Here is a 55,983-nt window from a genome sequence, read left to right on the forward strand (position 1 = left end):
GGAGTTCTTCGACTACATCGCCCGCGGCGCCCCCTTCGGTCCTGACGATGGGACCGTGTCGCCCTGGGCAGTCGTCGCCTCCCTGCCCTTCGCGCCGGAGATCGTCATTCCGACGGTCTGGAACTATGCCCGCATGAACCTCGGCATGACCAGGCTTTACGGCTTCAAACCGTCATTCAACAGAAGCTTTCCGCTCGAGGGAACCGAATCGGGCTGGTGGGTCAGCCCCTATCATTTCGGCATCGACCAGGGCCCCGTGGTGCTGATGATCGAGAACTACAGGACCGGCCTGCTGTGGAACATCATGCGCCGATGCGCCCCTGTGGTCACCGGCCTGAGGCGTGCGGGGTTTTCCGGCGGCTGGCTCTGAGGGTACCGCATCGCTGCCAAATGCCGGTATCGACATCATGCGGAAAGGTAACGGCCATGAACATGGGGTTCTTCTCTAATCAGCATGCCGGGCTATACAGAAGGCACGTCCTTGTGCTGGCAGGAACTGCAGCACTCGCAAGCGATAGCCCAAGGGCAAGGACGGCACTTGGCGGAGACACCATCAGGATTTGAGACGGTCAGGCAGGGCGAGGACGCCTATCTCAGCTGGGTGAAGGCGGCTTTGATCTAAAAACCTAGGGTTAAGGACAGGCGACGCTTGAAGATGCACCTCCCTCGGCCCTGTCGGCGGCTCGTCCCCCATCGAACGGATGACCGCATCGAACAGCAGATGGCTGAACAGGCTTGACCAGCACATCTGAAATTCCCGCCCTTCCCGCCGCCTTGACTACTTCCTCACAGCCACGGGCGCACCATGATGAGACACGGTGTGTCCGTCATCCTAAGCGAGCGGAGCGCCAGTGCAGTCTCTATTCAATCCATTTTCGGCATCTGCCAGAAGAACAACACCGTAACGTGTTTGCGGAGGCTTGTTCCGAATGGCGTCGATTGCGTCCGTTCCGGGGCATGGCGCGAGTATCGAAAGACATCGCTGTCGACATCGCTCTCGTGCGCTAGCGGATCATACGTGGACTGACGGCACTCAGCATTCTCAGGATGTCGTCCTCCAACTTCCGGCACAGGTCTTCATATTCTTTCAAAAGTGCTGGGGCGGGACCCGCCTGCTCGCGCAGTTCATCACGGGCCATGGCGGCTTTACCGTAAGCTTCGAGCAGATCGGTTATCGCAAGGAAGTTTGCATCGGCAATTTGTTTCCGATGTCGTGGCAAGCGCATCATCATCCGGGCTCTACCGACCTTTTGGAAGTCCATTTCACACCCCTAAAGGTAAGGCTGAACGCAGTCTCCTCGAACACGACTTCATTAGCAAGTTGCCTAGCTACTTTGCCTGCCCCACGCATATCAGTAACCGGCGGGCCATCACCGCGCAGAGCAGGTCCGCGATGCCTCGACGGACAGGCCGCCAGAGCGGCGACCGCTCGCCCTCGATGGTCCAGCCGACGAAGCAACAGAAATCGTCTGGTTGCATTCTGCGAGTGAATGCGCTCTCAATTGCGTCGTCTGTCGAAATCGAAGGCGCAGACGGAAGGCAACACTCAGACGAAGGCTCTGGATCGTACCCGTTTCGATCTGGAGCCTTTTCACATCAATATCACAATCCCTCCCCCTGACGACGATCACCGCGGCTCCAGGCCAAGCCGGTATCGCGGGGATCCAGTCAAGCAATTGCGGATAGTCCCCTCCGCCAGGGCTCTTCGATCGAGCCGCAATACACCTGCGATCAGCGCGATCACTCGCAAGTAGGCTCTCATTTCCTCCCTAAAGAGCTCGCCTACCCAGCAAACCCTTCACATCCCGTCGTCAAACTCCGCTGCTTGCCCTTGAGCCAGGAACTGCGCAAGTGCCGACATCAATGTCTCCGCGCTGTACCGGTCAAGCTGAACCTCGATCGTCGTACCAGCCGAAGTTGATAGTTCAAAAACCCCCAGGAGCGGCTCAATGGACGCGATAGAAAAAGAACCCAGAAATTCGCCCTGGACCGTTGTGCTGCCAAGCCCCATGGATGCCTCCTGCATGGTACGAAAGACATCACTAAAATAGTCGCTTTTGATCGATCCGCAAAGCCGGCGCCGGGTTCGCGATGCTTAAGGGGGTAGATTGAACGAGTGCAATCTCAGCGTCAGGAGATCATGGAGACGCCGATGAAGACGAACGCGGCTCCAGGCCAAGCCGGCAGGGACCCCAGCCAGTCAAGGCGTCGGTCCCAGGCGGCGATTTTGCTCGACGGGAAGGTTTCGACCCTGGTTGAGGTTGCGTACGAGGCCCCCAGCTAGTGTTCTTCGGGTCAGCCGGAACAGCCCTGCGATCAGCACCGTCGCTCCCAAAGCATCCATCGTCTATTACCCTCTAGATAGCTCGCGTCACAACCTCCGTCGCGACGGACACCAACAAGGCGGCCAGCGCGACGGCCGTTCCAATTCGCGCGATCTTCATCCGGCGCCCGCGAGCACCATTCCAGTCATAGCCCATGATCTGTTCCTCAGCCGGCTTCATGCCGTTCGTGAATGGTGGCTGGCGTTCCTAACAAAGAGGTAAATCCCGTTGATTTCCCCTGCTGGCCTACGTTCGATGTTGGCCTCGTCTTCGGCCAAGTCGGAGGTCCAACATCACACGGACCAGCCATCTCCTGACATCTGATGTCGCCACGAATTCATCGATGTTTTCGATGGCGTATTCGAGTGTTTTTTCGGTGAGCGCGGTTGCCGCACGCTGTGAGGCGGTCAAGCTCCGCGCCCATGCCGTCAGCTCTGGCAGCAGGTCCACAACCATGCCAACGCCTCCCGATGGCGGTGAATGGTCGAGCGGGCGGCGAGCATCCTTAAGTCGGCGTTCCAGATCCCAGGCGTCTCGTACGCCACTCATAAACAGGCGGAGCGCCTCGCGAGCCAGCCATTCGCCTTCTTCACTTTGTCGGGGGATATTCCGTGCGTTCACGACCTTATTAAAGACCGTGGAAATGACGGTGAGCCCCTCGGGAAGAATGTATCCGGATTGCAGTCGATCAAACATAACCTCCTCCATTTAAGGCGAAAGTGATGATGGTCCATCAGTCGCTGGAGCCCGTTTCATGGTCCAGCAATCAGACAAAATATGGTCTTCAAAACGGGGTGTGACTAGCCCTTAACAGCGCCAGCGCCGACTTCGGCCGGCGATTTTTATCTCATTTTTTCACCTCACTAAAGGAAAACCCGATGAACACAACGACGTCGCTCGCCTATGCGGGGCGCGCGCCTTTTGGCGGCCGCCTGATGCATCCGAGATCGGTGCCATGAGTGCCATCCGCGACGAGTGGGATCGGTCGCAATCGGCCGGCACGGTAATCGACGACCGGTGGCTCGCCGACAGCTCGCGACCGTCTTTCACGAGACCGGCGGCACGATGCAGCGGGTGATCGAGAAGCTCAATTACTCGGCCGCGCGCCTGGCCCAGGTCTGGCCGTCAAGACAAGGCGACGACTAGCCGGCAAGTGGTTCATTGGCGCATGAACCAGCTTGTCGACCGCGTCGGCCATCTTGAGGCCTCCGCGATAACGATTGGGGAGGAGGTCTCCGAGATGAAGCTGGTGACCGATGACGTGAGGCGATGGAAGCTGAGGCATCGGTGGCTTGGAGTCACCGGAATTGCGGCCAGGGCGCTCGCGATAAGTCAGGCCGAGGCGATACGGCGGATCATCTTCGGGATCACGGGGTAAGGTTGGTAAGCAGAAAGAAGAACCCCACCTCCGACGGCACGACGATGGGGCTCTCTACGTTTGATCCGGAGGGATCCGGGATCATCAGCAATGAACAAACCAACAGGTCCCGGATAGGTTCCTGCTGCCGTTGAATAAAGATGGCTCCGTAAGGTCGCGCAGGCTGCGCTAGTGGATGGTCTGGGGCCATGTCACGTCCACGAACCGACCAATGGACCGAAGGTAGGCGATGATCTCGGACCTCAGAGCTGCGCGGTCGCCATACCTCTCGCCGATCCGACTAAGTTCCTCCTTGGCTTCTTCCTGCTCATCGACATCGCCAAGCACATACATATCGTGTCCCACGGCGTTGATATCGCAACCCGCCGCGATCACTTCGGCCACAAAACTTGGGATCTCATTTGCGTTCATTTCGCGCTTGCTCTCAATCATGACATCCTCGCTTTGAAACGAGAAACTACTGTGAGGTCGAGCGGTTCCGGAGCAAATGGAAGAATGGCCCCGATGGGGTGTCGGGGCCAGTTGGTATCGTTGGCGCTTCTACGCGGGGAATGGGAGTACCCCATGAAGCGGGCTGTGATCCCGGAAAGGATCATTGCCTATCCTCTAACTGCCGCGTGTGAAAGTGGTTCCCAGTTGGAAAAGAGACGGCCCCGTCCGGGGAGAGCGGGGCCTCGGCACGGAGGTGCCATGGGCTCCATGCTGGGCTATTAGATGGAGCCTAGCCTAGATCCCGCGGGGGATGGTGGATCTAAGCAGACCTAGAACCGCATACATTTGACAGAGGTTCCAGCACCGAAGAAAAAAAGGGGCCCCGAAAGCCGATAACGGGACCCTAGGAGGTACGTGCCAAAATCCTGGTGTAAGAGAGCCAGGACGATCTTCAAACCTACGACGTCAGGATTGGTTCCGGCTCGATCTGAAAGCCGGGAGGGGGAGAAAAAATGGCCGCAAACGGCTACGACAGCGCCAAAGCGAACGATCCGGTCTAAAGTACCAGAGTCCTTGGCCTTGATGCGCACGGCTTTCAGTGTCGGTCCATTCGCGGAGATCGGTCCACACAGCGTAGGCGGGGAGGACGGTGTGTGTGAACGGTCATCAGGGAAATCATGAGGTTGCGATATGCTGCAGGCAGCAGGATCTGCGAGGCGGCCCCGTAATCAACCTCAAGCGCCCCGACCTCTTCCTATCCTCAGCAATGGCATTTCTCGAAAGCCATGCCATTGGAACATGACCGAACTGCTATAAGAATGCTCAGACACACTCTGCCACGGCGCAGCCGCCGGTAGGGCTGGATGAAAAGTGCCAGTTACGCCACTATGAAATCGTAGCGGCCGAATTTTCCGTCGCTCGTGGTTTTGATGTCGAGCAACAGGTCTGCATTGAATATGCGGTCACGCCTATTGTCCGGCTCATCGGCAAAATACAGCTGCGTCGTCAGCACGTTCCCGCCCGGCCTTTGGACTTTCACGTGGTAATGCCGGGTGCGGCCAGGATAGAGCCCAGGCACGATCGTCTCGAACCACCATTTGCCTTCTGCGTCCGTGAATTGATGTCCGCGGAGTTTGTATCCGTTGTTGTCGTAGGTGCCGGTCTCATCGGCATGCCATAACTCGATCAACGCTCTACCGGCTGGCAGTCCTTGGTTAACACGTAGCCAACAAGTGTCATTCTTTCACCGCCCGGTGAATCGCTGGCGAAGTCCTTTTTTTCAGGGCTCTCCGGTGTGAAATACGGGCCTTCGGTCTGAGCCGGCGTCAGATCGTCGTCATCACCGCAATTGGCCGTAAGCGGCAACTCCACGGAACCGCCGGCTGCATGGCCGAGTCTCGGCAGAACAATCGGCGTGGCGACGAAGCTGATAAGGAAATGTCGCCGGGTCGGCATGGCGCTATATCTCCAAACACGGAAGCCAAGATCGTTGCGGGTCCGTTGGGCAGAACTGGGGCGGATATTACCAGATTTCGCGACCAACAACGTCATCAGGCGAACGCCGCTGCTGAAGCGTCGCCGGTCTACAGGGTTTGCACGTAAACATCTGGTGTCTGACTTGGAGCAGCAGCAATGCCGTTCCATTGACGCCGTCTGCTTTCTAGCGGAAGTAAGCTTCGTCGCCTTCATGTCTCGGCGAAGCTGCGTTTGGCAAAGCGTCCTGTCTTCATTCTGGGCTACGGGCACCGCGAGTTGCTCGACGCCCTGGAAACTGCGCGCCATGAGGGCGCGATGGTCAGGATCGTTGCGAAATGCAGCTGGTGTGGGGTGACCGGCGTGCCGCTGATGGTCGTCCATGTTTCCGGCGGAGATGCGAACGATATCATCGCAGCCGCCCCACGCCGCGGCGTGACCTAAATCGACGCTCGTTAAGTTAGAGCTTCGCCGTCGTCGACCACGGTGTGGAAAAGATCGTTTCGCTGCCTATAATGCCGTGCCGGGCACGAGACGGATTTTGCGCAGCACAGCATCAAAGTTGCCCAGGCTAGACGCGCTGAGTTCTACCAGCAGATCCCACCGGCCGTTCGTCGTGTGAATCTGCGAGATTTCAGGAAAGCCGCCACGGGATTGATCTATCGGTTCTGCTGTCCTTAGAAAAGTGATGGTGCTCAATGCTCAGCGCCGCCGGCTTAGCCGCCAAGAAGCCCACGGCGCGGTGACCGACTGACTTTCGGGGTTGGAAAGATACCAGAACGCAGCGCGGGGAGTGTCAAGGATAGCCTGGCTCGACTTGCTCCGGCTTTCGACGAACCATCATCGCAATTTGTAACTAATCGTTTCAGCAAATCTATTGGCGCAGATTCGGTACAAACCCTTGCCCATCGCGAAACAATCCATACACAAGCAGCGCGTCAACTGAACGCGGTAATAGAAACGGATTTCGTGAGGACTGACGTCCCGCCGCAAAAGCGCGACTGCATCTTCGGCTGCACGCTCCAACTTCGACAACTGGTCACCACTGGAAAGGGTTCTAAATGAAAATTATGCATAGCATCGCGATCGCTGCCGCGGCGGCTTCAATCAGTTTCGCGCTGGGCGGCGTTGCCCAGGCCCAGGAACTCAAACGGACTGGTCTGGTTCAAAGCGATATCAGCGTGCCGGGCAAGGAAGCGCTTCAGGTCCGGGTAGATTTCCCGCCAAAGGCTGCATCTATCAATCATAAACATCCCGGCGAAGAAATTGCATATGTGCTCAAAGGTGCGCTTGAGTACACGCTCGAGGGTCAGAAGCCGGTAACGCTGAAGGCCGGTGAAGCCCTTTTCATTCCGGCGGGTGTTGCGCACATCGCCACGAATGTTGGCGATGGCGAGGCGTCGGAGCTTGCGACTTACATCGTCGCGAAGGACACGCCTCTTGTTGTCCCGCTGAAATAAGTTCGCTGCGATGGGGGGGCGATCCACTCATGAAACAAATACCCTCACCAGGTCACTGTCTAGGCGAGGTTTGCTTTGGGCGCTGGCGTGTCACCGGCCGCTGTGCCGATGCTCGCCAACGGCTTTGCAGTAGGGTCCGTGCGATCGACCAGTAGCTCATTGGAGATGAAATCAGGCCGTTTCGCGCCGAAATCGCGCAATCCGAATTGGACGGTCTTCGGAATCGCATCATCGCCACCAGGTGGCCAGCGGGCGCGCGTTGACGCGCGGCCCTTCGTCAAGCTCGACCGTCGCTCGGCCAACCCGCCTGGCCGCTTCTGAGACCAGCGTCATGGACGAGGAGGCGAAGCGGCACTGGAAGATGAACAGGCTGCCGGACGGAACCGAGTGGTCCGGCCGCGCCCGCTATGCGGCCACCATGTTCTTCTACCAGCGCGACCTGATGGATGCTGAAACGCTTGTGGCCTATCGGAGGGCGAGCTGTCATTCGGGGGCAGGGAGACGGTTGATCGTAGCCCTAATCTCATCAGAGCTGCATCAATTCAGCGTTTCGAGGACTTGGCGATGCAAGGCTTCGTTGGCGGCCGCGAGGCACAGATTGCCGGAAGTCAGCGTGAGCGGCCGACCCTGCCAGTCCGTGATACATCCGCCCGCACCCGTCACCACCGGGACAAGGGCGCAATAGTCGTAGGGATCGAGCCCTCCATCGATGCTGATGTCGATGCTGCCGTCCGCGACGCGGCCATAGGCCATGCAGCTCCCCCCATAGACGCACCACCGCGTAGATAGGCGCAGGCGTTCAACGCCATCCTTCTCGTTTTGCTGGAACGGCTCCGGATTGCCGTTGGCCATGAAAGCCTCCGAAAGGAGAGCAGTCGATGCGGTCCGGATGGCAACACCGTTGAGGGTCGTCGCGCGCCCTGACAGTCCCAGCCAGCGGTCGCCGGTGACAGGATTGTCGATCAGTCCGAGGACCGGCGTCCCGCCATGCGTCAATGAAATCAACGTGCCATAGACAGCAAGTCCGCCGACGAAAGCCTTAGTGCCGTCAATAGGATCGATGACCCAGACGAACTCCTCCCCCAAACCCTCGGCGCCAAACTCCTCCCCGAGTACCCCATGGCGGGGGAAGCGGTCTGCGATGCGTTCGCGCAGCGACTGCTCGACCGCGCGATCCGTTTCCGTCACCGGGCTCGAATCCGATTTCGCAACGGCGCGGCGCGGGCCGGCCGCAGCAGTGCGCACGATCTGCCGCGCAACATCGGCGATCTCGCTGGCGAAACTGGAAAAAAGCTGAAGCGGCTGGTCAAGCATGGGCGGGTACCCTCCTCAATGTGTTTTGTGCCTCTCCGGCCGGTCGCATGTGGCGGGAAAGTCGGGCCTCGATCGCCCGCACCAGGCGTGAGAGCATCCAGGCGACGCAGAGATAGACGAGCGCAGCGGAGATAAAGACTTCGTAGGGAGCATAAGTCCGGGCGACGATCGTATTTGCCGTGCCCGTGAGCTCCATGATCGTGATCGTGCTGGCGAGCGAGGTCGCCTTCATCATGCTGATCATTTCGTTGCCATAGGCCGGCATGCCGATGCGCAACGCCTGGGGAAGAATAACGAGCCGGTAGATCAACAACGGGCGCATGCCCAAGGCGACGGCCGCCTCCTTCTGACCGGCCGGGATTGCGAGAATGGCGCCGCGCAGGATGTTCGCGGTGTAGGCTGCGGTATGGAGCGCGAGCGTCAGCAGTGCGCAGAACCAGGCTTCACGAAGGACTGGCCAGAAGATGCTGCTGCGAATGATCTGAAACTGCGAAAATCCGTAATAAACCAGGAAAACCTGCACCAGCAGAGGCGTTCCACGGAAGAAGGTGATGTAGCCCATCACCGGGAGCCGGATGATCGGGCGGCCATTGGCTGCGACGATGCCAAGCGGCAAAGCGAGCAGGGCTCCGCAAACAAGGGTCATAAGGAGCAATTGCACCGTGGCCAGCGCACCGTAGAGCAGCGCCGGAACGCTCTCCAACATCAGGGACCAGTTCATGCTGGGGACCTCCTCTCGCCGCGCATCAACCGTCCTTCGAACCAGGCGATGAGGCGCGTGTTTGCCAATGTCAGAGTCAGGTAAATCAGGGCGGCCGTCATATAGAAGGTGAAGGGCTGGCGGGTGACCGAAGTGGCCATCTGCGACAAGCCCGTCAGTTCATGCAAACCGACGATCGAGATCAGCGAGGTATCCTTGATCAGCGAAATCCAGTTGTTGCCAAGGCCTGGCAATGCAAAGCGCATGAGCAGCGGCAGACGGATCTTGGCGAACATGACGAACCACCCGAGGCCAAGCGAGTGCCCCGCCTCGATCACTCCGCTCGGAACGGATTGCCACGCACCGCGCAGGACTTCGGCAGCATAGCCACCGAAGACGAGGCTGAGCGCGAAGACGCCAGCCTGGAGAGGCGGCACCTCGACGAAGCCGAAATCCGCGACGAAGAGGTTGACCGCTTTCGTCAGCGCCACCGTGCCGCCGAAGTACACGATCAGGATGACCAACAGTTCGGGGGTACCTCGCATCACCAGGCTGAAGCCACGGCCAAGGGATGCCACGGCCCGGTTCGGTGACATCTGCGCCAACGCGCCCAGCATGCCCCAGCACAGGCCGACGAGCAGCGAGAGGACTGCCACTTTCATGGTCAAAAGGGTGCCGTGGGCGATCTCGTCACCCCATCCCTGCAATAGATCCATGGTCGTCTCCAAAGAAAGACGGAGCCGTCGATCGGCTCCGTCCGGTTGTCGTCGCGGATTATTTTGCGGAGGCCGGAAGGACGCTGAACGACCAGTATTTGTCGTTGATCGCCTTGAAGTTGCCATCCTTGAACATGGCGGTCAGCGCACCATCGACATTCTTCAGAAGATCTTCGTCGGCCTTGCGGATGCCGATACCGATACCGGCGCCGAAGTAGGATACGTCGTCGATTTCCGGACCGACGAAACCGTAGTCCTTGCCTTCCGGCTTGCTGAGGAAATCGTTGTCGAGCTTGATGGGGCCAGCAAAAATGAGATCGACGCGGCCGGCCTGAAGATCGAGGATCATGTTGTCGACCTTGTCATACTCGGACACGGTCGCCTGCGGATACTTCTCTGCAATGTACTTCGCATAGGTCGACGAGCGCTGGAGGCCGATGGTCTTACCGGCAACGCCTTCCGGGTTCGGCTCGCCTGCCTCCGTCACCGGCTTGGCATCCAAGGTCTTTAGTCCGACGAACCGGGCGGCCGACGAGCGGTAGGGAACGGAGAAATTGATACTCTGCAGCCGCTCCTCGGTGATGGACATCGATGCGGAGATCAGGTCGTACTTTCCGGCGAGCAGGCCGGGGATCATGCCGTCCCAGGCCTGGCAGATGATTTCGACCTCACTGCCAATCTGCCTGCCTATGGCACGCGCGACATCGACGTCGAAGCCTTTGATTTCTCCGTTCGCGTCCTGATATCCGAACGGGGGATAGGTGCAGTCGGCTGCCACTTTCAGCGTCGCGGCCCGCGACGACGTCGCGCCGAGCAAAAGGCCGGCGAAGGTGAATACGATGATCTTTTTCATGGGACCTTCCTTGTCAAAAGGCTGCGGTTTTTCGGCATGGGAACAGGGCAGCTGCTTTAAGCGGGCGGCTGCATATGAGGTGTCGCTGGCGGCGACCTGTGTTCAAAGCCAGCAGCACGTACCTGCTCCGGCGATGCTGGTGAGCGCGACTATCTGGTGATGTCTTTGGATCCGACTTGCATTCTGGCCTCCCTCCAGAACCTGTCTTCTGGAACAAAGGATGGCGCGGAAGCAGAACGAGCTAAAGTACCAATTCCCATGAACTGATGGTACCAGACCGAGCTTCAGGAGGATTTGCCGGCTTTCTCCAGAAACCGCCTCGTGACAAGCTCCATCCGCTGAACCGCCCCGGCCAGCCGCTCGGTGGAGAGATTTCCAAATCCCGCTACGAGACCAAAAAGATCCTTCCGCTCAATGCAATAGGAAGAGAGCGGTGGGGTGTCGATCCATGCTCCGCGCAGGAGCCGTGAAAGCTCGACGTCATCGAAGGGCTCGCGCGCCGTAAGCGTCAAATGGAGACCAGCGTCCAGTTCCGGCACATCGAACACGTCGCCCAGCTTTTCTTTCAGGGACGCGATCATCGCGGTGGCACGATCCCTGTAGAGGGCGCGCGTGCGCCGGATATGAGATGCGAGTTCTCCGCTCGCCATGAAGTCGGCGACCGTATGCTGGTGCGTCAGCGGCGCATAGCAGGAAAGGCTGTCTTGCACTGCCGTGAACGAGGTGATCAGCTCGCGCGGCACGACGAGATAAGCAAGCCGCAGCCCGGGGGCGAGCACACGATTGAAGGAGCTGACATGGATGACCCGCTCGCCACCCTTGCGCGCGGCGAGCGGCACGAGCGGCGTACCGCGCCATCTGATCTCGCTGTTGAAGTCGTCCTCGAATATCCAGCGCTGCGACGTATTGGCCCAGGCGAGAAGCCGTTCAATCGCAGCTTCCGACATGGTTGCACCCGCGGGAAACTGGCCGACCGGCGAAACCAGGATCATCCGGGCATCCGCGGCACGATGCGCGATGTCGTCAGCGTTCAGTCCGTCACGAGAAACGGGCACGGGTGAGAGCCGAAGCCCAGCCGAACGCAGAGTGGACAAGAGCGTCGCGTAGGCCGGGTCCTCGACGCCGACAACGTCACCGGCGTCGAGAAGAACATGCGCGACGAGATTGGCAGCCTGAAGCGTGCTTCCCACGACGATAATTTGGTCAGCCTCGCATCGGATACCGCGCGCCTCGCTAAGATAGATGGCGAGTTGTTGGCGAAGCGCCGCCAGGCCGCCGCCTTCGCCATACCCGAGGTCAGAAACCGTGAAGCGTCGCCAATAGTTGGCGGCGATCTTGCCGAACTGCTTGTAGGGGAAGATATCCAGCGCCGGCATGCCAGGACTGAGATCGAACTTGTCCTGGCGCGACCAACTCCAATGCCGTACCGATGCCTCTCTCCCCCGTGCAGACAGCGCAACCGGTAAGCTCGAAGGCGGCGGGCCTCGTTCTCCTCCAGGCCGAACCGAGTCTTCTGGAAGGCTCTCTTCCACGTAGAAGCCGGAACTCGGGCGACGCTTGATATAGCCCTCGGCCGCCAAGCGATCATAGGCCATGTTGACCGTGTTTCTCGATATCGCGAGATCGGTCGCCATCGACCGGCTGGCCGGCAATCGGGCGCCGCGCGCAATCTGTCCATTGACGATCAGCCGGCGCAACTGGATGAAGAGCTGCTCCTGCAACGTCGGCCCACCGGACTTTTCTCGAACGACCATGGTCCAAACGGGATAGTTGAACTGTTTCGCTGAAGCCATCCGAGAAATCCCTGTGCGGAGCCGCGCACTATCTCCCTGCCGGGCGGTATTTCGATCTACGAGACGACGTTGCGAATGAAGCGGACGGTCTTCTTTCCGACGTTGCAGTACGAATAATGCTGGGCCGTGCTGTAAGTGACAAACTCGCCCGTGGCATAGTCCTGCGCCTCGCCCGATTGGATCAAACGCAGCGCTCCTTCGACAACGAAAAGCATCTCGTGCCATCCTTCGGGGTCTGGCTCGGCCACGTAGCTGTCGCCCGGGCCGAGGGTCCACAGCCACATCTGTGTTTCCCGCGAGGCGGGCGCCGAACAAAGCAGCATCGCGGCGCTCGCCGGTTGACTTCCGCGCCAGGTGACCTCGTTGATCTCGGCGCGCGTCTCCCTCGATGGATCGCGCACCAACTCGACGAAGTCTACGCCCATCGCGGTCGCCAATTTATCGAGGCTGGAAAGGCTGATGTTCGCGTCGCCGCTCTCGACCGCCGCGATCATCCGCCGGCTGATACCGGATGCATCTGCCAGCGCCGTTTGGCTCAGGCCCGAGGCGAGCCTTAAACGGCGGAGGTTTCCGGAAACGTGGGCCAACACATCGGCCCGGTCTTGACTGTGCAATATATTGCTCATATGGTCCTTCTAGACTACCGGCTTTCACAGCTCAACACATTTCTGTGCGTCTTGCCCTGCATGGGGCGCCAAGGCTTTGGCGTCCATGCAGCGTGACTTCGCACGCCTTTTTGGGATCGTCACAATGCAGAAATTGGTCGTACTCAACGACGAAGATATCACTCGATTGTTGCCCCGGACAGATGTTCGCGCAGCCCTGGAGCGTATGTTCATCGCGCTTGCCGATGGACGGGCTGTGCAGCCGCCACAGACGTTGAGCCTGTTCCCGGCCGGCGGCGGAGACTTCATCACCTATCCAGGCGTTCTTGGAAGCGATGGTGTCTTTGGCACGAAGCTGTCGCCCTATATCCCCGGCACGAATGGGGCGACCGTTACCGCCTGGACGCTTCTGATGTCGATGGAGACCGGGAAGCCGCTGCTCCTGTGTGATTCCAAACGCCTGACGACCGAACGAACGGCCGCGACCACCGCGATTGCCGCCGATCTGCTCGCCTCGAGGGAGGCAAAGATCCTGACGATCATCGGCACAGGCGAAATCGGCCTCGCGCATCTTCGGCATGCCGCATCGATCCGTCCGTGGCAGGAAATTCGTCTGTGCTCTCCGGATATTGCCAACCGGCACGGTCTTCCGGTGCAGCTCGAATCGGGCTGCCCGGTGACGACATCCACCTATACCGATACGGCCGCGGCCGGCGCCGACGTGGTCATGCTATGCACCTCGTCCGGCACACCGGTCATCGACGCGTCGAGGTTCGGCGCGGGCGTACTCGTCACATCCATCAGCACCAATGTCGCCAACGCCCACGAGATCGCCCCCGACACGCTCAATCGGTTCGATGTCTATTGCGACTATCGGGCCACCACGCCGGCTGCTGCCGGCGAAATGAAACTTGCCGCGGAACGTGGCCAGTGGAGCACAGATCGCCTTGTTGGCGACCTGCCCGAACTATTGTCGGGCCGAGCAACCGCCCGGGACACTGGCCGTCCAGCTTTCTTCCGTTCGATCGGGCTCGGGCTCGAAGACATAGCAACCGCCAGCGCCCTGCTTTCCGCAGCACGCAGCTAACCCTTCCAAGACAGCACAGGAGATAGGCAATGAAGATTCGTAATTTCGGCGTCGAGATCTGGATGAACCGCTACGAAACCAGATGCGACTGGAACATCGCCGAGACCTGCGTCGAGTCGCTGACAGTCGCCGAACTTTTGGAGATGGCCGGCAAGACCGACACGATCCTCTCCGAGCTTCTGCCCATGAAGCTGACCTACGGCGCCATCGAAGGCAGCGAACGCCTCCGCAAGTTGGTTGCCGGCCTCTACGAAAGGCAAAGTGCAGAAAATGTCGTGGTCACGCACGGCGCCATCGGTGCGAATGCCCTGGTGCACGCAACACTGGTCGAACCGGGTGACCGTGTGATCTCGGTCCTGCCGACCTACCAGCAGCACTATTCCATCCCGGAAAGCTACGGCGCCGACGTACAAATCCTCAAGCTCACGGAAAAGACTGGCTTCCTGCCAGACCTGGAAGAGCTGAAGCGCCTTGCAACACTGGGCACGAAACTCATCGCCATCAACAACCCGAACAATCCGACGGGCTCGCTGATGGATCGCGCCTATCTGGAGAAAATCGTCGAGATTGCCCGCGCCTGCGGCGCGTGGATCCTGTGTGACGAGGTCTATCGCGGTACGGACCAGGAAGGCGACGGAATGACGGCGTCGATCGCCGACCTCTATGAGAAAGGCATCAGCACCGCGAGCATGTCCAAGACTTTCGCGCTTGCCGGCCTGCGCCTTGGATGGATCGTCGCTCCCGTAGAATTGATCCATGCTGTCTCCGTCCATCGCGACTACAACACGATCAGCGTCGGCATGCTGGACGATCATTTCGCAGCCATTGCACTGGAGAACCGCGACAAGATTCTTGCGCGCAGCCAGGCGATCACGCGCACCAACCTCGCCTTGCTTTCCGACTGGGTCGAGAACGAGCCGTTGATCTCGTGGATCAAACCGAAATCCGGCACCACGGCACTCCTCAAGTACGATCTGCCCATTTCCTCGGAAGAGTTCTGCATCCGGCTTCTGGAACGTACCGGCGTCATGCTGACGCCTGGCAGCGCGATGGACATGGAAGGGTACGTCCGGATCGGCTTCACCAACAACGGCACCACCCTTCAGGAAGGCCTGAAGCGCATGTCCGAATTTCTTAAGGGCTATCAAACCGCGGCCGCGTGATCAGGGCGGTGGAGATGCAATGTCTCATAACGAAAGGGGAGTGAACATGAAGAAATTGCTTGCCGTGATGACGATTTCGCTGGCAGCGAGTGTCGCCAGTGCGCAAGATCTGCGGGTCGGCACGAGCGCAGATTATCCGCCGTGGGAGTCCGTCGATGCCGCCGGCGAGGTCGTCGGTTTCGACCGCGACGTCGGTAACGAAATCTGCAAGCGCATCGAGGCGAATTGTACATGGCAGAACCAGGCCTATGACGGTCTGCTGCCCGGCCTGCAGGTCGGTAAGTTCAACCTGGTGATCTCGGGCGTTTCAATCAACGAGGAACGGGCGCAGAAGGTCGACTTTTCCGTCGCCTACGCGGACGCCCCAAACGCGATGGTCGTTGCCGCGGGCAGCCTGGTTGCCGAGGCGAAGTCCGCCAAGGATCTGCAGGACAAGCTTGCGAAGGTCGCGATCGGCGTGCAGACCGGCACAACCCATGAGCAGGTGGTTCGCGCCCATTTCCCGGATGCGGACGTGCGCGTCTATGACCGCCCGGACCAGATTGCCGACGACGTTGTCGCCGGACGCATCGATGCCGGCCTGATGGAGCGATCCGCACTGGAGCCGCTTGTGAAGGATCGTGGCGCTGACAAGCTGGTCTATGCCGGCCCGCTCCTGACCAGCGCGGACTTCCCCGAATTCGGCAAGGGACAGGGCGTCGCCATCGCCAAAGGCAACACGGAACTCGCCGCCAAGGTTGACGAGGCCGTGTCAGCGATGCTCGCCGACGGCACGATCAAGACAATCTCCGAAAAGTGGTTCGGCTACGACATTTCCAAGAAATGACGAACACATGAACCACGCGAGGGGGCGAGCAAGCCCGCCTCCTCGCGAGAGGAATTGGACGATGACACTCCCAGACCATATCAAGATCGAAGCGAAGCGAGACCTGACGGACCTCGTCGCGATCCCTTCCGTCAGCGCCCGAGTTGAAGGCCTCGATGCGTGCGCCGATAAGGTTGCCGCTCTTCTCGCCGACGCCGGCTTCCAAACTGCAATCGAGCCAGGGGACGTCGGTCCGTTCGTAACCGGAGAAATCGGTGAGGGCCCCTTCACACTGGTGATCTACAACCACTACGACGTTCAGCCTGAAGAGCCTATCAATCTTTGGACGGCACCGCCCTTCAGCCTGACGGAGCGCCACGGCGCGCTCTTCGGCCGCGGTGCGGCAGACGACAAGGGCGAATTCGTCAGCCGCATTGCCGGATGGCGCCTATTCCGGGAACGACACCCCGGCCCCTTACCCTTCCGCCTGATCTGGATCGTCGAGGGCGAAGAGGAAATCGGAAGTCCTTCGCTCGTACGCTTCCTTGAGAAACGTTATGCAGGCCTTCAAGCTGACCTCTGCTGGTGGGAATTCGGGGAGGTCGATATACGCGGCCGACCGGTGGTCCTCATGGGCTTCAAGGGCGTGTTGGCGATCGAGCTGAGCGTTCGCACCGCACGCGCTGATCTGCATTCCAGTCTCGGCGCCATATTCGATAATCCCCTATGGCGGCTGGCCTCTGCTGTCGCTTCCATGCGCGATGCAGCCGGCCGTGTCCTGATCAAAGGCTTCTACGAAGGCATCGAGCCCGATCGAGCGACGAGAGAACTTGCCGCTTCGCCCCCGTTTGCGCTGGAAGATTTAATGGCGGCAACCGGGGGGCAAAAGCTTCTTGGCGCCGTGACGCCATCCAACTTCTACGAGCACCTCAACTTCGAACCCTGCCTGAACGTCAACGGTATCCATGGCGGATACGAGGGAGCTGGCACGAAGACGGTTCTGCCGGCGACCGCGACCGCCAAGCTCGATTTTCGTCTCGTCCCTGGACAGAACCCCAAAGCCGTCGCTGACCTGGTACGCCTGCACCTGGACGACAACGGCTTTGACGATATCGAGCTGATCGTTCACGACGCCGAGGTCTTGGGTGTTCGCAGCGATCCGTCGCATTGGGCCGTCAAGCTCGGGGCGAAGTTGCTGGAAAAGTGGTTCGGCCAGCCTGCCATCCTTCAGCCGAGTTCGGCAGCCTCGGGGCTTGCGCACCCCTTCGTGCATCAGCTCGGCGCCACGCTTTTCGGTGCGGGCATCACGCACCATGGCGCAATGTTGCACTCTCCCGATGAGAACATCCTCATCGACCAGTTCCACCAGATGATCGGCTTCTCCGCAGACTTCTTCTCCGCGCTCGCCAGCCAGTGCGGATCGGCGGCAGACGTTGGTTACCAGCAACGCGAGACCGGGTCATGATCGAAGCGGTTGTCCAGTATTTTCCCCAGCTCCTGCAGGGCTTCTTCGTCACGATCTCCGTCGCCGTGGGAAGCTTTGTCCTTGGACTGATCTTCGCGGTCGTGCTTGCACCGGCCGCGGTCTACGGATCCGCCCCGGTTCGCAAGGTCATCGCCGGTTACGTCAGCCTCATTCGGGGTCTGCCGGAACTGCTGGTCATCTTCCTGATCTTCTACGGCGGCACGGTTCTATTGACCGGTCTTTTCGGCGTCTATGTCGAAGTGGATGCTCTCACCGCCGGCATCGCAGCGCTGACTGTCGTCTCGACCGCCTATCTGACGGAGATCGTCCGCGGCGCACTGGTCGGGGTGTCGTCAGGTCAATGGGAGGCGGCACTCGCTCTCGGCCTTCGCAGGCCCGGAGCGTTCCGGCTCATCGTCCTGCCGCAGATGATGGTCCGAGCCCTGCCCGGCCTCGGCAATCAGTGGCTCGTGATCCTGAAGGAGAGCGCCTTGGTCTCGATCGTCGGACTCGAGGAATTGATGCGCAAATCCGTCGTCGCGGCCGGCGCAACCCACAAGCCCCTCGCCTTCTACCTTACGGCTGCGGCGCTGTATGTGCTGGTGACCGGCGTGTCGACGCTCTTCATCAATGCCTACAACCAGCGCCTGACCACTCATCTGCGGTAGTCCCATGTCATTGGATCTCTTTCTTCCCGCTTTCATCACCATCAAGAACGGCTTCGTTCTGACACTGATCATCACCCTGGCGAGCTTCCTCGTGGGACAGGTGCTCGCGCTGCCGGTCGCCCTGGCTCTATCCTCTCCCTCAAGGTGCTTGCGGCTTCCGGCGTCTGCCTACACATTCGTCATCCGTGGCAGCCCGCTTCTCGTGCAGCTATTCATTGTCTACTACGGCCTAGGACAGCTCGAGGCCGTTCGTGAAAGCATCCTCTGGCCCATCCTCCGCAGCCCGGTCTACTGCGCCGTCCTGACGATCGCCCTCAACTCGGCCGCCTATTCGGCTGAGGTCCTGGCCGGTGCAATCCGGCAGGTGCCCAAAGGGCAGTGGGAAGCCGGGAAAGCCCTCGGGTTGGCAAAATACGTCCTGTTGATCAAGGTCGTCCTGCCGCAGATCTACCGCGCCGTGTTGCCAAGCATCGGCAACGAACTGATCCTCGTCATGAAGGGGTCGACCCTCGCCAGCGCGGTCACGGTCATGGAAATGACCGGTGCAGCCCGCGTATTCGTCGCCAAGACCTATGCACCATTCGAAACGTTCCTGATCGCGGGTGCCATCTATCTCTTGATCGGCGCCGCCTTCGGTCGGGTCTTCAAGGGGCTCGAAACAAGGTTCGCCATCCCAGGCCGATAACCAACACGATCGACAGTCACGAGAACTGCAAGCGGAGAACGTCTTCCGCGCGGCGCAGCCAATGCACACTTCTGGAGGAGAAAAAATGTCAAAGTCAGCAGTCAAGATCGCCGGCATGAACAAGTGGTACGGCGCTTTCCACGTCTTGAAGGACATCGATCTAGATGTTCAGCAGGGTGAACGCATCGTCATTGCCGGCCCGTCGGGCTCCGGCAAGTCGACGATGATCCGCTGCATCAATCGGCTCGAAGAGCACCAGAAGGGCAAGATCGTCGTCGACGTCGGGCTCCGGCAAGTCGACGATGATCCGCTGCATCAATCGGCTCGAAGAGCACCAGAAGGGCAAGATCGTCGTCGACGGCATCGAGCTCACCAACGACCTGAAGAAGATCGATGAAGTGCGCCGCGAAGTCGGCATGGTGTTCCAGCACTTCAACCTCTTCCCGCACCTGACGATCCTCGAAAACTGCACGCTTGCGCCGATATGGGTGCGCAAGATGCCGAAGAAGCAGGCCGAGGAACTGGCGATGCACTTCCTGAAGCGCGTCAAGATCCCCGAGCAGGCGAACAAGTATCCGGGCCAGCTCTCCGGTGGTCAGCAGCAGCGCGTGGCGATCGCCCGCTCGCTGTGCATGAAGCCGAAGATCCTGCTCTTCGATGAGCCGACCTCGGCGCTCGACCCGGAAATGGTCAAGGAAGTCCTTCGTCGAGCCCGGAAACATCATTACGCCCGCCGGGGCCGACAAGCCGGAGACGGACNCAGCAGCAGCGCGTGGCGATCGCCCGCTCGCTGTGCATGAAGCCGAAGATCCTGCTCTTCGATGAGCCGACCTCGGCGCTCGACCCGGAAATGGTCAAGGAAGTGCTCGACACCATGGTGTCGCTCGCCGAAGAAGGCATGACCATGCTGTGCGTAACCCACGAAATGGGCTTCGCCCGTCAGGTTGCCAACCGCGTGATCTTCATGGACCAGGGCCAGATCGTCGAGCAGAACTCGCCGGCCGAGTTCTTCGACAATCCGCAGCACGAGCGCACCAAGCTCTTCCTCAGCCAGATCCTGCACTGATCGAAGGCATTGCACCATTCCGTGCGTCCGCGCCCGTCCTTGTCGAGCCCCGCTCGACGTCATCGTTACCCCGGCCGATCATTCGTCGGCCGGGGCCCGGCCGCGACCGGATGGCTATCGACAAAGCCGTCGCAATCCTCAAGGCCCGAAAGCGCTCGATGATTGTCGCCGGCGCTTGTGCCGCCGGTGCGCCAACCCATTGCAGGAAAACGGCGGCGCCAGCCGCAGCGACACCCGTCGACGTGAGTTTCTAGGTCGACGCTCGTCAGGTTAGAGCTTCGCCCTCGTCGACCGCGGCGTGGACAAAAGAAGGCTCGTCTCGCTGCCCATAATGCCGGGCACGAGACGAATCTTGCGCAGCACGGCATCGAAGTTGGCCAGGCTCGATGCGCTGAGTTCCACCAGCAAATCCCACCGGCCGTTCGTCGTGTGAATCTGCGAGATTTCAGGAAAGCCGCCGAGCGTGCGGATCACCCGATCGGTCACATGGCCCTCGATCTCAACCATCATCACCCCACGGACGACATCTTCAAGCGCATCGGCACGCAGCATCACCGTGTAGCCGAGGATGGTCCCGTCCTGCTCCATCCGCTCGATGCGCGCCCGCACGGTCGCCCGCGAGGCGCCCGTTTCCAGCGCGAGGTCCGAGACACTGCGACGCCCATTGCCGCGCAACAGCATCACGATCTTCTGGTCGAGAGCATCCATGCCGATTTGGATTCCGTTCTTATCAATTTGGTCAAACTAGCATCTCGATATGCCAAAATTCAATGTTCAATCCGCCATCGATGACTTTTATAATCATGAAAACAAACGGGAGTACACTATGGACTGCACGCTCATCGGCGCGCCCCTGCAAATCGGGGCAGGGCAGCTTGGCTGCGAGATGGGGCCGAGCGCCCTGCGCATCGCTGGCCTTCGTACGGCACTGGAAGAACTGGGCCATTCGGTCAAGGACAATGGCAATCTCAGCCCGCGTGCGTTCGACGAGATGCCCCATCCGAACAAGGCCGTCCATCACCTCGGCGAAACGGTCGCCTGGGTCGAAGCGCTGTCTGCTGCTGCCTACGAACACAGCAAGGCAGGCATGCCCATCTTCCTCGGCGGCGACCACGCCATCTCCGCTGGTACCGTTCCGGGTCTCGCACGCCGAGCCGCCGAACTCGGGCGGCCGCTGTTCGTGCTCTGGCTGGACGCCCATACCGACTTCCATACTCTCGAAACGACGGTCAGCGGCAACCTGCACGGCACGCCCGTCGCTTACTATACCGGCCAGACCGGTTTCGATGGCTTCTTCCCTGCGCTTGCCCATCCCGTTGCCGCACAAAACGTCTGCATGATCGGCATCCGCAGCGTTGACGCCGCCGAAAAGGCCGCCATTCGCACCACCGGCATCACGGTGCACGACATGCGCGTAATCGATGAGCATGGCGTGGCCGTCCTCGTCCGCAATTTCATCGAACGGGTCCGGGCCGCAAACGGCCTCCTGCATGTCAGCTTCGATGTCGACTTCCTCGAGCCGGACATCGCGCCGGCCGTTGGCACCACGGTACCGGGAGGAGCAACTTTCCGCGAGGCGCACCTGATCATGGAAATGCTGCATGACAGCGGGCTGGTGACCAGCCTCGACATTGTCGAACTCAATCCGTTCCTCGACGAGCGCGGCAAGACCGCTCGGCTGCTCGTCGATCTCGTCGCCAGCCTGATGGGCAAGCGGGTGATGGATCGCCCGACTGTCACTGGCTGATTTCGATTGTTCTTTGGTTGGAGGAAAAATGAATACTGATCCGAAACTGAACGTGGTTCCGTTCGTAAGCGTCGACCACATGATGAAACTGGTTCTGAAGGTCGGCATCGACCGGTTCCTGACGGACCTGGCGGCCACAATCGAGGAGGACTTCCGCCGCTGGCCGGTCTTCGACAAGACCCCGCGCGTCGCTTCCCATTCGCAGGAAGGCGTCATCGAGCTGATGCCCACAAGCGACGGAACGCTTTACGGCTTCAAATACGTCAATGGTCACCCGAAGAACACGCGCGATGGCCGCCAGACCGTGACGGCCTTCGGCGTGCTCTCGGATGTCGGCAACGGCTACCCGATGCTGCTCACCGAAATGACGATCCTGACCGCGCTGCGCACTGCGGCAACGTCCGCGGTCGCGGCGAAGTACCTCGCCCGGCCGAATGCCCGGACCATGGCCATCATCGGCAATGGTGCGCAGAGCGAATTCCAGGCTCGCGCCTTCAAGTCGCTGCTCGGCATCGACAAGCTTCGCCTCTACGATATCGACGCCTCCGCCACCCGGAAATGCGCACGCAACCTCGCAGGCCTCGGCTTCACCATTGAGGAATGCACCTCGGTCGAAGAGGCGGTCGAAGGCGCGGACATCATCACCACGGTGACCGCCGACAAGCAGTACGCGACGATCCTATCGGACAACCATGTCGGTCCCGGTGTCCACATCAACGCGGTGGGCGGTGACTGCCCCGGCAAGACCGAACTCAGCAAGGACATTCTCCTGCGCTCGGACATCTTCGTCGAGTATCCGCCGCAGACACGCATCGAAGGCGAAATCCAGCAGCTGCCGGCTGAGCACCCCGTCGTTGAACTCTGGCAGGTGATGACCGGCGAGACAGAGGGCCGCAAGAGTCCGGATCAGATCACGCTCTTCGACAGTGTCGGTTTTGCGATCGAGGACTTCTCCGCCCTTCGCTACGTCCGGGACCAGATTGCCGAACACGGTATGTTCACAGAACTCGACCTCCTCGCTGATCCCGACGAGCCACGTGACCTCTACGGCATGCTTCTGCGGTGTGAGAAGAAACTCGAAGCGGCATAGACTGACGAGAAGTAATCACGTTCCCCGGTTTGTCGACGGTCAAGCCGGGGAACGCTGGGCGTCAGTCGCCAAGCAGCCTGATAGAGGCCAATTGAGCGCCTTGAAGGGAATCGAACCAAAGGCCCCTAAAAGCAGCCTCAAATGTCCCCAGGAATGAAGCCACCCGTCTGCCGCTTCCAGAGACGGGCATAGAGCCCGTCCTGTTCGATAAGCGCATCCGGTGTGCCTTCCTCGACGATCCGGCCACGATCGAGAACAATGATCCGATCCATCCTGGAGATGGTGGAAAGACGATGTGCGATGGCAATCACTGTCTTGCCTTCCATTAGCAGGTTGAGCTTTTCTTGGATTGCGGCCTCCGCCTCGCTGTCCAGCGCCGACGTCGCTTCGTCGAGGATCAGGATGGGCGCATTCTTCAGCAGCACCCGCGCGATCGAAACGCGCTGTCGCTGACCTCCGGATAGCTTTACGCCTCGATCGCCGACGAAGGCTTCATAGGCCTTGCGGCCCTCACCATCGGTCAGATCGGCAATGAAGGAATCGGCTTGCGCCGCCTGCGCTGCCTGCTCGATCTCTGCTGACGTCGCCTCGGGGCGGCCGTAGCGTATGTTGTCGCCGACGGACCGGTGCAGCAGCGCGACATCCTGGGCGATAACGCCGATGTTTTGCCTCAGACTCGCTTGGCTTACGGCACGAATGTCCTGACCGTCTATATGGATGGCGCCGCCGTGGATGTCATAGAAGCGTAGCAGCAGATTGACCACCGTCGTCTTGCCGGCGCCGGACAGCCCGACCAGTCCAACCTTCTCGCCTGCTCGGACGGTAAGGGATAGATCATCGATGACGCCCTTGTCCGACTTGTAGGCAAATTGAACATTCTCGAAACGGATTTCGCCATGGCGAACGATGAGCTGCTTTGCGCCTGGCCGATCGGTAATGGTCGGCGGAGTGGTCATGACGGGCATCGCATCCCTGATTGTTCCTAGAGCCTTAAAGATCTGCTGGCCCATCTGGATAAACGTGAAAGATCCAGCCGACAGCCGCTGAAGGATGTAAACCGTCGCCACAAACTCGCCCACCGTCAGGAAACGATCGAAGAGCCCCCAAAAGCCGATTCCGAGCATGACGAGCCAGAGAACCATGTTGAGGGTGATGACGACCAATTCAGTGGTTCGATAGATGCGCTGCTCGTGGTGTTGTGTGTTGACCGCTCTTGCCATGATCTTCCTAAGTGCGCCCGCTTCAGTGTCTTCGGCGGCGAACTGCTTGACCATCTGGATGTTGCCATAAATGTCCGTCATGGCGCCGGAAACGAGGCTATTCTGCCTCGCCGAGCGCCGCGCACGCTCCGTGAAATCAGGTACGACCTTGAGGGTGAAGAGCACATTGACGATCACCCAGGCGACGACCGGGAGCGCTAACTGCCAGGACAGCGCGAGCAACAGCAGAACCGAGCCGACAATCTGAAGCAGGAAGCGGGGCGCAGTCTGAAAGGCGATCAGGATCTGTTGCTGTACTGCATTGGCCACTTGGCCGAGGCGTGATGCTACCTGGCCGGCAAAAAGGTCATGGAAGAAGGCAAGGTCCTGCCCTTCAATGGCTTTGTGCCCCTGCCATTGAATAGCGAACGGGAGGCTGATGCCGACGGTATGCGAGTTCAGAATATTGGTAATATAGAAGACGATGGGCATCACCGGAAAAATCAGAACGGCGAGGAACACCAGCAACCAGAACCGGCTGTCGACGAACTGCCCGACCCCTTGTGTCGCCACACCATCGACGATCACCGATAGTCCCCAGATAACGATCAGGTTGATTGCTTCGACGGCCATCGAGGTTAGTGCCATGGCAATGATGACGCCTCGGAACATCCGGATGAAGTGCATCAGGACGGCGACCGGCCCCTTGGTCGGAAGCGGTTGATAGGGGATGTCGAGCGGACGGATCAGCGTTTCGAAGGGACGATAGACAGCATCTGAGATCGACATAGGCCGCTCGCTTTTTTCCTGGGAGAAGAAGGGAACATTGCTACGCGCAGCACATAGCACCATCTTCGCGCTGCAATCTCAACTAGAATATTTTTGAGACTGTAAGGGAAAGGTGTTATTCCCAAAGCGTTGTGCCGGTCTTCAGGCCATCCCTGGGGCCTCGCCATTTCGAGAAAGCCCGATCTTCCGCCATCGCTAAACAACAGCTCTGGCGCCGCTGGAGCGTCGCGGCACAGAACCGGAGGATACGCGTTGCGCAAACGCGGGACGAATACTGTGCGTTGGCGCACTTCAGCAGGGAGTCAGAAACAGGCGGCGACCCCACTCGCCTTTGCTGGAACATTGTCGCAGCTCAACGGTTTTGCGTTCACAAACCGGGAGGTGGAAGATGATTGGTGTGAACCAGCAATCGATTGAAGATCAAATCGCCGAATTGCGATCGCAGATCGCGGAGGTGAAGCAAGCTGTGAGTGAGCGGGTCAATTCTGCGGCTGAAGGCGCCTCTGGAATAGCTAGGAACGCAGCCCAGACGGTCCGACAGCAAGGACAGGGCGCAATAGAGGCCGCGCGGGAAAATACCGGAACAGCAACGACAATCGTCAGTACGGCCGCGCTTATCGGATTTTGCATCGGCCTATACCTGGGCCTTTCTTCGACTAGTGGCGTTCGGGCGCGCTGGTAGGCAGGAGCCCATCTTATCTTTCGAAGCCCAATCGAACATCCCTAACATTTCTAACCGAGCAAGTGATCCGCAGCCGGATGGCATCTGTTAGTCGGCAAAAGGCGTGTTAGGTAAAGACTCCTTGCCGATTGCCGATTTGTCGGTGCCGCCGCCCGCCAGCGATCCGGTCAGCCGGCTCTTGCGGTCGAAAGCTGACGACGAATTTGGACGCGCGCGGCTCGAAAGGCCGAGGCGCAAGGGTGAGCTTGCCGAAGTGTTGCCGACAGAGTTCGCCTCGACGAACGGGGCGCGACGCTCGACGTAGTTGCCGTTCGAGTTACCAGCGACCTGCCGATTGGCCGATTGATGCCGGGGGGTGCCATGTTCACAGAACTCGACCTCCTCGCTGATCCCGACGAGCCGCGTGACCTCTACGGCATGCTGCTTCGCTGCGAAGAAGCTCGAAGCGGCATAGACTCTACGCGAAGCAATCACGTTCCCCGGTTTGTCGACGCTCGCCAAAGGATCAGTTGACCCGGGCTCCTTCGGCGCAGAACAGATGGATCTTCTGGTTGTTCGGCTGGAGATAAATCTGCTCCTCAGGCTTCAGGTCCACGCGGCGATGCAGCACGACCCCCGCCGTGTGCGTGCCCACGCGCACCAGAAGGTGGGTTTCGGCGCCGGTTGGCTCGACGGTCAGCACGGTTGCCGGTATGCCGGTTTCGGCTATCTCCAGATCTTCCGGGCGGATGCCGTAGGTGCGTGCTTCACCGTGACCCAGCGACGCCGGCAGCGGCAGGGAAACACCGCCGTCAATGAAAAAGCCGCCATCACCGACGTTGCCCTCAAAGAGGTTCATCGACGGCGAGCCGATGAAGGTGGCGACAAAGGTATTGCCCGGGCGATCGTAGAGGTCGAGCGGCTTGCCGATCTGCTCCACGCGGCCGGCGCGCATGACGACGATCTTGTCGGCCATGGTCATGGCTTCGATCTGGTCGTGGGTAACGTAGACGATGGTCGTGCCGAGCCGCTGGTGCAATTCCTTGATCTCGCTGCGCATGGTCACGCGCAGCTTAGCATCGAGATTGGACAGCGGCTCGTCGAAGAGGAATACCTTGGGGTGACGAACGATGGCGCGGCCCATGGCGACACGCTGGCGCTGGCCACCGGAGAGTTGCTTGGGCAGGCGGTCGAGCAATGGTTCGAGCGCAAGAATTCCGGCGGCCTCCTTCACCAGCTTATCGATCGTCGCCTTGTCTCGACCCTGGAGCTTCAGGGAGAAGCCCATGTTCTCCTTGACCGTCATGTGCGGATAGAGTGCGTAGCTCTGGAACACCATGGCGATGTCGCGCTCCTTGGGTGCGACGTCGTTGACGACGCGCCCATCGATGCGGATTTCGCCGCCGCTGATGTCCTCGAGCCCCGCAAGCATGCGCAGGAGCGTGGACTTGCCGCAGCCGGACGGTCCGACGAGCGTGACGAATTCTCCATCCTCAATGTCCACGGAAACGCCGTGGATGACGGAGGCTGCGCCATACTGTTTCAGAACGCGGTCGATCGCTACCGATGCCATTTTTCTTCCTCCCTCAAATCTTGAGTTGCCAGATTTTCGCGCCCGTGACGGCGCCGGTCAGCCTTGCCGATCGCGCGGCGGCAAATCCCGGAATGCGCTTGGTGCCTGTCCAGCGGCCGTTGTCGGCAAAGACCTCGATCGAGCCCGCATCGAGGAAGATGCGCAGCTGCGAAGGTCTGGCGCCTGACGCCAGATATCGCGGTGGCGGCTTGCCGGTACCGGCATCGAAGAGGATTGCAAGGCCCTCGTCATCGAGCCTGACGCCAAGCGCGACATCCGGGTGATCGAGGACGAGCTCGAAAGCCGCGCCGGCCTCGGGCAGTGCAAGCACGATCTCGACCGCACCGCTTTCGAGTGGAACCGTTTCGCCCGCAGCAAGGGCTGTTTCATCGAGCAGCCTGTGGCGCAGGTTTTCGACTGCCGCGACCGGCGGCGTCAACACGGCACCCCCATCGAGAAGCACGCGACGCGGCAAGGTCATCGCCGTCGGGAAATCGTCCTTCTTGGAAAAGTCTGTCCAGTTGGCAAGCCAGGCGATGCCGACCGGTTCGTCGCCGTCGACGAAGGCCTGGAAGGCGTAGGCGTCGGAGCCGAAATCCAGTTCCTGTTCGAATTCGGCCGTGAACGACCGGCCGTCGAAGCGGCCGACGGTGACGGATGTGAGGTTGCGCCGGCCGGTGGCCGGGTCACGGCTTGTGAGCAGGCCAAAGATCAGCGCCCAGCGGGTCTCCGGATCATCCGCCATGCCGCCGACCGGCAGCATGCAAGGGCACTCCGCTGCGGTCATGCCGAAACCGTCCTCGCGATAGATGATGTCGAGGAAGGTCCAGCCCGTGGCACCCTGCAGATCCCCCGTCTCGTAAAGCAGGACGACACCGCCCGATCGGTCGCGACTGCCAAGCAGCATCTTCCAGCGGCCGTCCGGGCCCTTGAACACATAGGGATCGCGGAAATCAGTCGTGAGGTTCAGACCCTCCGGACGGATAGGCAGGATCACCTCGGACGGGCCGGCAACGATGCCGTCTCGGCTGACGGCCGAGAGCTGGATCTGCTCCTCCGGCTCCCGGTCGCGAACGTGTTCGGTGTAGAAGACCCGGATGTCGTCCCCGTCCGGCCCGGAGACGGGGACGGCCGAGCCGGAAAAGGCGCCGCCACGGCCATCGTCCTTTTCCGACAGGTGGTCCGCCGGAAACAGGAACATCGGCAGGTGCGTCCAGCGGATCAAATCCTTCGAGACCGCATGGCCCCAGTGCATGGTGTTCCAACGCAAGCCATGCGGATAGTGCTGGTAGAAGAGATGGCCGAGACCCTTGAACCGGCCGAAGCCGTTCGGGTCGTTCATCCAGCCGAAGGGCGGTCGGAAATGGTAGCTGCCGGGAACCTCAGGCGGCGCCGTGCGGACGTCGTGATGGAGGACGCGGATCCCCTCCTCCAGCACCGTCTGCGGGTGGAACGCATAGGCGACGGAGAGCGCAGTTGTTTCCGCATCATAGGCAAGCACCGTGCGGCCAGTCGTCCCGAGCGTCACCGCGAAGAATTCGAACTCCCCGGCGCGGCGCGTGGACGGACCGGCAATCTCACTGCGGTCTAAGGTGACGGACAGTATTGCCTCGTCGCCAATTTTGCGCGCCTTCAGCCAGAGATGCAGCACGGTCCCGGCCGGGAGTTCGGCCTCGACGATTTCAAGCACGGGGCTCGCGGGTTTTGTCTGCGAAGTCATAATCAACCTTTCACGGCGGAGCCGACGAACGAACTTACGAACCAGCGCTGGAAGGCGAGGTAAAGGATGAGGACAGGGATCATCATCAGCACGGACGCGGCCATGGCGCGGTCCCAGTAAATGCTGTCCTGTCCGAAGAAGGTGGCGATAGCGACGGAGATCGGCCGGGCATAGTCGGTCTGGGTGACCAGCGTCGGCCACAGATACTGGTTCCAGCTCTCGATCCCCATCAGGATCGAGACCGTCGCAAGCGCCGGCAGGCTGAGCGGCATGTAGATCGACCGGTAGATGCGAAACGCCGACGCTCCATCCATCTCCGCAGCTTCGTAGAGTTCCTTCGGTAGCTGGGCGAAGAACTGGTAGAACAGGAAGACATAGAGCGGGCTTGCCACCCAGGGCAGGATCTGCACGGCAAACGTATCCGTCAGGCCCACCCGCGACATCATCACGACGAGCGGCATGATGATGCTTTCCTGCGGGATGACGTAGAGCGCGACCACGAGGGCAAGCAGGATCGCCTTGCCGCGAAGCGACCCCCAGGCGAGAACGAAGCCCGCCATGGAATTGATGATCAGCCCGGACACGACGGTGACGACGAGGATCACCAGCGAGTTGACGAGGTAGCGACCATAGGCAAGTTCGCCGGAGAAATTGGCGATCTCGCGGTAGTTCGACAGGGTCGGATCGCTGACCCAGAAGGCGCGGAAGCTGCCCATGTCCGCAAGGATGCGGAAACGGTCATCCTTGAGGCTGGCGATCAGCAGCATGAAGAGCGGCGAAATCATCACCAGAGCGATGATGAAGATGCAGACGGTCTGGACGACACGCAGGCCCGTCTTGCTGTTGCCGCGGGGGATCGCCAGCGGGGCTGGCTGGCTGAGCACGAGATCAGACATCGAAGCGCCTCAGGAGTTTGCGCTGGAGAAGCGCGATCAGAAGAACGATGACGAAGAGAATGACGGAGACGGCGGATGCGTATCCGAGCTTCTGTTCCTCGAAGCCGGCACGCACCATGTAGTGCACGACGGTCTCCGTGCTTTCCTTCGGTCCGCCCTGGGTCAGGATCGCAACCTGCGTGTAGAGCTTGAAGGCCTGGATCGTAGTGATGACCAGCACGAAGACGTGGGTCGGACGCAGGCCCGGCATGGTGACGTGCCAGAAGCGGCGAAGCGCGCTCGCGCCGTCGATGCGGGCCGCGTCATAAAGTTCCTCGGGAATGCCCTGCAGGCCGGCGAGGTAAATGATCATCTGGAAGCCATAGGCCTGCCAGGCCGAGAGCAACACGATCGAGAACATTGCCCAATCGGGGTCGCCGAGCCAGTCGATCGGCTGGATCATGCCGCCGGACAAGAAACCGACGATCTGGTTGAGCGGACCGCTCGGATACTGGAACAACGTGCCCCAGATCACGCAGACGACCACCATGGATGTAATCGCCGGCAGAAAGAACATTCCGCGCAGAAGGTTCTGCATCGGCAGCTTCTGGTGCAGCAGCAGCGCCGTCAGGAAGGCAAGACCGCACTGAACCGGCAGCACCCAAGCGGTGAAGCGGGTGACATTCCAGAGCGACGTCCAGAACAGCGGATCGGTGAAGACCCGCTGGAAATTCAGGAGGCCGACGAAACGCACCGGCGTGGGACGCGGCACCAGCGGCTGATTGGTCATCGCCGTCCAGAAGGATAGAAGAAACGGCGTGATCAGGAAGATGGCGAGCAGCAGCACAGCCGGTGCGATCATCGCGACCTCCTGCCAGAACCGCTGCCGGTCGCGCCGCCTGGCGGGGCGTGGCAGCGCGGCCGTAGACGTCTGTTGCAAGGTCATGGTCTCCTCCTCATCGCTCATCCTCCCGAAATAGCGCAGGGCCGGCCAGCGGGACGGCCCTGCAAAATACGCCCTATTGCTGCTCGTCGAAGGGCGGGTAGCCGGCGTTGTCCTCGATGTCCTGATCGATCTTCTTGGCCGCAGCCGTCAGTGCCTCCTGCGCATCACCGCCATTGAAGATCTTGTCGACCGCCTGCATGAAGGCCGAGGTGATCGTCGGATAGGCCGGGTGGGGCGGACGGGCGACGGCGGTTTTCGAGGCCTGCTCGAAGGCGACGGCAAGCGGCCCGCCTTCAGCGTAGAGCGGGGATTCTGCGGCAAAGCTCTTCAGGCCCGGATAGGCCGACTGGGTCTTTGCATAGTCGCGATAGTCCTTGTCCTTCAGAAGGAAGCTCAGGAATTTTCCGGCGGCCTCAGGGTTTTCGGAGCTCGCGGAGATGCCCCAGATCCAGGTGCCGTTCGGGCTGACGCCCTTTTCGCCGATCTTCGGCAACGGCATGACGACGATGTTGTCCTTCATCGCAGCGGCAGCTTCGGCGTAGAACCAGTGCCCACCCATGGCAAGCGCTGCCGGCTGCCCCTCTGCATAGAACTGGTTGGTGCCGGACGAGGTCGGAACAACCCAGCCGTTTTTCACCCAGGTCTGCATCATCGTCAGCGCCTTGACGCAGGCTTGGCTGTCGAGCGTGCCGCTCGCCTTCCAAGCCTTGCGATCGATCAGGTCGCAGCCCGCACTTTCGAGCAGCGGGCCGTAGGCATAGGTGATCCACTCGGTCTTGATCCCGTAACCGCGGAACGTGTCGATCGGCCACTTCACGCCTTCGAGTTTGGAGAGCTTTTCGAGATAGCCTTCGAATTCCTCGCGCGTCCAGGCATCGTCGACGGATTTCGGAATGCGTGCGCCGATGGCTTCGAGATACTTTTTGTTGCCGTAGAGAACGACCGAGGAGTCAGTGAGACCGATTGCATAGAGGTCCTTGTCGATCGGGTAGGTTCCCTGAGCGATGTTCGAGCCGGTCATGTCGTCGAGGACATCCTTGTCGACGAGTGGCTTGATGGGCTGCAGGTAGCCCGACCAGACGTAGTTAGCGAGAAACGGCGCGTCGAGTTCCATCACGTCGGGCAACTGCTTTGCCATGACGGCGGCGCTGAACTTCTCGTTATAGGCGTCGTGCGGCGCGTAGATCATCTCGACGTCGATGTCGGGATTGGCTTCCTCGAAGCGCTTGGCGACGTCGCCATAGGCCTTCACCCAACCCGGATCGCCCTGGTGCATCACATGGATGACGGATTTTGCCTCTGCAAAACCGGCGGTCCACAAGAGTGCGGAAGACGCGAAAAGCGCGCTAAGTAAACGATTACCCAGATAAGTTGTCATTGATCTTCTCCTCCTATTCAGTTCGACGAAAATGCTGATTGTCAGACCGATGCCCGCTCCACGAGATGAAACGGCAGCTTGCGCAGATGCGGCGGCTGAGGTTCCCCGGCGAGCAGTATCTCCATGGCCAGGCGGCCCATCGCGCGGTGCGGCAGGGCCATCGTCGTCAACGGCGGATCCAGCCGCGAGGCGAGCTCGACCTGGTTGTCGAAGCTGGCCACCGCAATGTCGTCCGGGATTTTAAGGCCGGCGCGCGCTAGAGCCGCATAGACTTCCATTGCGACACGGTCGTTGCCGCACAGGATCGCGTCCGGCCGCTGACCGGCGGCCAGCAATGTCTCGACATGCGACGCTACGAGGCTCGGAGCGCGGTCGCTATAAACGCTGCGACGCACGGCCGGAAGCACACCAATCGGTTCGAGGCCGGCCTCTTCAAGGGCTGCGCGAAAACCCTTCTCTCGTAGCGCCCCGGCAAGGATACCCGGCAGGTTGATGAAGGCGATGCGGCGGCGGCCAGAGGCGAGCAGGTAACGCACGATCTCGCGCGCCCCACCTTCTTCGTCGGGGACCAGTGACGTGACGCGCCCGGAGGCCTCGCGGCAATTGATCATCACGCCGACGGAGCCCGCGAGTGCCGGCGGCAGATCGACGTCCTTGTGGTACATGGCGGCATAGGCAACGGCACGCGGCCGGAACTGCTGCACCTCGTCGACCACCGAGCCGATTGACTGTCCGCTGCTGTGGTTGACGGCAAACACTGCCATGCCTGCACTGCGCGCAGCACCATCGAGCCCGCGCACGATTTCGGTGGCGAACGGCGAAGTGATGAGGCCATCAGAAACGACGCCGACCAGCGGTAGCCATCCCTGACGCACACCGCGCGCGGCGAGATTGGTCACGTAACCCAGTTCCTCCGCGATCGCCTTCACCTTCTGGCGGGTATCGTCCGACATGCGCGCGGAGCCGCCGTGCAATGCGCCGGAGACCGTCTTCACCGAGACGCCTGCACGCTCCGCAATGTCAGAAAGCGAGATTGCCACGATGCTCCTGAACTCCGTTGGGTTATCGATTACCCTATAGTTTAAACCACGGTCTTTTGTCAAGCGCAGCCGGCGGGTCCTTGTGACTTCGCCGACAAACCGCTAGTTCGTCGCAGGCGTCCATCTGACCCAAGCGACCCCTCTGCCCTTCGTTGCCCGTGGCCAAGGCGTCACGGCCGTCTTCCCTGGGGACCAAGCGACGGCGACGATCTTCGACGTGCTCGGCAACGCCGTCGAATGGGAGAGCAAGGTGGAATATGACCTTCTCGCCAAAGCCAGCGCCTTGATGGCCGCCTATTTCGGCATCATGCACGCACGACAGAATGGCTCGCCCAAAATGGCCTGCCGGAAGAAAAGGGCCGCGCCTATCTCGTGCCCCTGTTTGCCGGTCGTTCCGAAGCGGCACGCAAGGCAAGGATGTCGATTTCGTCGAGATGAGCCGCGAGTTTGCCACCAAGAGCGGCCTCAACGAACAGGTGTTCCGGGACTTCGACGAAAGGTGCGGAACCCTAGCGCTGACGCGAGTGCTCGACAGAGTGTTCGAGCGGATCAACAACCGCTAACAGGTGACACTCGCCGCCATTTCGCCCCATGCGGTTGATTAGATCACGAATTCCTCCTCATAGGTCTGCGGCTCGGGAACGACCGTAACCTCCACCGGTACGATCCAATTGGCCGCGTAGCTCTCGAAGTCGGAACGCTGCTGGTCGGGCTGCACGCGCCCCGCCGCATCGATCGCGCGACATCGCAGTTTGTATTGCCCCACCTTTTCAGGGGCCCACATGTACTCCCACAAGCGCCATGCTAAGGGACGTTCTTTCTCGAGGAGGCTTGCCTCGCGCCAGCCACTACCATCTTCGGTGCAGACCTGAACCTGCCGGATAGCAGCCTCGCCGCCCCAGGCGGCTCCAAAAATTCGATAGGGTTGGCCGGCGATGAGACGCGCGCCCTGCACGGGTCGCGCGATCTGCGCTTTGACCTCCATCTCCGTGAGGGGGACTAGGCTCGGTTCCCCGAGGTTGCGCTCCCAACGGAAGTACTCACGCGCTTGCCAGTAGCCAAGGAATGGTTGTTCCAAAACCGTGATATGGGTGATCCACTTGACCCAAGCCATGCCGAACCAGCCACCCACAACCGCGCGCAGCGGGTAGCCGTGATCGCGCGTCAACGGCTCCTCGTTCATCGAATGGGCAAGGATCGTGCTGTGCGCCATGGCCTTCTCAAGCGGTAGACTGCGCGCAAAAGCGATGGGGCCAGGAGAAGCCGTTTTTTTGTTCGTGTCGACGACGCCGCTGTCTGCGCCCACAAGCAGGACCTCACGCGCGTTAGGCTTAACGCCCGCCATTTCCAATATCTCGCTGAGAAGAACTCCTGTCCACGCAGCATTGCCGACGGCTCCGTTCTGCCACTGCAACCCCTCCTTCGGTGGCACATAGTAGACGCGGCCATTCCCGGCGCATTCGACGACGGCAGTCAAGGTCGTGCTCCGCATCGCCTTGATGCTGTCGAGATCAAGTTCGAGCGGCCGCGCCACCGCCCCGTCAACGCGCAATCTCCAGTCTCGCGCATCGAGGTCCGGCGAGGGGAAATGGTTTCTCACGAAGAACAGCTCGGTTGGGATCAGCAAATCGGAGAGCGACGCAAATGGAAACTCGGTATTCTGTGGGGATTTTTGTCGAACTATCAGGCTGGGTTGCTCTGGTGTCGGCATCGTTCTCGTCTCTCCTTCCAAAAGCACAACCTCGGTATCCATCCCGGCGGGTTCCGGTTAGATCACACCCCGCGCAGTGCGCCTGTCGCGTTCCGCCTTCGGCCGCATTCTCGCCTATACCGCACGTTTCGAGCATCGATCTCGGACGGCAGCTTACTGCATGGTCACATCTCTCTTTCGCGCCGGCTTGTCGTTGAGACAGTACCTCTGCAGAAGACCAGCGACATGTTGTTGGCAGGCATCTCGATCGTCTCGCGGAGAACAAGTCCAGCGGCCTCACCCAATTGTTCAAGGTCAGCGATATCACGCACACCCCAGGATGGGTTGCGCTCCTTTAGAGCGGCGTCGAAAGCAGCATTCGAGGGGGCGTTGTGTACGCCGTCGCGCATAAAGGGACCGTAGAGAAGGAGAAGCCCACCATCGTGAAGCAAACGGCCAGCTCCTTCGAACAATCCTGAGCTTGCCGTCCATGGCGCGATGTGGATCATATTGATCGATAAGATGGCGTCAAAATGCCCCGTTTGTTCGACGATCCATTGTCCTGAGCACACATCAATATCCCGCGGTGCCAGCACATTCTTCAGCCTTGAGAATTTGATCCAGCTAGACGTACTGACGCGGGCGTCGGCATCCGGATCGCTCGGCTGCCAGGTGATGTTTGGCATTGCCCCCGCAAAACACACGGCGTGCTCACCGGTCCCGCATCCAATCTCCAGCACGGTGCCACGTGTTGGAAGGACACGTTGTAGGACCGCGAGGATCGGCGCCGAATTTCGCGCAGCGGAAGGTGAGAACATGCGCTGGTCGGCGCTGACGTCGCGCTGTTCCAGCGCAACAGGCGAACGGTCCTTCTTCTCTGGGAGCATTGGCCTGTAATCCCCTTTGGGCAATGCCTCCACCTTATAGCTGAAATGACTGAAATCAAGGATTGCGGACTTACAAAGGGTCGTCGGTGCTGCGTTCGGGATCATGTCCCAGGGAGTGGTGTAAGTGGCGGCTTTGGTCGCCGCGTTCTCCGGCATGGGCCGGGATGATCAGCGCGCCACGGCTGGCAGGCTGATGAGCGGATCATCGCTCATCTGGCTGATGGTTTCCAGCGTCATGTATCTGGCGCGTTGGACAGCCCATTCGTCGTTCTGCTCGAGCAGGATCGCGCCGACGAGGCGGACGATGGCGTCAGAAGGCATCGAGGCAATCATCAGCAAGACACTGCGCGAGCAATGGCTGACGCTCGAGGCGCCTCCTCTCGCACGGTCGTCGCCGAAATCCGTGCGCGCTGTGAAGAGGCTGGTCTTGCCCTGCCGTCCTATGTCACCATTGCCCGGCGCATCCCGGCGCTGTTTTCGCCTGAAGAGATCGCCAGAAAGCGGTCGGCCAATCCAAAGCACCTGCTGCGGTTAAAACCGCGACCAGGCTATATCCACGCACCGCACCCACTCGACGTCTGCCAGATCGACCATACGCCGACCGATTTGAGCGAAAACAAGGTCGCGCGGCCCGGCTGATCACCTGAAAGCGCCGGTCATACCGGCGGGTTCCGGCCAAGAGGCACCGCTGGAGCAGAGCAAACACTGCATGCAGTAAGCTGCAGAATCGCAATGCGCTCAGGCCTGGATGTTGTCCGCCGACATCTTGCCGGACTTGCGGTCTTTCACCAGCTCATAGGTAATCTTCTGGCCGTCGTTGAGTCCGCGTAGACCAGCTCGCTCTACCGCGGAAATGTGGACGAACACATCGGCAGTTCCGTCATCCGGCTGGATGAAACCGAAGCCTTTTGTTGTGTTGAACCATTTTACTGTACCGGTTGCCAAAGTATCCTCCTTTGATCATCGTCGTGTCGGACCGATAGGCTCGAATGATACTGGTACGCTCACATTAGTAGACGGTTCCGGCGTCAACGAAAAGCATGCGAGCTGTCGCGTCTATCGCACCGGACCAAAATTCCGGATCTTGGTTGCTTACCTTTGCTGTAAGCACGGTAGAGCGGGCGTAATATGGCTGCAAGATCAAGACGCAGTCGTAAAGGGCCTGAACGCGTTAATTGCGCCGATGCGCCTAATCCCAGGACAGTTGATCCTTCGGAAGCCGACCACTTGGGTCGTGTACCTGCACTTTATGCGGCAGGTTGGGGCCCCAGTTCCAAAGCACCAGATTTCGATCTCCCTCTTCGGCGCCGGGCGCAAAGCTGGGTACTATGATGCCTGCCGTGCCCCTCGCCTTGAGTCGATCGTATATCGACCAGGATGGGGGTCTCCTTCCTTCGGAAAGCGTGGTGGCCCAACTGCAGGCTATTTCCTCCACCGAAACGGAATTCGAGGCCCGACCAACTTCAGAAGCAAGATCCGTAATGTCATCACAGTCGACATCGTAGGAACAAAGTACACAAGGGTCGATGCGATGGGCAAACCCTTGATTGGCTTCCTTTACCGCCGTCATCACACTGAGGGCGAGATAGAGAGCTGGCACGCCTTTTGGGTTGAACCGCGCGCCTCTTATAGCCGCGCCATCTCCTGAAACCGGTTTGAAAGCCCAGCGTGGATCGTGCGCACGGTAACAATTGCCCACAAACCTCAAGCGAAGCCCCCTAGGGCCATATGATCGAGGTAATCTCGCACCGCCGCGGCCTTGCCGTCTTTTACGAGAGCCTCGGGCGTACGCCCGCCAAAAGCTGGTAGAGGTTGGGCCCGGTACCAAGCCATTGCCTGCTCCTTACCACCGGCCCAATCTGAGACACGACTGATAATCTCCAGCATTTCCCGAAGACGGCTCTGCGTTTTCGCGCCCAGGCTACGTTCACTTCTATACAGTGTTTCGCGGGCTAGCCCCGCCGTCTCGGCCAACTGGCTCTTAGACATGCCGAAGCCGGTTGCGACCCGTTCCACAGCGATCTTTCCCGAGCGATCCATATAGGACAGCACCAAGGGACCGCTGTGCTCTAACGATTTCAGAACCTGAGGCATGATCATTCCGCCATATCCAGCAACTCATTTATTGTGCGAAATATATGACTCTGTTGACGGTAACGCAAGCGACTACGGGTAGCGAGAAGTTTCAAGCCACTGCCACCCCCAAAGAGCCGTTCGCTAGGCGCTTCGAGCAACCACTGGATTCGCCCGCAACAGAGCCATCAACACCGGCCCGAGCGAAAACTCGCCTCGCCGCGCCTTGTCCGTCAGATTGCGCAGATATCCGCCGGCCCTGCCCTGCCCTTTCGAGAATACAGGCCATTGTCGCAGCCACATTTTCCGGCCCCATCGCCTCGCAGGCGTCCTGGTAGGCGCTTGGACTGACGCCCAGCATCGATCGGACCACCACTCGCCTACTCATCCCACCTACCTGAAGGTCCGGCTGCGGCAGGTGTTTGGTGAAGATCTGTTGCTGAACTCAGTTATCAAATCGACCGCTGTCCCGGGCGCTCGCCGCTGCCGCCACCCCGTTGCTTTTGCGACGGGCTTGGGTCTTTTTGCGGTGATAGGTCCACCTTTCATATCGCTCCTCGATCGCGCTAAGGACGATGTTTGCGAGCAAAGGTGAGATGATCCCGCCCTGAGGGATACCGGCGTCCGTCCGGAGGAACTGATCCTCAGTCAAAACACCGGCCTTGAGGAATAATCCGACCAATCTCACCACTCGTCGATCACCGATGCGCTTGCGCATCCGCTCGAGCAGCTGATGATGATTGATATTGTCGAAGCATCCTTTGATGTCCCCCTCAATAACCCAAGGATATGGCAACCGGTTTCGCCGAGGGTCCTTGTCCCGCTTCTGCGGCAAGGCTGCCCGACGAATGTACTCCAAGGCGCCGTGGGTGTTTCTGCCGGGTCGAAACCCATAAGAGACATGCCAGAATTGCGCCTCGAAGATCGGCTCCAAAAGGATTCTGGCCGCGCCTTGTACGACGCGGTCTCTGATGGTGGGGATGCCCAAGGGGCGGAATTGCCCCGGTTTCCCGGCCTTTGGAATGAGCTTGCGCCTGGCCGGACTTGGCCGATATGCACCACTGCGCAGATCAGCTTGAAGATCGACCAGGAAGCGATGTTCACTCCTGTTTCGGATACGTCCCACCGTCATCCCGTCAACCCCGGCCGTGCGTCCACCTTTGTTGGAGGCAACGCGCTGCTAGCCAGGCAACAAGGTTGAGCCAGCTTCGTCCAGCGAGGGCGGCGTGACGGTCGGAAAGCGCCCTTTGGCGCGTTGCTGCCTATCAAGGCCAGTGGCTCTATCCCGCGACGTCCAGGCACGAGAGCCCGCCCTTGATCAGGCTTTCAGGAAGACCAGCGCTCGCAGGATCTCCGCAAAATCCGCATGCTTGAAGGCGACGGCGCGAGGACCGTGCGCATATGCACCGGGATACCAGCCGGCACGATAGGCATCTGTCGGATTGTTGAACTCGATCACCACTTCGTAGCGCTCGGCCCTGGACGGCAGCACCTGAGCGAAATCGCCGGACAGCGCTTCTGCCACGCCTTCACGAATAAGCCGGCGCGACCAAGCAGGCGAGATCGACGTCGTCGAACGACCTTTACCCTCCAGCGTTTCCACGGACTTCAGCCCCGGCACCATCGCCCGCGCCTCAGAGCAAATACCGGCATCGCCGGCAAGGAACACTGACGGTACACCGTAACCGGCGGCACAGAGCGCGTTGACGGTAAATTCCGAGGCGACCTCTCCGTTCAAAAGCAGGCGCGAGATGCGCATCGTGGAGGTATGGGCGAGCGGATTTGCCTCGCTGCCCGCTTTGGAGTGATAGCCCGTATAGAGCGCGGCCGCGAAGCCGGCATCGAGGCCGAACATCATCGCATCCGGATGGCCGGACCAGCCGCGCACAATGCGGACATAGTCCGGCAGGCGGTCGAGGATGAGGTTGCGACCGCTGTCATGGGCGTCTTTCACCACGACTTCCGTCGCACCGGCGGCACGCGCGCCCTCGCAGGCAGCGACCACCTCGGCGGTCATCAGGGCGCGAAATTCGGTCCAGTCGGAATGGGTGCGCTCGGCTTCGTCCCATTGCGCGATGCCTGCGGTGCCTTCGATGTCAGCGGAGATGAAAACTTTCATGGGTGGGTTCCTCTATCGGTCAAATCGGGAAGAGCGGGATAGATGCGGTCGTTTCAGGCAGGGATCGCGAAGGCCAACCAACGCGATGGGCGCCGCCAACCGCGGGGGCTTCAGCGGCCACTTTGGCAGACTTGGTTATCGGCGAGGCACGTCTGACCGGTGATCGGCGATTTGCATGTCGTTTAACGGAACATTGGTGCAGCTCGCCGCCACAGGCCAATTCAATTTGGGCAAAACTCCATGCAAGAATCGCCTAACTCCCGAGATTTCAATCGGTTATGGATAACTCCCTCACGAGCAGGCGTGCGTGCACGGTCGCTAGCGCGGAGTTCTCGCCGACGCCAACGTCTGTGAGAACTCCACACGCAGGTCTAGAGAAGTTCGCCCATCGACTGCAGGAGCCGTTCGATCTGATCGGCCGTGTGCTCGGAAAACACCGCAAGCCGCATGGTCGCAACATCTGACGCGTCGGAATAACCACCAGGCTGCTGCACCCTGACGATGATGTCGCGCTCCGCCAGACGATCGCGCAGCTGTTCGAGGTTGGTGACGCCCTTGATGGTGACGATCGGTACCGGCGTGTCGGCAACGTCGAACCCGAGGGTCCGCAACCCGCTGCGCATATGCTTGACGTTGCGAACGAGGTTGGCGCGCTTTTCCGGTGTCGCCTGCAGAACGCGCAACGATGCGGCTGCAGCGGCTGCAAGACCCGGTGGCGCCGGCGAGGCACCACGCATGATCATCGCATTGCCCGCGATCTTGGCGGCCAGATCCGCACTACCGGGAACGATGCCGCCGAGCGCGCCGAACGCCTTGCTCATCGTGCCGGCGAGATAGTTGCCCTCGCCTTCGAGCCCCGCGTGCTGCAGCGATCCGCGGCCAGTCTCACCAAGAACGCCGACACCGTGGGAATCGTCGATGCAGAGCAGCGCACCATCATAGGGGGCCATGGCCTGCCGGTAATCCCCAAGTGGCGCCAACCGTCCGGATGACGGAAAGACGCCGTCGGTCAGCACCGCCGGCCGCTCGCCCGCCTTCACATGCAACGACAGTTGCGCAGCAAGATCCTCCGGATCGGCATGCCGAAATTCATGAACCCGCTTGCCGAGCGTCGGGATCGCGTCACGGGTGCTGTAATGCGTCGCGCAATCCATGAGGATGACATCGAATTCGTCGCGCAGCCCCTGCAGCAACACCATGGGGCTGGTGTAGCCGGAAATCATGTAGACGACCTCGTCTGTGCCGAACCAGTCGCGCAACCGCTCCTGCAAATCGGCATAGACCTGCATATGGGCGAGCGTCCCCGGCCCCATGCCGTAGCGCCTGGTCGCTTCGCAGGCCGCCTCGATCACTTCGGAGTGGCCATGCAGGCAGAAGTACGACGTGCCGCAATAATAGTCGACCACGCGCCCGCCGATGAACATGCGGGCGCCAAGAGGTGACTCCATCTTGATTGGAGCGGTCATGGTCACGCCGCTTCGGCCTGGGATGGGCTGCGTCGCTCCAGGAACATCGGCCCGACGCGGATGCCGCGCTTGCCGTTGTCGTCGACGGCATCAAGTTCGAGGATCTCGTCTTCGTAAAGCCGCCCATGCATGCGGAAGCGTCCCTCCTCGACCGGCTCGCATGTGTGCGTGCAGAAGTACTCGATCAGGCACTTCAGGCCGCCATGGCTGTAGGTCAGGTAGGTGATGTTGAAGTCCGGCCCATATTCGCCGAGATGCGGCGCAATGGCGTCGGGCACGGTCTCGTCCTCAGGCGTCTCTATGCGTGTCCAGCTTGTATCCCGCCAGACGAGCTTGCCGGCTGCCGGGAAGGAGAGGTTCATATGGGCATAGTCCGCGCCGCGCCCGTAGATGCGACCGTCGATGACGAAATCGTTGCCGGCAACGGGACGGATCCGGTGCGGAACGCCCTCGCCCATCAGGTAGATCTTGCCGTCCTTGGATTTGACCTCGACGATCTCCTGCGTGGCGTCGTCGCGGTAATAGCCCGGCAGGGTCTTGAACTGCGCTTCGGGGATCTCCGGCGGACGCTGTGTCCGCTCGGGCATCTTGCCCATCTTGCGCTCGGCAAGAACGATGCGCACGCCGTCGACGCCGAGCCGCGAGGCGATCTGGTTGGCGAAATCAAGGGTCGCAAAGATCAGCACGCCGACGCCGGCGGCAGGCAACAGCATCATCTGCGAAGCATAACCATAGACGGCGCCACCATGGCCGACCGAGGTCCAGCCGTCGACGTCGCCGGCACCGAAGCACAGGCCATACCCGTTGAGCGTCTTGTCGTGGCCGGCCGGACGTTTGCCGAACGGTGTCCACATCTCACGCAGCGACGCCGGCGAGATGATCGAATTGCCGGCAGCGTCAAAGCCGCCGCGCAGCAGGCACTGGGCGTAGCGTGCCATATCCCCCGTGGTGGAAAAGATGTTGCCGGCCGGCGAGCCGCCAAGGCTGAACACCGGCGCCGGCGTATCGCCGTCGAGCGTCCACATGTCGGCCGGCGCAAGCCGCTCGCGAATGCCCGGCGCCATGCCGCAGGAGGAACTGTCCATGCCGAGCGGTTTCAGAATGTTGGCAGCGACATAGTCGGAATAGCTCTGGCCGGTGACGACCTCGATCACCCGACCGACGACGGCGATGCCGGCGTTGGAGTAATGCATCACCCCGAGGCTCGGATCCTGCTTCAAGGTCGAGCTGGCGAGCTCGTCGACCGTGTCTTCCAGCGGAGGACGGGTCGCGTCGAGATAGTGGCCACTCTTGGGTTCGCGCACGAGCCCGGCCGTATGGGTCATCAGCTTGCGCAGGCTGATGACCGAGCCGTGAGGCCCGCCCTCGGCGCCAGCGAACGGGTTCACCGGCTTAAATCCGGGCAGGTAGGTCGAGACGTCGACATCGATATCGACAAGGCCCTTTTCGACCAGTTGCATGATCGCCAGCGAGGTGAAGGTCTTGGTGATCGAGCCGATACGGAAGCACGTGTCCTTGCCCATGTCGAAATGGCGGTCATGGCGCTGGACATGGCCTTCGGCAAGCACACCGTCTCGGTCGACGAGGGCGTAGGAGATCGACGGGATCGCCTTGTCCTCGACCTCGTACCGGATCAGATCCTCGAACAGCTCGATGGAAGCAGCAGACAGAGAGGACATGGAAAATGCTCCTTGGTCGTAAGGGATTGGGTCTCAATGGGCGTGGCGTGGGTCGAGCATGTCGCGTAGCGCATCGCCGACCAGGTTCCACGACAGTACGAAGAGGAAGACGGCCGCGCCGGGGAAGGCCAGCGTGTACCAGAACTGGAAGGGATTGCCGGGCTGACCGACGATCCAGTTGCGCGAATAGGCGATGAACTGGCCCCAGTCGGCATAACCTTCTTCGGTGCCAACGCCGAGGAAGCTGAGCGCTGAGGCCGACAGCACCATGGAACCGGTCGCCATCGTCGCCAGAACCAGCACCGGAAACATGGCGTTGGGCAGGATATGCAGGACGATCAGCCTGAGATCGCTGGCGCCGTAGCTCCTGGCTGCGTGGATGTAATCCATCTCGCGGATCCTCAGGATCTCGCTTCGAACGATACGGGCATAACTCATCCAGCCGAACGTCGTCAGCGCGATCGTAATGGGCACGATGCCTTTGCCGAGCAACGCCGTCAGCACCATGGCGGCGATCAGGAAGGGCACGGCCATGAACACGTCGACGATGCGCATCAGCACTTCCTCGACGACGCCGCCGTAATAGGCCGCGACAGCGCCGACGACCGTGCCGATCAGCACGGAGATCGCCACGACCCCCAGCCCGATCTTGAATGCCGTGCGCGTACCCCAGACGACGCCATAGAAGATGTCGTACTGGCCCTGGGTCGTGCCAAACACCGCCTCCGGCGAAGGCGGTTGCGGCGTCGCCAGGAAACCCGCGCGCGGCGTGTCGTAGGGCGAAAGCTGGAAGCTTTGCGGCGGCGCCAGAACGGGCGCGAAGACGGCGATCAGCACGAAGGCGAGGAGGATCACGACACCAAACAGCGACACCGGATTTCGTGCGAGGTAACGAAGAAACTTCATTGCGTCTTCACCCTCGGGTCAAGCAACGGATAGATGAGATCGACGACCAGGTTCATCAGCACCAGGACGACCGCGAAATAGAGGCCGAAGCCGAGAACTGCGGGAAAGTCGAGATTGGCAGCGGTCTTGGCGGCGAACTGGCCGAGCCCGGCGTAGTCAAAGATGGTCTCGGTGATGACCACGCCACCCATCATCACGGCGAGTTCCATGCCGGCGATGGTTGCAAGCGGCAGAAGCGCGTTGCGCCTGGCGTGATGCAATTCGACGACGCGGCGCGGCAGGCCCTTGGCGCGGGCGGTGCGTACGTAGTCCTGGCGCAGCGTTTCCAGCATCGAGGTGCGCATCACCCGCGTCATGCTGGCGACGTTGACATAGGTCAGCGTGATGACGGGAGCCGCAAGGTGACGAAGTGCATCGCCGAAGATCGCCAGGTTGCCGTTGAGCAGCGCGTCGATAGTATTGGCGCCGGTGTAGCGCACGAAATCGCCGGAGCTGACCACGGTTTGCGCCCACTGGCTGAGCCGGCCGGGCGGAAACCAGTCAAGCGCCGAATAGAAGATCAGCAGCATCAAGAGGCCGAAGACGTAAACCGGAAAAGACCAGCCGAGAATGGTGAAGATGCGGATGACGTGGTCGGGCCAGCGGTTGAGATAGATGCCGGCGCGCGAGCCGAGGTAGACGGCGAGTAGCAGACAGGGCACGAAGGCGAGCACGACCAGCTCCAGCGTCGCCGGAAACAGCGACATCAGCGCCGTCGACACCGGCTGGCGCGCGGTCTCGGACCAGCCGAGATTGCCGCTGAGAACGCCGCCGATCCAGCGGCCGTACTGAATGTAGAAGGGATCGTTGAGCCCGTACTGCTCGATCATCCGGCGGATGCTCTCCTGACCACCCTTGAGATAATCGGGCGACGGCGCATAGGCCGCCAGTCTCTGTGTTGGCGAAAGCGACATCTGCAGCGCGAAGATCATCAACGACAGCGCGAAGAGGACGATCGGCAGCATCATCAGTCGTCTGAGTGCGTAATTCAGCACGGTTCACACGTTCCGATTTCAGGGAAAAGAGAAAAGGCATGCCGGGCGGTCTTGCCGCCCGACATGCCGTTCGCCAATCAGTCGTTGGCCTTGGTGACCGGGTAAAAGTCCCAGGCGCCGTAGAGGATCATGTTGTCGACATAGCCGTCGATGTTGCTGCGGGTGACGACGTAGCCGAAATCTTCCCAGAGGAACTGGGTGGTGGCGTATTCGTACGACATCTCCTGCAACTTGGCGTAGATAGGCTCGCGAACCGCCGGATCGACCGATGCCCAGGCTTCATCCAGGAGCGGCTTGAACTTCTCCGCCATCAGGTCGCGATAACCTTGGCCGACCATGCCGCCGACGAGACCCGTGGGCGAGAGGTAATAGCTGGCGGCACCGAGCGGACCACCCGGATCGGAATAGTCAGGACCCCAACCCATCACCGTCAAGGGTGCTGCCGGCTTTTCGCGGTTGTTGAGCTTGTCCGAAACGGATGCCCACGGCAGAGCCTGGATCTGCATCTTGAACTTCGGATTGATGCGCGACAGCCCCTGCTGCAGCGCCGAGAGTGCCGCCGTCAGCTGCGGGTTGCCTTCGGTCACATAGGCGGTGAAGGCAAAGCCGGTATCCCAGAGCTTGCCGTCAAATGCCTTCTTGAAGTGTTCTTCGGCCTTGGCGGGATCGTAGCTGTAGACAGGTGAATCCGGGCGGTAACCCATGATGCCGCGAACCGTCGGCCCACGAGACTGCACGGTCTTGTTGAGGAGCACCTGGGTGAGCAGCGCGTCGTAATTCTGGGCGTAGTTGAAACCCTTGCGCACGTCGATGTCGGCGAAGAAGTCCGGCGGGATGCCAGCGCCATCCAGCTTGCCGCTGCCGATCGCCGGATTGTCGTTGTCATCGAGCGGCCAGGCGAAGAAGATGCCGCGCGAGAACACCTTCTGCAGGCCGTCAATGACCTTGACGCCTTCGGTCTTGCTGAGTTCGTCGATGAACTCGACGGGTGCCGTGACGAAATCGGCGTCACCGGACAGTAGCTGGAGACGCCGCGTCGTCCATTCCGGAACGGTGCGCATCACCACCCGCTCAAGCTTTGCAGGGCCCAGGAAGTAGTTGTCGAAGCGCTTCAACGTGATGCGCCGGTCGGTTCGGTCCCATTCCTCGAGCATGAACGGCCCGGTGCCATTTTCTTCCGCAAACAGCGGATTGGCGCCTAGTTCCGGACGGTAGTGGGCCTTCCAGGTGTCGCCCGAGCCATCCCAGCCGCCGACCGATGCAACCCATTCTTTGTCGACGACCGAAGTGCCGAAGGGCAGCGCGATCACCCCAAGCGTGGCCGGAAACGACTTGGGCAGCTTGAGCGTGAGATTATCGCCATCGACGACGATCTGCGACGCGAGTTGGTCATAGACCTTGCGCAGGATCTCGGGGCTGGCGTCGTTGATGGATTTCACCTCGCCTTCGGCCTCAACCCACTTGGCGATGTCGGTATATTTGCCGGCTGTGATCACCTCGGTGATCGCGTTCGACATCCACGACTGGCCTTGAAGAATGGCGCGCAGCAACGAGTAGCGTACGTCTTCGGGCGTGATCTGGCCGTAACCCGGCTCGATCGTCGCCTTCTGGGCGTCAGTCAGCTTGTCGTAGTATTCCCAGGTGACTTTGCCGTCGGCGCCCTTGATCCCGACCTTGTGGGCTGAAACGCCTTTGCGGATCGGGAAGGTATAGCTCACCGAGCCATCGGCCGCCTGCTTGATGAGGCCGTTTTCGAGCGACGGTACTTCGGTCGAGAGCGACGGCACGAACTCGGAGATCTTCGAGCCGTTGAAGTTCAACAACCGACTGTAGATGTTGAGAGCGCCGTAAGAGCTCGGCGTGTTGGCGATATAGGCCGGATCGAACGATTGGATGTCGTCGGTCCACATGAAGACGAAAGTGCCGGGGTTCTTGGTCTCGGCCATAGCGGGCGCAGCCGCGATGCCGAGCCCCAAGCACAGAGCTAGGGCTAAGGTGCGTTTCATCGTTGTTCCCATTTGGTGGAGGCGGAAGTTTTCTTCTCGTTATAGGGGAGGCTAGAAGAGCGCTTGCAGGTCTGTCCAATGTGTAATTAGGATAGACTATGCAAATCACGCATGAGGGCCGGCATGGAACTGCAATGGCTTGAAGATTTTCTGGAAATTGCCGCGACCAGAAATTTCTCGACGGCAGCGACGGCGCGCAACATCTCCCAACCGGCCTTCAGCCGGCGCATCAAATCGCTCGAGAACTGGATCGGCGCCGACCTGATCGACCGCAGCACCTATCCGGTACAGTTGACAAGGGCAGGCACGATGTTCCTGCCGGGTTGCCAGCGGCTCGTGCGCGAAGCCTACAGGCTGCGCACCGATTGCCGCAATGTCGCCGGCGAGAGCTCGGCCATGCTCACCTTCACCTCGCTGCATACGCTGGCGATGTACTTCTTCCCGAAATGGATCGGCTCGCCGCTGATCTCGCGCCTGCCGCTGCGCACCAGCATGCACGCCGCCGACTTCCTCGAAAGCATCGACCATCTGTGTTCGGGCCAATGCGATTTCGCCATCACCTATGTGCATCCCGATGGACCGCCGGTGCTGGAAGGCGGGCCTTTCGAATCGTTGCAGATCGGCAAGGACAGGCTGATCCTGGTGTCGGGAGCCGACGAGAGCGGCCGACCGCTGTTCGACATCGACGGGCCCGAAAGCACGGAGATCCCCTATCTCGCCTATTCCTTTAGCGACGGCTACATCGGCAAGCTGGCGACCTTGATCCAGTCGCGCTGGCGCCGGCCGCTCAATCTCAGCATCGTCTACCAGTCGGGCCTCGCCGATGGCCTGAAGCACATGGCCGTCGCCGGGCGTGGCGTCGCCTGGCTGCCGCAGATCTGTGTGGCGGAAGCCCTGCGCCAAGGCCGCCTCGTCCAGATCGGCGGACAACAGATGTCGCTCGACATGGAGATCCGCATCTTCAGGCGCGCCGGCCCTGGTAGCGCCGACAGCGGTGGGTTGTGGCAGCATCTCAAACAGTGTGCGGCATTGCCACAGTACAAGAACGGATTCGATGTCGGCATCGACGCCGCCTGAGGCACCGTCATACCCCAAATCGCCCCACCGAGGCCATATGCGAAGACAGGCGACACGATGCAGAAAGCGCATAGTTTCGATTGCCACATTCGCGACACATTGATTTTACTCGGTTTTGCGGCACGGACAAAAGCCGATTGCGTGCCGCCCGGGCACTGACGGCCTGCCTCGCGGGGAGTTCTCCGCCATCCGAGCATATTGACAGGAGGCAACCCCGTTGCGAGACCTGATAGGGCAACGTCCCCTCGAAATCGGGTCCATGTGCTGATGTTCCTGTCTAAATCCGCGCCCCCTGAACTGCCCGAGGATGTCATCCTATCCGTGGAAGACCTTGAGGTTTCCTTCGCGGCCGGCACCCGCTCACAGCTGCGCGCGGTGCGGGGCGTCTCCTTCCGCATCGCGCGCGGCGAGACAGTTGCTCTGGTCGGCGAGTCTGGATCCGGCAAATCGGTGACCGCCATGACGATCATGCGTTTAACCGAGTATGATGGCGCGGCGATTACCGGCGGGCGGGTGCTGATGCGCTTGAAGGACGGCAAGGTCGCCGACCTCGCGACATTGTCGGAAAAGCGGGTCGAAGCCCTTCGTGGCGCGGACATCTCGATCGTGTTCCAGGACCCGATGTCGAGCCTGAACCCGGTCTTTACCGTCGGCGACCAGATTGCCGAAGCGGTGATCCATCACCAGAACAAGGCACCCGAGGAAGCGCGCCAGATCGCGCTCAACACCCTCAAGCTGGTACGTGTGCCCGATGCGGAACGCAGGCTCGACCAGTATCCTCACCAGCTCTCCGGCGGCATGCGCCAGCGCGTCATGATCGCTATTGCGCTCGCCTGCCGCCCGTCGCTGATGATCCTCGACGAGCCGACGACCGCGCTCGACGTGACCATTCAGGCGCAGATCCTCGATCTGGTTCGCGCCCTGCAGCACGAAATCGGCATGTCGGTGCTGTTCATTACCCACGACATGGGCGTCGTCGCGGAAGTCGCAGACCGGGTCTGTGTGATGCTCAAGGGTGAAATCGTCGAGACGGGATCGGTTTACGACATCTTCGCCAAGCCGAAGCATGCCTATACACGCGCCCTGATTTCCGCCGTGCCGCGCCTCGGCAGCATGGCCGACAAGGATGCGCCGGAGAAATTTCCGCTGTTGGTGTTCGAACCGGAGCGGCAGCCCGCGGAGGCGACAGAATGAACGCGCCGGCTCATATGACGCAATCCCCTCGCCCGCTCGTCGAGGTGCGAAACCTGGTTACGCGCTTCGATCTGAAGGCCGGGCTGTTCGGCCACGTCTCCGGGCGGGTGCACGCGGTGGAGAACGTCTCCTTCGACATTTTTCCCGGTGAGACCCTGGCGCTGGTCGGTGAATCCGGCTGCGGCAAGTCGACGGTCGCCCGCTCGCTCATGCAGCTCGATCGACCGCGCTCTGGCTCCATCCGCTTTGATGGAACCGAACTGATCGGCGCGCCACGCCCTGTCCTCGCGCGATTTCGGCGCGAAGCGCAGATGGTCTTCCAGGATCCGTTTTCTTCGCTCAACCCGCGCATGACGATCGAGCAATCGCTGATGGATCCGATGCGGGTCCACAAGCTGGGTTCGACCAGGGACATGCGCGCCCGCGCCGCCGAACTTCTGGCGAAGGTCGAGCTTTCGCCTGAGCATCTCGAGCGCTATCCGCATGCATTTTCCGGCGGGCAGCGCCAGCGCATCTGTATCGCCCGGGCGCTTGCGCTCAACCCGCGTCTCATCGTCGCCGACGAAGCAGTCGCTTCGCTCGACGTGACGATCCAGGCGCAGGTGATCAACCTACTCATGGACCTGCAGCGCGAGATGCAGATCGCTCTTCTGTTCATTAGCCACGATATGGCGGTGGTCGAGCGCATCGCTCACCGCGTTGCGGTCATGTATCTCGGCGAAATCGTCGAGATCGGTGATCGCCGCTCGGTGTTTAGCAATCCGCAACACCCCTATACCCGCAAGCTGCTATCGACCGTGCCGATTGCCGATCCGACGCGCCGTCCGCAAGGGCGCCAGCCGATGTCCGACGAAATTCCAAGTGCGGTGCGTGCGCCGGACTTCGTGCCTCGCGAACTGCCGATGCGACAGATCTCATCGACCCACTACGTGCGCCAGGTCGCAACCGCCTGACATAGCCGCTATACCCCGTTCCAGATCAGAGTATCCCAACATGAGCACTTTCGAAGTGACGCAACCGGCTGCGAGCGCTGCCGGCATGGTGTCGACAGATATCCGCGACAGCACAAGCGGGACCAGGGCCGCAATGTTCCTGCGTCCAGCGGCCGCCGACCGACCGACACCCTATATCGAGGTCGAAGAGAAACGGCTCACCCGCAATATCAAGGCCATGCAGCAGCGCGCCGATGCAGCCGGCGTGGCGATGTTTCCGCATGTGAAGACGCACAAGAGCCTCCACATCGCCCGGCAGCAGCTTGCCGCAGGTGCGCGCGGCATCACCGCCTCCAAGCCCAGCGAAGCGCTTATCTTTGCCGAAGCCGGGATTGCGTCGATCATCCTGGCCTATCCCATCGTCCACGCCGCGTCGCTCGATCGCCTTCTGCCTGCGGTCAAGGCGCGGGGCGTGGAACTGCGCACGATTGCGGCGAGCCAAACAGGTGTCCATGCGTTGTCGCAGGCCGCCAGCCGGCACGGCATCGAGATCGGCGTGTTCCTCAAGGTCGACGTTGGCCTCGGCCGCGTCGGCCTCAAACCCGATGACCCGGCAGCGCCTGAACTGTGCGCAAGCATCGCCGGCGCCCCCGGTTTGCGATTTGCCGGACTGCTTTCGCACGCCGGACATGCCTACGGGGCTCCGGAGCCCCATGCCCTGGCCAAGATCGCCGACGACGAGGCCGAGGCCCTCGCCGGCCTCGCCGAGCGGCTTCGGCAACGCGGAATTGCCGTCGATTACATTTCCGTCGGCGCAACGCCGACTTGCCTCGGTGCACCGCTGCCCCGGGAAGTCGATTGCATCCGTCCCGGAAACTACGTCTTTCTGGACGGCACCGCCCTTCGGCTTGGCATCTGTACCGCCGACGACCTCGCGCTTTCAGTCGTCGCCCGGGTCGTCGCGTCGAACGACGCGCACTTCATCATCGACGCTGGTTCGAAGTCCATGAGCTCCGATCGCGGCGCACATGGCATGGGTGGCGCAGGGTTCGGCACCGTCGTCAGCGCCGAAGGCGATGGCGAAACCGGCCTGTGGACGCTCGAGCGACTGTCCGAGGAACACGGGTTCGTCCCCCATTCCGGGCGCCCCCTGCCGCTCGGCAGTCGCGTGCGCGTGTTCCCCAACCATTCCTGCGCCTCGATCGCCAACTTCGACAATTTCGTCCTGGCGCGTGCGGATGGCACTGCAGCCAACCTGCCGGTCGACGCCCGCAACGGTCAGACCTGAAGAGCGCACCGGCCTTTCGGCCACCTGGGCGGCGATTTATCGCCGCCCATCAACGCGTTGAAGTTCTCGCTCCTTCGTCCATCATCGAGATGGAAAGCTGGATTGTGAGACCTAGATCTCCCAAATATCATTGCGACGCCAATATCAGTGCATCGAGAAGCCGACGCGGCTGATCGGACTTCAAATCTACGCCTCCAGTGTAAAGGATATGATCCATGAAAGTCCTAATGGTCCTCACTTCGCACGACAGCCTCGGTAACACCGGCAAGAAGACAGGGTTCTGGCTCGAAGAGCTGGCGGCTCCCTATTACGTCTTTAGGGATGCCGGAGCCGAAATCACCCTTGCATCGCCCAAGGGCGGCCAACCGCCGCTCGACCCGAAGAGCGATGAACCGATGTTCGAGACCGACCTCACTCGGCGTTTCAAGGCAGACCGGGAAGCCAAGGCCCAGCTCGCCGAGACGGTTCGCCTCGACAGCGTCAACCAAGGGGACTTCGACACCGTCTTCTATCCCGGCGGTCACGGTCCGATGTGGGATCTCGCCGAGGACGGAAACTCGATCAAGCTGCTCGAAGCCTTCATTGCGGCGGGCAAGACGATTGCCCTTGTATGCCACGCACCCGGCGTTCTGCACCGCGTCAAGAACCCGGACGGCACACCTTTCGTAAACGGGCGAAAGGTCACGGGCTTTACGAATTCCGAGGAAGCGGCCGTCGGTTTGACGGAGGTCGTGCCCTTCCTGGTAGAAGATGAGTTGCTCGGTCTCGGCGCCGTTTTCTCGAAGGTTAAAGACTGGGGCGTCCACACGGTCGTCGATGGCCGGCTCATCACCGGCCAGAATCCCGCCTCATCTGGCGAAACGGCAAAAGCCCTCCTGGCCGCCTTGAAACCGTGATCGAAGATTGGATCGGGGCGCGTCGCCAGAAAGAGCGTCCGCCTTCGGCGGAGCGTGTCTTGCTGCTCGCGTTTCCGCGGATGTTTGGTTATGGGTTCAATCCGCTTTCCACCTTCGCCTAGGACGCGCAAGGAAAGCTGGTGGCGGTCATCTATGCCGTGCGCAATACCTTCGACGAACGGTACAGCTATGTCGCATCGGTGTTGCCCGGCGAAGAGAGCGCGGCGGGCATTCGAGAGAGCCGCACGAAAATCTTTCATGTTTCGCCCTTCATGGACATCGGTGCGCTACCATTTCTGGGTGTTTTCGGGAAAAACCGTGCGGCTGCGCATCCACGAGACCGCGGGAAACACGCCGGTTCCGGCGGCAACCGACATCATCATAACCGTCACGGCCGACAAGCAGTACGTGACGATCCTCGAGGACAACCATGTCGGCCCCAGTCTCCAAAATCAACGCGGTTACCGGCGACTGAACGGCCGGGCGATGCCTCTCCGCCTTGCCAGGAGGTTTGATGCTGGATGGGGCCAGCGCCCGCATCTCCGGAAGGCCGACCGCTGACGGCGACTTCCGCTTTACCGTAACAGCAACGGATGCGAGCGGTGCCACAGGGCAGGCGAACTATACGCTCTCCGTCCTTTCCACCAATTTCGTCTTCAGCCCATCTGCCGGTGCGCTGCAGGACGCCATGGTCGGCGAAGACTATTCATCGCGCATTTCGGTAACCGGAGGCGTCGGCGAGCTCGTTTACAGCGTTAAGAGCGGCGACTTGCCGAAGGGCATGGTCCTAAACATATCCACCGGAGAACCGACAGGGCCAATCGCCGACGATGCGACGCCCGATGATTACCGCTTCACGATTGCCGTCGTCGACAGCCGCGGCGCAAGTGGATCGGCGGCCTATACGCTGAGACTGAAGGGGCGAGCGGTGACCGTACCCGACATCGTCGTCGACGTTCCCGCCGGGTCGACACCGAAGAATGTCTACCTCAACAGTGGCGCAACTGGTGGTCCATTCGTCAGCGCCGCGATTGCTTCCGTTGCACCGCCCAACGCGGGTAAGGCGGAGATCATCGAAGGTGAACTCGCGGCGGCGGGCAGCTTCACGCCGGTCGGCTATTACCTCAGGTTCACGCCCAATCCGTCCTATTCTGGCTCTGCCGTCATCGGTTACACTCTCCAGAGCGCGCTCGGCACTTCGAATGTCGGCCGCGTTACCTACAGGGTTGCCCTGGACCGAGTGGCGGCGGGCGAGGAAATCGACGGGCTTGTGCGTGATTTCGTCCGCACACGGCAGAACTTGTTGTCATCGACAGTCAAGGTTCCAGGCCTGCTCGACCGACGCAAGGCTGCGGTGAGCACCGATCCGGTAACAACGGCCGTCACGCCGTCCGAAAGAGGCGCAAGGCTCGGCTTCTCATCCAGCCTCGCCCAGAGCCAGGCGGCACGCGATGCCGCCGATGCGGCCGCAGCCGGCGAAACCTTCGTGATGACCAATCGCCCCTTCGACATCTGGATGAACGGCAGCTTCCTGTTCCATAAAGACGAAGACGACAAAAGCGACAAATGGGACAACTTCGGGCTGTTTTCCGTCGGCGCCGATTATCTCGTCAATGACGGCATGCTCGTCGGCCTGTCGTTCCACTACGACTACATGACGGGTCCGACCGACGAGGACGCCGAACTGAAGGGCAATGGCTGGGTGGCCGGACCCTATGCCTCGTTCGAAATCGGCAAGGGAGTCTTTCTCGATGCCAACTTGCTCTATGGCGGCTCATCGAACGACATCGATACCGGCATCTTCCATGGCAGCTTCGACACGAGCCGCTGGATGGCGGATGTGAAGCTCACGGGCGAATGGCAAATGGACGAAATGACCGTGCTTACGCCGAAGCTCCGCGCGGTCTATTTCACCGAGGAGACAGAGGACTATTCCGTCTCCAATTCCCTTGGCGAAACAATCGATCTCAAGGGCTTCATAGAGGAACAAGCCCGCTTCAGCGTCGGGTTCGATGTCGAGAGAACGCTGGGGCTCGAAAACGGACTAACGCTATCACCCTCGATCGGCGCGGATATCGGCTTTGCCTCGCTTGATGGCGAAGGCCTGTTCGGGAGGATCTCCGCCGGGCTCGCTCTCTCCAACAACGACAACTGGAATATCGACTTTCTCACTGCTGTTTAACGTCGAGGGCGATGGTTCGCGCTCGGGCGGCGGGAAGATTGGCGCGCGCGTGAGCTTTTGACCGAACGATCACACGCCAGACGTCTTCGCCAAAGAAATGACGGCCCCTCTCAGCGCTCACATACGTTTTCCAAGCGGCCTAACCTAGGCCGAAGGAGATATTGAGGATGCGCTGCGGAGCATAGACATGTTAGGCACTTAGGGAAGGACAGCCGCATCTTGCAGCATTCGCACCGGTGCGCCTCACTGCTATCAACGGGGTGCGCCTGAAGCGGGACGCTAGTAAGCCAGCTGAGCACGTAAGCTTGGGACGATCCAGTCGAGGAAGCACCGCACCTTCAGCGGCAGGGGATCGGCTGGTCCATGGATAACGTTCACAGGTAGCGGTTCCGGTGCAAAGTCCGTCAGCAATTCGTGCAGAGCGCCGGAGCGCAACTGATCGGAGATCTGGTAAGACAGCACGCGGATAATGCCGATACCGGCTATTGCAGCCTGAATGGCAGCCTCCGTCGTATTGACCGCGAATTTGGGGCGCGGCTCGATGGCAAAGGCCGCGCCGTCCCGGCGGTAGCGCCATTCCGGCGCGGTCGCAAAGCCCTGAAAGCTTATGCCGTCATGGTGGCTGAGGTCTTCCGGCTGAAGCGGAACGCCTCGGCGGGCAAGATAGTCGGGGCTCGCGCAGATCACCCGTCGGACGGCGCCGACGCGCGTTGCGATAAGCGCGCTGTCCGCCAAGTGTCCGATCCGCAGGGCCACATCGACGTGCTCGTCTGCCAGACTTAGCTGACGATCGGCGAGGGTCAGACGCAGGTTGATATCGGGTTGCTCCTTCAGGAACTCCAGAGCTATTGGCAGCAGATGGCGCTCGCCGAAGGCAATCGGTGCGGTCACGTGCAGCCCTCCACGCAGCGCGCCATCATCGCCGCTGGCCTGCCGCTCCGCCGCGTCCAGCTCCTCCAGAATACGACGTGACGCGGCGACGAAGCTGCGCCCCTCATCCGTCAAGGAGAGGCCGCGGCGGGTGCGCACGACCAGGCGCACGCCAAGGTGTTTCTCAAGATCCGCGACCCTGCGGCTGACCGTGGCGAGCGGTGCATGCAATCGCCGCGATCCAGCCGAGAGGCTGCCAGCGTCCACCACCGCCAGCAGCACCGACATCGCTTCAAACCGATCCATCGTATCCTTCCGGAAACTGAGAGGAAAGTTCCAGAAATGGCAGGATACCCTATTGCTTTCGGATATCCTAGCTTTTGCGTCGATCCAGCGGACGCCGGCCGGCTCCCCGTATTGCCAATGATCAGGAGAAAGACGTCATGCCTCAACTTTCACGTCGTGCCTTTGCAAGCGCTCTTCCTCTCGGCCTCCTCGGGGGAGGACTGATCAGTGGCGCACCGGCCCCTGCCGCCGCGCAGAATACCCCCAACACGCCGGTCAGCATTACGCCGCTGGCGCAGATCCGCATCGGTCGCTTCACGGTGACGGCGCTGACAGACGGGTTCGCCGATATGCCCTTCGACTATTTTCCCGGACGCGCGCCGGCCCAGGTGGA

Annotated in this window: 56 protein-coding genes and 7 pseudogenes (1 of these 63 only partly in view); 26 read left to right on the forward strand and 37 right to left on the reverse strand. The window is 60.8% G+C overall.

All coding sequences use genetic code 11. The features are described 5' to 3' along the window. Nucleotides 1–370, forward strand: a 370-nt coding sequence (locus ASD63_RS17710) for a glucoamylase family protein (RefSeq protein ID WP_280138300.1), incomplete at its 5' end; no start/stop codon positions are given. A 634-nt stretch (nt 371–1,004) separates the two neighbouring features. Here ASD63_RS17710 and ASD63_RS17715 read toward each other — a convergent pair. The 3 genes from ASD63_RS17715 to ASD63_RS17725 form a co-directional block, all read right to left on the reverse strand. After that, nucleotides 1,005–1,262 (reverse strand): hypothetical protein, encoded by a 258-nt coding sequence (locus ASD63_RS17715; protein WP_034803234.1) that lies wholly within the window; start codon nt 1,260–1,262, stop codon nt 1,005–1,007. Between the two features lie 536 nt (nt 1,263–1,798). Next, nucleotides 1,799–2,011 (reverse strand): hypothetical protein, encoded by a 213-nt coding sequence (locus tag ASD63_RS17720; RefSeq protein WP_034803231.1) that lies wholly within the window; start codon nt 2,009–2,011, stop codon nt 1,799–1,801. Nucleotides 2,012–2,570: 559 nt separating this feature from the next. Further along, nucleotides 2,571–3,020, reverse strand: coding sequence for a hypothetical protein (locus tag ASD63_RS17725; RefSeq protein ID WP_051659640.1), 450 nt, complete (start codon nt 3,018–3,020; stop codon nt 2,571–2,573). 321 nt (nt 3,021–3,341) lie between these two features. Here ASD63_RS17725 and ASD63_RS36645 point away from each other — a divergent pair, with 321 nt between their 5' ends. Together ASD63_RS36645 and ASD63_RS17730 are read left to right on the forward strand one after the other, a co-directional pair. After that, nucleotides 3,342–3,470 (forward strand): hypothetical protein, encoded by a 129-nt coding sequence (locus tag ASD63_RS36645; protein WP_256385327.1) that lies wholly within the window; start codon nt 3,342–3,344, stop codon nt 3,468–3,470. Between the two features lie 22 nt (nt 3,471–3,492). After that, complete coding sequence (locus ASD63_RS17730) at nt 3,493–3,702, forward strand: DUF1515 family protein (protein WP_051659639.1); 210 nt, start codon at nt 3,493–3,495, stop codon at nt 3,700–3,702. 168 nt (nt 3,703–3,870) lie between these two features. Here the strand turns inward: ASD63_RS17730 and ASD63_RS17735 are convergent, their stop codons facing one another. From ASD63_RS17735 to ASD63_RS36800, 3 genes are all read right to left on the reverse strand, one after another. Then, nucleotides 3,871–4,134: a hypothetical protein gene (locus ASD63_RS17735; protein WP_034803228.1), complete on the reverse strand. Its 264-nt coding sequence runs from the start codon at nt 4,132–4,134 to the stop codon at nt 3,871–3,873. A gap of 877 nt (nt 4,135–5,011) precedes the next feature. Further along, nucleotides 5,012–5,323, reverse strand: a complete 312-nt coding sequence (locus tag ASD63_RS36795; RefSeq protein ID WP_348272615.1) for a hypothetical protein — start codon at nt 5,321–5,323, stop codon at nt 5,012–5,014. Then, nucleotides 5,320–5,685, reverse strand: a complete 366-nt coding sequence (locus ASD63_RS36800) for a hypothetical protein (RefSeq protein ID WP_348272616.1) — start codon at nt 5,683–5,685, stop codon at nt 5,320–5,322. The genes ASD63_RS36795 and ASD63_RS36800 overlap by 4 nt, the downstream gene beginning before the upstream one ends. A 156-nt stretch (nt 5,686–5,841) precedes the next feature. Here ASD63_RS36800 and ASD63_RS17745 point away from each other — a divergent pair, with 156 nt between their 5' ends. After that, the gene (locus ASD63_RS17745; protein ID WP_034803222.1) at nt 5,842–6,051 is read left to right on the forward strand and encodes a hypothetical protein; all 210 of its coding nucleotides are present in this window, start codon (nt 5,842–5,844) and stop codon (nt 6,049–6,051) included. Between the two features lie 16 nt (nt 6,052–6,067). On the opposite strand, the pseudogene ASD63_RS35140 reads toward ASD63_RS17745, so the two are convergent. Then, nucleotides 6,068–6,264 (reverse strand): annotated as a pseudogene (locus ASD63_RS35140) (Lrp/AsnC ligand binding domain-containing protein); the annotation flags it as partial. Nucleotides 6,265–6,668: 404 nt separating this feature from the next. On the opposite strand from ASD63_RS35140, the gene ASD63_RS17750 reads away from it, so the two are divergent. Further along, nucleotides 6,669–7,067 (forward strand): cupin domain-containing protein, encoded by a 399-nt coding sequence (locus ASD63_RS17750; RefSeq protein WP_034803219.1) that lies wholly within the window; start codon nt 6,669–6,671, stop codon nt 7,065–7,067. Nucleotides 7,068–7,604: 537 nt separating this feature from the next. Here ASD63_RS17750 and hisN read toward each other — a convergent pair. The 6 genes from hisN to ASD63_RS17780 all read right to left on the reverse strand — a co-directional run bounded on the left by hisN (nt 7,605) and on the right by ASD63_RS17780 (nt 13,069). Then, the gene (hisN, locus tag ASD63_RS17755) at nt 7,605–8,381 is read right to left on the reverse strand and encodes a histidinol-phosphatase (RefSeq protein WP_060529599.1); all 777 of its coding nucleotides are present in this window, start codon (nt 8,379–8,381) and stop codon (nt 7,605–7,607) included. Continuing rightward, on the reverse strand, nt 8,374–9,102 hold the full coding sequence (locus ASD63_RS17760; RefSeq protein ID WP_060529600.1) for an ABC transporter permease: 729 nt from the start codon (nt 9,100–9,102) through the stop codon (nt 8,374–8,376). The genes hisN and ASD63_RS17760 overlap by 8 nt, the downstream gene beginning before the upstream one ends. Beyond that, nucleotides 9,099–9,797, reverse strand: a complete 699-nt coding sequence (locus ASD63_RS17765; RefSeq protein ID WP_034803218.1) for an ABC transporter permease subunit — start codon at nt 9,795–9,797, stop codon at nt 9,099–9,101. Before ASD63_RS17765 ends, ASD63_RS17760 begins: the two co-directional genes overlap by 4 nt. Nucleotides 9,798–9,855: 58 nt before the next feature. Continuing rightward, nucleotides 9,856–10,650, reverse strand: coding sequence for a transporter substrate-binding domain-containing protein (locus ASD63_RS17770; RefSeq protein WP_034803216.1), 795 nt, complete (start codon nt 10,648–10,650; stop codon nt 9,856–9,858). A gap of 284 nt (nt 10,651–10,934) precedes the next feature. Then, a complete protein-coding gene (locus ASD63_RS17775) occupies nt 10,935–12,443 on the reverse strand; it encodes a PLP-dependent aminotransferase family protein (RefSeq protein ID WP_060529601.1) in 1,509 nt (502 codons plus the stop codon). 56 nt (nt 12,444–12,499) lie between these two features. Further along, nucleotides 12,500–13,069, reverse strand: a complete 570-nt coding sequence (locus ASD63_RS17780) for an XRE family transcriptional regulator (RefSeq protein ID WP_034803214.1) — start codon at nt 13,067–13,069, stop codon at nt 12,500–12,502. A gap of 124 nt (nt 13,070–13,193) precedes the next feature. Between ASD63_RS17780 and ASD63_RS17785 the strand changes: the two genes are divergently transcribed. The 8 genes and pseudogenes from ASD63_RS17785 to ASD63_RS17820 form a co-directional block, all read left to right on the forward strand. Beyond that, nucleotides 13,194–14,135, forward strand: a complete 942-nt coding sequence (locus ASD63_RS17785; protein ID WP_034803212.1) for an ornithine cyclodeaminase family protein — start codon at nt 13,194–13,196, stop codon at nt 14,133–14,135. A gap of 29 nt (nt 14,136–14,164) precedes the next feature. Beyond that, on the forward strand, nt 14,165–15,298 hold the full coding sequence (locus ASD63_RS17790) for an aminotransferase (RefSeq protein ID WP_060529602.1): 1,134 nt from the start codon (nt 14,165–14,167) through the stop codon (nt 15,296–15,298). Between the two features lie 46 nt (nt 15,299–15,344). Then, a complete protein-coding gene (locus ASD63_RS17795) occupies nt 15,345–16,124 on the forward strand; it encodes a transporter substrate-binding domain-containing protein (protein WP_034803209.1) in 780 nt (259 codons plus the stop codon). Between the two features lie 61 nt (nt 16,125–16,185). Further along, nucleotides 16,186–17,568, forward strand: a complete 1,383-nt coding sequence (locus ASD63_RS17800) for a M20/M25/M40 family metallo-hydrolase (RefSeq protein WP_060529603.1) — start codon at nt 16,186–16,188, stop codon at nt 17,566–17,568. Then, complete coding sequence (locus ASD63_RS17805) at nt 17,565–18,236, forward strand: ABC transporter permease subunit (RefSeq protein ID WP_060529604.1); 672 nt, start codon at nt 17,565–17,567, stop codon at nt 18,234–18,236. The genes ASD63_RS17800 and ASD63_RS17805 overlap by 4 nt, the downstream gene beginning before the upstream one ends. Before the next feature lie 4 nt (nt 18,237–18,240). Next, on the forward strand, nt 18,241–18,921 hold the full coding sequence (locus ASD63_RS17810; protein WP_034803203.1) for an ABC transporter permease subunit: 681 nt from the start codon (nt 18,241–18,243) through the stop codon (nt 18,919–18,921). A 61-nt stretch (nt 18,922–18,982) separates the two neighbouring features. Next, nucleotides 18,983–19,680, forward strand: a pseudogene (locus ASD63_RS17815) (amino acid ABC transporter ATP-binding protein); the annotation flags it as partial. Between the two features lies 1 nt (nt 19,681). Then, a pseudogene (locus tag ASD63_RS17820) lies at nt 19,682–19,987 on the forward strand (ATP-binding cassette domain-containing protein); the annotation flags it as partial. 270 nt (nt 19,988–20,257) lie between these two features. Here the strand turns inward: ASD63_RS17820 and ASD63_RS17825 are convergent. Beyond that, nucleotides 20,258–20,695 (reverse strand): Lrp/AsnC family transcriptional regulator, encoded by a 438-nt coding sequence (locus tag ASD63_RS17825; protein WP_060517223.1) that lies wholly within the window; start codon nt 20,693–20,695, stop codon nt 20,258–20,260. A 118-nt stretch (nt 20,696–20,813) separates the two neighbouring features. Here ASD63_RS17825 and rocF point away from each other — a divergent pair, with 118 nt between their 5' ends. Further along, nucleotides 20,814–21,734 (forward strand): arginase, encoded by a 921-nt coding sequence (gene rocF, locus ASD63_RS17830; protein ID WP_060517226.1) that lies wholly within the window; start codon nt 20,814–20,816, stop codon nt 21,732–21,734. A gap of 28 nt (nt 21,735–21,762) precedes the next feature. Next, entirely contained in the window at nt 21,763–22,824 is a 1,062-nt protein-coding gene (gene ocd / locus ASD63_RS17835; protein WP_060529605.1) for an ornithine cyclodeaminase, read from the forward strand. Between the two features lie 137 nt (nt 22,825–22,961). Here the strand turns inward: ocd and ASD63_RS17840 are convergent, their stop codons facing one another. Then, a complete protein-coding gene (locus tag ASD63_RS17840; RefSeq protein ID WP_060529606.1) occupies nt 22,962–24,812 on the reverse strand; it encodes an ABC transporter ATP-binding protein in 1,851 nt (616 codons plus the stop codon). 388 nt (nt 24,813–25,200) lie between these two features. Here ASD63_RS17840 and ASD63_RS17845 point away from each other — a divergent pair, with 388 nt between their 5' ends. Further along, nucleotides 25,201–25,494: a hypothetical protein gene (locus tag ASD63_RS17845; protein ID WP_060529607.1), complete on the forward strand. Its 294-nt coding sequence runs from the start codon at nt 25,201–25,203 to the stop codon at nt 25,492–25,494. An 87-nt stretch (nt 25,495–25,581) separates the two neighbouring features. On the opposite strand, the gene ASD63_RS35490 is transcribed toward ASD63_RS17845, so the two are convergent. The 10 genes and pseudogenes from ASD63_RS35490 to ASD63_RS35150 form a co-directional block, all read right to left on the reverse strand. Further along, nucleotides 25,582–25,995, reverse strand: coding sequence for a hypothetical protein (locus tag ASD63_RS35490; RefSeq protein WP_060529608.1), 414 nt, complete (start codon nt 25,993–25,995; stop codon nt 25,582–25,584). A 4-nt stretch (nt 25,996–25,999) separates the two neighbouring features. Continuing rightward, nucleotides 26,000–27,046: a sn-glycerol-3-phosphate ABC transporter ATP-binding protein UgpC gene (ugpC, locus tag ASD63_RS17855; RefSeq protein WP_060529609.1), complete on the reverse strand. Its 1,047-nt coding sequence runs from the start codon at nt 27,044–27,046 to the stop codon at nt 26,000–26,002. Between the two features lie 13 nt (nt 27,047–27,059). Further along, entirely contained in the window at nt 27,060–28,766 is a 1,707-nt protein-coding gene (locus tag ASD63_RS17860; protein ID WP_060529610.1) for a glycoside hydrolase family 32 protein, read from the reverse strand. A gap of 2 nt (nt 28,767–28,768) precedes the next feature. Further along, complete coding sequence (locus ASD63_RS17865) at nt 28,769–29,662, reverse strand: carbohydrate ABC transporter permease (protein WP_034800691.1); 894 nt, start codon at nt 29,660–29,662, stop codon at nt 28,769–28,771. Next, nucleotides 29,655–30,587: a sugar ABC transporter permease gene (locus tag ASD63_RS17870; protein ID WP_034800690.1), complete on the reverse strand. Its 933-nt coding sequence runs from the start codon at nt 30,585–30,587 to the stop codon at nt 29,655–29,657. Before ASD63_RS17870 ends, ASD63_RS17865 begins: the two co-directional genes overlap by 8 nt. Nucleotides 30,588–30,660: 73 nt before the next feature. Further along, entirely contained in the window at nt 30,661–31,965 is a 1,305-nt protein-coding gene (locus ASD63_RS17875; RefSeq protein WP_029742589.1) for a sugar ABC transporter substrate-binding protein, read from the reverse strand. A gap of 41 nt (nt 31,966–32,006) precedes the next feature. Continuing rightward, entirely contained in the window at nt 32,007–33,005 is a 999-nt protein-coding gene (locus ASD63_RS17880) for a LacI family DNA-binding transcriptional regulator (RefSeq protein ID WP_034800689.1), read from the reverse strand. A 601-nt stretch (nt 33,006–33,606) separates the two neighbouring features. Further along, a complete protein-coding gene (locus ASD63_RS17890) occupies nt 33,607–34,758 on the reverse strand; it encodes a sulfite oxidase (RefSeq protein ID WP_060529611.1) in 1,152 nt (383 codons plus the stop codon). Nucleotides 34,759–34,880: 122 nt separating this feature from the next. Then, nucleotides 34,881–35,582: a DUF938 domain-containing protein gene (locus ASD63_RS17895; RefSeq protein ID WP_060529645.1), complete on the reverse strand. Its 702-nt coding sequence runs from the start codon at nt 35,580–35,582 to the stop codon at nt 34,881–34,883. A gap of 168 nt (nt 35,583–35,750) precedes the next feature. Beyond that, nucleotides 35,751–35,900 (reverse strand): annotated as a pseudogene (locus ASD63_RS35150) (IS256 family transposase); the annotation flags it as partial. 1 nt (nt 35,901) lies between these two features. On the opposite strand from ASD63_RS35150, the pseudogene ASD63_RS17905 reads away from it, so the two are divergent. Further along, nucleotides 35,902–36,194, forward strand: a pseudogene (locus tag ASD63_RS17905) (transposase); the annotation flags it as partial. Between the two features lie 126 nt (nt 36,195–36,320). On the opposite strand, the gene ASD63_RS17910 reads toward ASD63_RS17905, so the two are convergent. From ASD63_RS17910 to ASD63_RS17950, 11 genes and pseudogenes are all read right to left on the reverse strand, one after another. Further along, nucleotides 36,321–36,527 (reverse strand): cold-shock protein, encoded by a 207-nt coding sequence (locus ASD63_RS17910; RefSeq protein ID WP_029742584.1) that lies wholly within the window; start codon nt 36,525–36,527, stop codon nt 36,321–36,323. A 244-nt stretch (nt 36,528–36,771) separates the two neighbouring features. Beyond that, complete coding sequence (locus tag ASD63_RS34300; RefSeq protein ID WP_082572912.1) at nt 36,772–37,290, reverse strand: RES family NAD+ phosphorylase; 519 nt, start codon at nt 37,288–37,290, stop codon at nt 36,772–36,774. Then, nucleotides 37,287–37,676, reverse strand: a complete 390-nt coding sequence (locus tag ASD63_RS17915; protein ID WP_029742583.1) for an antitoxin Xre/MbcA/ParS toxin-binding domain-containing protein — start codon at nt 37,674–37,676, stop codon at nt 37,287–37,289. Before ASD63_RS17915 ends, ASD63_RS34300 begins: the two co-directional genes overlap by 4 nt. 123 nt (nt 37,677–37,799) lie before the next feature. Further along, a pseudogene (repC, locus tag ASD63_RS34305) lies at nt 37,800–38,043 on the reverse strand (replication initiation protein RepC); the annotation flags it as partial. 57 nt (nt 38,044–38,100) lie between these two features. Next, nucleotides 38,101–38,787: a reverse transcriptase domain-containing protein gene (locus ASD63_RS17920; RefSeq protein WP_244497256.1), complete on the reverse strand. Its 687-nt coding sequence runs from the start codon at nt 38,785–38,787 to the stop codon at nt 38,101–38,103. 186 nt (nt 38,788–38,973) lie between these two features. Then, nucleotides 38,974–39,774 carry a M55 family metallopeptidase gene (locus ASD63_RS17925; RefSeq protein WP_034800685.1) on the reverse strand — a complete coding sequence of 267 codons (801 nt, stop codon included), beginning with the start codon at nt 39,772–39,774 and terminating at the stop codon, nt 38,974–38,976. A gap of 371 nt (nt 39,775–40,145) precedes the next feature. Continuing rightward, nucleotides 40,146–41,240, reverse strand: coding sequence for a pyridoxal phosphate-dependent aminotransferase family protein (locus ASD63_RS17930; protein WP_034800683.1), 1,095 nt, complete (start codon nt 41,238–41,240; stop codon nt 40,146–40,148). Nucleotides 41,241–41,242: 2 nt separating this feature from the next. After that, complete coding sequence (locus ASD63_RS17935) at nt 41,243–42,919, reverse strand: serine hydrolase domain-containing protein (RefSeq protein ID WP_034800680.1); 1,677 nt, start codon at nt 42,917–42,919, stop codon at nt 41,243–41,245. A 33-nt stretch (nt 42,920–42,952) separates the two neighbouring features. After that, the gene (locus tag ASD63_RS17940) at nt 42,953–43,825 is read right to left on the reverse strand and encodes an ABC transporter permease (protein WP_029742577.1); all 873 of its coding nucleotides are present in this window, start codon (nt 43,823–43,825) and stop codon (nt 42,953–42,955) included. Next, the gene (locus tag ASD63_RS17945) at nt 43,822–44,859 is read right to left on the reverse strand and encodes an ABC transporter permease (RefSeq protein ID WP_029742576.1); all 1,038 of its coding nucleotides are present in this window, start codon (nt 44,857–44,859) and stop codon (nt 43,822–43,824) included. Before ASD63_RS17945 ends, ASD63_RS17940 begins: the two co-directional genes overlap by 4 nt. 77 nt (nt 44,860–44,936) lie before the next feature. Next, the gene (locus ASD63_RS17950; RefSeq protein ID WP_060529613.1) at nt 44,937–46,865 is read right to left on the reverse strand and encodes an ABC transporter substrate-binding protein; all 1,929 of its coding nucleotides are present in this window, start codon (nt 46,863–46,865) and stop codon (nt 44,937–44,939) included. A 123-nt stretch (nt 46,866–46,988) separates the two neighbouring features. Here ASD63_RS17950 and ASD63_RS17955 point away from each other — a divergent pair, with 123 nt between their 5' ends. The 8 genes and pseudogenes from ASD63_RS17955 (at nt 46,989) to ASD63_RS17980 (ending at nt 54,434) form a co-directional block, all read left to right on the forward strand. Next, nucleotides 46,989–47,942 carry a LysR family transcriptional regulator gene (locus ASD63_RS17955; RefSeq protein ID WP_060529614.1) on the forward strand — a complete coding sequence of 318 codons (954 nt, stop codon included), beginning with the start codon at nt 46,989–46,991 and terminating at the stop codon, nt 47,940–47,942. Between the two features lie 321 nt (nt 47,943–48,263). Further along, on the forward strand, nt 48,264–49,136 hold the full coding sequence (locus ASD63_RS34310) for an ABC transporter ATP-binding protein (protein ID WP_234824617.1): 873 nt from the start codon (nt 48,264–48,266) through the stop codon (nt 49,134–49,136). Further along, entirely contained in the window at nt 49,133–50,089 is a 957-nt protein-coding gene (locus tag ASD63_RS34315) for an ATP-binding cassette domain-containing protein (RefSeq protein ID WP_082572914.1), read from the forward strand. Before ASD63_RS34310 ends, ASD63_RS34315 begins: the two co-directional genes overlap by 4 nt. A gap of 40 nt (nt 50,090–50,129) precedes the next feature. After that, entirely contained in the window at nt 50,130–51,356 is a 1,227-nt protein-coding gene (locus ASD63_RS17965) for an alanine racemase (RefSeq protein WP_082572915.1), read from the forward strand. Nucleotides 51,357–51,571: 215 nt separating this feature from the next. After that, complete coding sequence (locus ASD63_RS17970; RefSeq protein WP_060529615.1) at nt 51,572–52,252, forward strand: type 1 glutamine amidotransferase domain-containing protein; 681 nt, start codon at nt 51,572–51,574, stop codon at nt 52,250–52,252. Then, nucleotides 52,249–52,473: pseudogene (locus ASD63_RS36805) on the forward strand (DUF1365 family protein); the annotation flags it as partial. The gene ASD63_RS17970 and the pseudogene ASD63_RS36805, both read left to right, overlap by 4 nt. 37 nt (nt 52,474–52,510) lie before the next feature. Further along, nucleotides 52,511–52,813 carry a hypothetical protein gene (locus ASD63_RS36195; RefSeq protein WP_060529616.1) on the forward strand — a complete coding sequence of 101 codons (303 nt, stop codon included), beginning with the start codon at nt 52,511–52,513 and terminating at the stop codon, nt 52,811–52,813. Continuing rightward, nucleotides 52,767–54,434: an autotransporter domain-containing protein gene (locus ASD63_RS17980; RefSeq protein WP_060529617.1), complete on the forward strand. Its 1,668-nt coding sequence runs from the start codon at nt 52,767–52,769 to the stop codon at nt 54,432–54,434. The genes ASD63_RS36195 and ASD63_RS17980 overlap by 47 nt, the downstream gene beginning before the upstream one ends. A 279-nt stretch (nt 54,435–54,713) precedes the next feature. On the opposite strand, the gene ASD63_RS17985 is transcribed toward ASD63_RS17980, so the two are convergent. After that, nucleotides 54,714–55,610, reverse strand: a complete 897-nt coding sequence (locus tag ASD63_RS17985) for a LysR family transcriptional regulator (RefSeq protein WP_034800664.1) — start codon at nt 55,608–55,610, stop codon at nt 54,714–54,716. A 137-nt stretch (nt 55,611–55,747) separates the two neighbouring features. On the opposite strand from ASD63_RS17985, the gene ASD63_RS17990 reads away from it, so the two are divergent. After that, a protein-coding gene (locus ASD63_RS17990; RefSeq protein WP_060529618.1) for an MBL fold metallo-hydrolase crosses the window boundary here: on the forward strand, nt 55,748–55,983 show its start. It continues 736 nt past the right edge of the window; only the first 236 of its 972 coding nucleotides appear in the window; its start codon is at nt 55,748–55,750; its stop codon lies beyond the right edge, outside the window.

Origin of the sequence: Ensifer sp. Root558, assembly GCF_001427045.1 — a bacterium.
Classification (GTDB): Bacteria; Pseudomonadota; Alphaproteobacteria; order Rhizobiales; family Rhizobiaceae; genus Ensifer; species Ensifer adhaerens.

Excerpts from the sequence above, each read along its gene's own strand:
- ASD63_RS17715 (WP_034803234.1), bottom strand. The coding sequence starts at position 1,262 with ATGGACTTCCAAAAGGTCGGTAGAGCCCGGATGATGATGCGCTTGCCA.
- ASD63_RS17720 (WP_034803231.1), bottom strand. The coding sequence starts at position 2,011 with ATGGGGCTTGGCAGCACAACGGTCCAGGGCGAATTTCTGGGTTCTTTT.
- ASD63_RS17725 (WP_051659640.1), bottom strand. The coding sequence starts at position 3,020 with ATGTTTGATCGACTGCAATCCGGATACATTCTTCCCGAGGGGCTCACC.
- ASD63_RS17730 (WP_051659639.1), top strand. The coding sequence starts at position 3,493 with ATGAACCAGCTTGTCGACCGCGTCGGCCATCTTGAGGCCTCCGCGATA.
- ASD63_RS17735 (WP_034803228.1), bottom strand. The coding sequence starts at position 4,134 with ATGATTGAGAGCAAGCGCGAAATGAACGCAAATGAGATCCCAAGTTTT.
- ASD63_RS36800 (WP_348272616.1), bottom strand. The coding sequence starts at position 5,685 with ATGACGTTGTTGGTCGCGAAATCTGGTAATATCCGCCCCAGTTCTGCC.
- ASD63_RS17750 (WP_034803219.1), top strand. The coding sequence starts at position 6,669 with ATGAAAATTATGCATAGCATCGCGATCGCTGCCGCGGCGGCTTCAATC.
- hisN (WP_060529599.1), bottom strand. The coding sequence starts at position 8,381 with ATGCTTGACCAGCCGCTTCAGCTTTTTTCCAGTTTCGCCAGCGAGATC.
- ASD63_RS17760 (WP_060529600.1), bottom strand. The coding sequence starts at position 9,102 with ATGAACTGGTCCCTGATGTTGGAGAGCGTTCCGGCGCTGCTCTACGGT.
- ASD63_RS17765 (WP_034803218.1), bottom strand. The coding sequence starts at position 9,797 with ATGGATCTATTGCAGGGATGGGGTGACGAGATCGCCCACGGCACCCTT.
- ASD63_RS17770 (WP_034803216.1), bottom strand. The coding sequence starts at position 10,650 with ATGAAAAAGATCATCGTATTCACCTTCGCCGGCCTTTTGCTCGGCGCG.
- ASD63_RS17775 (WP_060529601.1), bottom strand. The coding sequence starts at position 12,443 with ATGGCTTCAGCGAAACAGTTCAACTATCCCGTTTGGACCATGGTCGTT.
- ASD63_RS17780 (WP_034803214.1), bottom strand. The coding sequence starts at position 13,069 with ATGAGCAATATATTGCACAGTCAAGACCGGGCCGATGTGTTGGCCCAC.
- ASD63_RS17785 (WP_034803212.1), top strand. The coding sequence starts at position 13,194 with ATGCAGAAATTGGTCGTACTCAACGACGAAGATATCACTCGATTGTTG.
- ASD63_RS17790 (WP_060529602.1), top strand. The coding sequence starts at position 14,165 with ATGAAGATTCGTAATTTCGGCGTCGAGATCTGGATGAACCGCTACGAA.
- ASD63_RS17795 (WP_034803209.1), top strand. The coding sequence starts at position 15,345 with ATGAAGAAATTGCTTGCCGTGATGACGATTTCGCTGGCAGCGAGTGTC.
- ASD63_RS17800 (WP_060529603.1), top strand. The coding sequence starts at position 16,186 with ATGACACTCCCAGACCATATCAAGATCGAAGCGAAGCGAGACCTGACG.
- ASD63_RS17805 (WP_060529604.1), top strand. The coding sequence starts at position 17,565 with ATGATCGAAGCGGTTGTCCAGTATTTTCCCCAGCTCCTGCAGGGCTTC.
- ASD63_RS17810 (WP_034803203.1), top strand. The coding sequence starts at position 18,241 with ATGTCATTGGATCTCTTTCTTCCCGCTTTCATCACCATCAAGAACGGC.
- ASD63_RS17825 (WP_060517223.1), bottom strand. The coding sequence starts at position 20,695 with ATGGATGCTCTCGACCAGAAGATCGTGATGCTGTTGCGCGGCAATGGG.
- rocF (WP_060517226.1), top strand. The coding sequence starts at position 20,814 with ATGGACTGCACGCTCATCGGCGCGCCCCTGCAAATCGGGGCAGGGCAG.
- ocd (WP_060529605.1), top strand. The coding sequence starts at position 21,763 with ATGAATACTGATCCGAAACTGAACGTGGTTCCGTTCGTAAGCGTCGAC.
- ASD63_RS17840 (WP_060529606.1), bottom strand. The coding sequence starts at position 24,812 with ATGTCGATCTCAGATGCTGTCTATCGTCCCTTCGAAACGCTGATCCGT.
- ASD63_RS17845 (WP_060529607.1), top strand. The coding sequence starts at position 25,201 with ATGATTGGTGTGAACCAGCAATCGATTGAAGATCAAATCGCCGAATTG.
- ugpC (WP_060529609.1), bottom strand. The coding sequence starts at position 27,046 with ATGGCATCGGTAGCGATCGACCGCGTTCTGAAACAGTATGGCGCAGCC.
- ASD63_RS17860 (WP_060529610.1), bottom strand. The coding sequence starts at position 28,766 with ATGACTTCGCAGACAAAACCCGCGAGCCCCGTGCTTGAAATCGTCGAG.
- ASD63_RS17865 (WP_034800691.1), bottom strand. The coding sequence starts at position 29,662 with ATGTCTGATCTCGTGCTCAGCCAGCCAGCCCCGCTGGCGATCCCCCGC.
- ASD63_RS17870 (WP_034800690.1), bottom strand. The coding sequence starts at position 30,587 with ATGACCTTGCAACAGACGTCTACGGCCGCGCTGCCACGCCCCGCCAGG.
- ASD63_RS17875 (WP_029742589.1), bottom strand. The coding sequence starts at position 31,965 with ATGACAACTTATCTGGGTAATCGTTTACTTAGCGCGCTTTTCGCGTCT.
- ASD63_RS17890 (WP_060529611.1), bottom strand. The coding sequence starts at position 34,758 with ATGGATACCGAGGTTGTGCTTTTGGAAGGAGAGACGAGAACGATGCCG.
- ASD63_RS17895 (WP_060529645.1), bottom strand. The coding sequence starts at position 35,582 with ATGCTCCCAGAGAAGAAGGACCGTTCGCCTGTTGCGCTGGAACAGCGC.
- ASD63_RS17915 (WP_029742583.1), bottom strand. The coding sequence starts at position 37,676 with ATGCCTCAGGTTCTGAAATCGTTAGAGCACAGCGGTCCCTTGGTGCTG.
- ASD63_RS17920 (WP_244497256.1), bottom strand. The coding sequence starts at position 38,787 with ATGACGGTGGGACGTATCCGAAACAGGAGTGAACATCGCTTCCTGGTC.
- ASD63_RS17925 (WP_034800685.1), bottom strand. The coding sequence starts at position 39,774 with ATGAAAGTTTTCATCTCCGCTGACATCGAAGGCACCGCAGGCATCGCG.
- ASD63_RS17930 (WP_034800683.1), bottom strand. The coding sequence starts at position 41,240 with ATGACCGCTCCAATCAAGATGGAGTCACCTCTTGGCGCCCGCATGTTC.
- ASD63_RS17935 (WP_034800680.1), bottom strand. The coding sequence starts at position 42,919 with ATGTCCTCTCTGTCTGCTGCTTCCATCGAGCTGTTCGAGGATCTGATC.
- ASD63_RS17940 (WP_029742577.1), bottom strand. The coding sequence starts at position 43,825 with ATGAAGTTTCTTCGTTACCTCGCACGAAATCCGGTGTCGCTGTTTGGT.
- ASD63_RS17950 (WP_060529613.1), bottom strand. The coding sequence starts at position 46,865 with ATGAAACGCACCTTAGCCCTAGCTCTGTGCTTGGGGCTCGGCATCGCG.
- ASD63_RS17955 (WP_060529614.1), top strand. The coding sequence starts at position 46,989 with ATGGAACTGCAATGGCTTGAAGATTTTCTGGAAATTGCCGCGACCAGA.
- ASD63_RS34315 (WP_082572914.1), top strand. The coding sequence starts at position 49,133 with ATGAACGCGCCGGCTCATATGACGCAATCCCCTCGCCCGCTCGTCGAG.
- ASD63_RS17965 (WP_082572915.1), top strand. The coding sequence starts at position 50,130 with ATGAGCACTTTCGAAGTGACGCAACCGGCTGCGAGCGCTGCCGGCATG.
- ASD63_RS17970 (WP_060529615.1), top strand. The coding sequence starts at position 51,572 with ATGAAAGTCCTAATGGTCCTCACTTCGCACGACAGCCTCGGTAACACC.
- ASD63_RS36195 (WP_060529616.1), top strand. The coding sequence starts at position 52,511 with ATGTTTCGCCCTTCATGGACATCGGTGCGCTACCATTTCTGGGTGTTT.
- ASD63_RS17980 (WP_060529617.1), top strand. The coding sequence starts at position 52,767 with ATGCTGGATGGGGCCAGCGCCCGCATCTCCGGAAGGCCGACCGCTGAC.
- ASD63_RS17985 (WP_034800664.1), bottom strand. The coding sequence starts at position 55,610 with ATGGATCGGTTTGAAGCGATGTCGGTGCTGCTGGCGGTGGTGGACGCT.